Raw genomic sequence first — 43,946 nt, 5'->3', positions numbered from 1 at the left:
CCACAGCCCTTCTTTTTTTTACAAGCTAGAGCCTATGTTGCTTCGCGGCCTAAGCGCTTTGTACGGAAGCCGACTCTTGAGCGGTGCCGTCGGTTGCCACGGGATATACGCTTACACGGCGCCGTTTTCGGTCGCCTTCAAACTTGACGATGCCGTCGGTAAGCGCAAAAAGCGTATAATCGCTGCCCATTCCAACGTTCTTACCAGGGTGGAGCTTGGTACCTCTCTGGCGTACGAGCACGAAGCCGGCGCGTACAAACTCGCCTCCAAACTCTTTCACGCCGAGCCGCTTAGAATGACTATCGCGGCCGTTGCGGGAGCTTCCCACACCTTTTTTATGAGCCATGGTCGTAAATCTCCTTTGTCACGCCGAATTCATTCTACGTGAATAGCATCTACTCGCAAAATGGTCTGTTGTTGGCGGTGTCCGTAGCGGCGCCGCTCGTTCTTTTTCGGCTTATAGGTCAACCCCTTGATCTTCTTGCCCTTGGTCTGCTCAAGGATGGTAGCGGTGACCTTGGCCCCTTCTACCAAAGGATTGCCAATTTTCAAATTGTCGTCGGTCTGCACAAGCAAAACTTCCGACAGCTCGATGGAGGTTTGAGGTTCACCAGGAAGTTTTTCTACCACGAGCCGATCGCCTGCCGACACGCGATACTGTTTTCCGCCGGTTTTTATGATGGCATACATGGGTATCCGAATCTCCGAATTGAGCTTGTTGTCAAGCATGAGAAGAGGCGGAAGCCGAGCGCCTCCGCCCTAAATCCCGCTTAGTGTACTCTAAAGAGGGCTAGACTGTCAAGTCAGGTAATGGTTACTGAGCTGGCCCAAGCCCGTCCATAAGCCCCCAAATAACCTGAGAATCGCGCAGCCACTTGGCATGTCCGTCGGCAAAGCCCACAATATCGCCCTGCGCATGGCGCGCCTGATTGTCGTATTGTGGCTGAGCCGTGTAAGTGCCGTTATCGTTTAGGTAGGCACCGCAAGGGTTTGTGTTGCAGTTGGGATAGGCCACACGTGAAAGCACGTAGTTGGCCGACTGCGGGTTGTTGGTGCGATCGGGAAGGAAGTTGCCGGTAAGCGCGATCACGCAGTCCCCAATCAGCAGCGTTTGCGCCACCTGCTGTAGAGCGGCCTGGGAGCACCCGCTCGAGTTGGGGCTGCCGCACAGAGACCCCATAGAGATAGGCTCGCTCATCCCGTAGTTCACCTGAGCGTTGACCAAGCCCGCGTTGATCCCGACAGTGGTCAGATCGGTCGCCTTTGTCCATCCCCAAAGTTGGTTTTGTGTGATGGTGCTGTGGTCGGAGGCATCGGGGCAGGTGTAGATGTTGGCATTTTTATCGTAGGGGTAGATCGCGTTAAACCAGATCGACTCGAAATGTTGACAGGCCACATTGCCAAGCGGGCCATTACAGGCCACCGAATCGGCATAGCTCCAGAACGGAAAGTCCTCGTCGTAGTCCTGGGTATACATCAGCATCGCGGTGGTGAGCTGTTTGATGTTGGAGGTGCAGCTGGCTTGTCGTGCCTTCTCGCGGGCCTGCGCAAACACGGGGAACAGAATAGCTGCAAGTATCGCAATAATCGCGATAACAACTAGCAGCTCAATTAATGTGAAAGCGGTTTTTTGTTTCATAGAACTGTTTTTCCTCCTAGTTACTAGAAGCGTTTTTGAGTTTTTACTCTCTCTTAGCAAAGACGCTTCCGAGTTACATATAACAAATTTTGTTCGATGTTCTACGAGAATTTAGTGTCTCTTCTCGCATACCACAACTATTTAACAGGTTTGATCAGGCAAAATGTTCCCAATCTACAAAAATTTCTGTCTCTTAAAAGCGCCAAAAGGTGTCCTGATGCGTGGCCAAAGGGATCATATGATCTGGATCAATGACCATATACTGGGGCTTAACTGTCGTCTTTAGGATAAAAAATGTGCTTTTCTGATCGATTTCTATCTTCTTTCTGTAAACGTCATGATTCAACATTGTCAACTGAACTGGCAAATGAAGGTGATAGATCGGGTCTTTTTGGACAATATAGCCTGTCACCTCATAGCCATCTGCTCTGCTTAAGAGCCGTACATCCTGCAATTGCAGCACCGGTAGGCCGGCTCGGTAAAGCCATTCTTGAAAGAACACTGCATAGTTCCTTCCTGTTATACGATTTACTGCGCGCTGAAAATCGCTCCACTCCGCCGGCTTACCGGCTGTGCGCTCCGCTAAAAACGCGCGAAGGCAAGCCAGCATGGTAGGCAAGCCCAACTCTTCCTCAAGTACCCTCAAAACCATGCTCCCTTTCGTGTAGCCGATATCGCACTGCACGGGGTCAGTGGTATCAAAGACGGAGGCCACAGGGTACATCTGAAATCGCTCTTCTCCTGTGGTTTGAAGAGAGGTGTCGTTGGGCAATGTAACCGCTTGAGGGCCGCCGATCCGCTGAAAGAGGAGGGCGGAGTAGTCGGCAAACGCCTCGTCCCACATAGAGTGTAGATAGGTGCACGGCTGAAGGCCGCCCCACCAGGTATGCGCTAGCTCGTGGGGCAGCAGATCGAGGAGGGTGCCGTGCTCAAATGTAGCGAATGAATAGGCCTCTAAGGCTCCGTCAAACGGTCCGTCGGTTTCGACCACCGTGTACTGATGGTAGGGAAACGGTGCAAAGTGATCGCTGTAGAAAAAGAGCACCTGCTGCAAGAGGTTCAGCGCTCGTTGTGCTAGGGACGCATCGTCGTCGAGCAGATAGACTGCCAATCGAAGGCCCTGCACCGTTCGCGTATAGACATGGTAGCGCCCCATATCCACCGTTAGATAACAAACAGGAATGGGGTTATAAAAGGTGAGCGTTGTGGATCCGTCGGGATGATGGATGGTGGACTGCAGATCGCCTGTGGAGATGGGCGTCCAAGCGGGAGGGGCAGTGACCTGAACGGTAGAGGTGGCCGGTAGGCGAGCAATTTGCGGGTACCAATAGGAATCGATCACAGCCTCGTTTGGCAACACATAGTCGCCATCTTGATGGTCGGGAGCACCCGCATAGGCGATGTCCATGGTGAAAGGAGGCATATGAGGAGGAATAAAGGCGACAACGCTTCCTGCCCGATGAAAGGGAACGGGCATACCCTCTATGGAGAAACGGGTAATGGTGTAGTCGGGGGAGAGGCGAAATAGGCAGTAGGGGCGTGGCTTAGGGAAGATAGCTTGCACGCTTGCTCGGTCGCTAAAAAGCACGGAGTGTGTTTTGGGCTGAAGGCGTACAGTGAGTTGATGATTGCAGATTTGGTATCCTCCTGAATCGTCCTCCTTCACTTCAGGCCCGATCTTCCAACCCTGGGGCGTTTCTATCAGCGCATGGACATGATCTCCATCGCTCTGGCAGGTGTGCCAGCAGGAGAAGACAATGAAGGACGGCATGGACTGCCGATTCGGCAGGGTAAGAAGCTGTACATTCCACGTTCTTGTAGGGCCGCGATTGAGCCAAGGAAGTATTTTGGCTGGTGAACCGTCGGTATAAGCTTGTAGGAACGCGATCTGATGGGTCTGGATAGCCCGCTGGACGAACGTTATCCACTGCGAGGTAGGCGCTGCACACGTCCGAGAGGCGAGCTGGAGACAGAGAGCAACAATCAGGAGGGGAGCAAACGGCTGTGCGCCACGGATTTTCTCTCCATACCGAGCGATGAGATGTCGAATCGGTTGCATAAAGTTCTATCTAAAAGGGTATGCTGTGCATAGTGTACCTTTTAGACTGCAGAGACGGCTTAAAGTTTCGATGAGCCGGTGCTGAGGTGTGCCGTCGTTTTGAAGAGAGGAGAAGCCAATGAGACTGGAGAGTTGGCCTCGTTGTCCGGAGGCCGCCTCGCTATGCGAAGGCCTTCTGGAGCGCTTTTTGCATGAGAATTCGATGGTGCAGGAGATGGCCCATCGTTTCCATGCTTACGCGGGGGTTCGGTTGGCGAACCTGATAGATCATTGGGTGGTGCCGCGTTCGATCCTCAGCGTTGAGGAGTTAGAGCGGGTAGGCATGATAGAGACGGATGTGGAGGGTGAGCCGGTATGGCAACATCCCCAAGCGCGTTTGCCCCGATTTCGGGTTGGCGCGCGATGGCGCTTGACCATTGCTGTGGAGTCTCTGGAGCTCTTTCTGCGTCAAAACCGTTGGGAGCCGGAGCGCGTAGAGGGTGATTTTGACTCGGCCTATCAGGAGGCGGTAGGTACGTTGCCGCAGGGCGAGCTTGCGGTGGTGGTGCGAAAGGGCTACACCGGGTTTCGCCCTGGGCGGCTTACGGAAGAGATGCGTGTGATATTAGAGGATGCCCGTGAGCGTTGGCGGGTGCGGCGCCGTGATAAAGAGGCGATTATGGAGGCTCAGCAGCTGGCCGAAGAGCTGGTGAGTGTGTTGGGGGCGGGGCGTGCAGCCGACGAGTTTTTTGCCATAGAGCGTGAATACTACATGACACGCAACCGGGCAGCGCGTTGGCAGTATACTCGCCAGCAAGAGCTTGGGCTGGGCTGGGCGAACCACGACCACCATACCTATCGCTCGTCTCGAGAGAGTTTTGCCGATCTAATGCAGCTGTGGAGCACATTTGGCTTTCAGTTTCGGGAGCGATTCTACGCAGGGGCTGAGGCCGGCTGGGGCGCCCAGGTTCTGGAACATCCCGAGAGCCGTGTGGTGATTTTTTCGGATGTTGACCTCTCACCGGAAGAGCTCTTTGTGGATTTCGCCGAGCAGCCGCTGAGGCCAAACGAGAGCCTTGGTACCATTGGGCTATGGTGCGCGCTGCACGGCGACAGCATCGGCACCGCGGGAATGCATCATCTTGAAGCGGAATACGACTGGGCGCAGGTGCGGGCTTTATTAATAGAAAACGGCTTTGGAGTGATGAAACCTTTTACCGACCTACCCATGTTGAAGCAGGCCTTCACTGAGCCGGAGATGTGGCCTGTGGACGAGGAGCGCTGCGCGCGTTTGCTGCAGAGTGGGCAGATAACCGCGGAGCAGGCCGAGCGTTTCCGCAGACAGGGCGCTGCCGGAAGCCATTTGGAGATACTGCAGCGCTGGGAGGGCTATAAAGGTTTTAATCAGGCCGGAGTGAGCGCCATAATTCGTGAGACGGATGCCCGCAAGCTCGTTTAGTGAGGACAACCACCATGTATGACGGAAGAACCAACTATATTGCAGGGCGGTGGCGTGCTGCAAGCAATGGCGCCACCTTTCCTTCCCTCAATCCCGCCAACACCGAGCAGATGATTGGTATCTTTGCCCGTTCGGGGGCAGAGGACGTGCGCCAGGCCGTAGAGGCTGCCGAACAGGCCTATCCCCAATGGTCGCGGGTACCCAAACCGGAGCGAGCGGCACTGTTACTGCGAATGGGGCGGCTGTTAGAGCAGAACAAAGAGGAGCTAGCACGCCTCATGGTATTGGAGATGGGCAAGGTATTAGAAGAGGCCCAGGGCGATGTGCAGGAGGCCATTGACATGGCCTACTACATGGCTGGCTTTGGGCGGATGCCCGACGGCTATGTGGTGCCAAGCGAGCGAACCGACATCTACTGTGCCGCGCGGCGGGTACCGGTAGGCGTGGTGGGCGTGATCACCCCGTGGAACTTTCCCATTGCCATTCCCTCTTGGAAGATTTTTCCCGCCCTACTTGCGGGAAATACGGTCGTGTTTAAACCGTCGGAGGAGACTCCTGGGCTTGCCTGTCGTTTTGTGGAGCTATTGGTCGAGGCTGGCTTGCCCAACGGAGTTCTCAATCTAGTAACGGGCTACGGTTCGGAGGCCGGCACAGCTCTGGTAGAGGCAAGCGGAGTACGGGTTATCTCATTCACCGGCTCGACTGCGGTGGGAAAACAGATCGCAGCGCGTTGTGGCGAGCAGATGAAACGAGTTAGCTGTGAGCTAGGCGGCAAGAACGCTATTCTGGTTTTGGACGATGCCGACCTGGAGTTAGCTTGTAAAGGAGCGTTATGGGGTGCCTTCGCCACCTCGGGTCAGCGCTGTACCGCAGCAAGTCGCATTCTGGTTCAGCGGAATATCAAGACGCGCTTTCTGCAAGCCTTTGTCGAAAGAGCTGCTGGCTTGCACGTGGGGTTTGGGCTTGACCCTCAAGTGGAGGTGGGCCCCGTGATCAATCGGCAACAGCTGCGGCGCGTTCACGAGTATGTGGCGATCGGGCAGCAGGAGGGAGCGAGGGTGGTTACGGGCGGATCCGTATTGACGGAGGGAGACTATGCGAAGGGTTGCTATTATGCCCCCACTGTTTTCGATGGGGCGACCCCGCAGATGCGCATTGCCCAAGAGGAGATTTTCGGGCCGGTGACCGCCATTATCGAAGTAAGCGACCTCGAAGAGGCTCTTGCCGCCGCCAACGCCACGGCCTACGGATTATCGCTTTCTATCTACACAACCGATGTACGCAAGGCCTTTCGGGCTATGGAGCAGTTGGAGGCCGGCCTCGTCTACGTGAATCTGCCCACAAGCGGTGCGGAGATTCAACTGCCTTTTGGGGGAATGAAGCACACGGGAAACGGCTCACGCGAGGCAGGGTGGGTGGCTATGGACTACTGCACGGAGTGGAAGTCGGTGTACGTCAACTACAGTCAAGCCAGCGAGTTAGTGCGGGCACAAATTGACACGGCCGGCAAAGCGAGCCATCCGGTCGAAAGGCAATAGACAGTCAAAGAAGGGCGACCCATTGGGTCGCCCTACCAGCCCCTCTGGAGGGGTTAAACGTTGAGCAGCTCTTTGCCCGGCTTCCAGTCGGAGGGGCAGAGGCCACCGGTTTGGAGGGCCTGAAGCACGCGGAGCGTCTCATCGGTGCTGCGCCCGATGTTGAGGTTATTGATGACGGCATATTGGAGAATACCGTCGGGGTCAATGATGAAAAGCCCTCTCAGCGCCACACCCTCCTCTTCAACGAGTACGCCGTAGTCTCGTGAAACCTCTTTAGTGATGTCGGAGGCAAGAGGAAAGTTGATTTTGCCGATGCCGTGTTGTTCTCGCGGGGTATTCATCCAGGCGAGATGAGAGTAGACCGAGTCGGTGGAGACTCCGAGGATGTCGGCATCAAGCTCGGCGAACTCGTCGTAACGGTCTGAGAGCGCGGTGATCTCGGTGGGGCACACAAAGGTGAAATCGAGAGGGTAAAAGAAGAGGATCAGCCATTTGCCTCGATAGTCTTTGAGGCTTACTTTGCTTCCCACGGTTTTGGGGGTATCGGTTGCTCTTGCGATGGGCATGGTAAAATCGGGAGCGGGTTTACCTACTTTTGCATAGGCCATGGTACAGTCTCCTCTGAATTTTTTATGTTTGCAATGGCAGACTAGGCTATAATTAGCATACCTGAACACAGAATGGTTTTGTCAAATTTTGCTTGCGGGAAATCCCTAAAAACTGCATAGGGATTTCCCTCATAAAAAAAGGGGCGTTTGACCGATGTCAAATCAGAGCAGGATAGCGGATAATAGAGCCATGAAGCAACAAGAAACCAGCGATGGAGACGGTAGGAGCCTTTAGGCACGCATGGCACCAGTAACCATTTTGTTAGCAGATACCGACCCCGTTGTGCGCAAGTGTCTGCGCTATGCCGTCGAAGCGAGCGGTCAGGAAATTAAAGTGATGTGGGAGGCCCAGGACGGGTTTGAAGCGCTTCACAAGATACAGCAGTTCAAGCCGGATTTGGCAGTTGTGGATTATATGCTGCCCCGCATGAACGGGCTGGAACTGGCGCGATGTTTACGAAATCATGGGTTACAGACCCGCATTCTGGTGATGGGAACTTTCGAGGCGCAGCAACAGGCTGTCCTCGATGCCGGGGCCGACGGTTTCGTTACCAAGAGTAGCGGCTGTGAGGCCATTAAGGCCGCTGTTCATCGGCTGGTCGTTCTTCCCACGCGTCCATCGGAGGTGATCGGATGAACAGTAGCCATGGTGTCCTCTCACCGGTTTTTGAGAGGGCGGAGCTGGCGGAAAGCCAGAACAAGCCAATAGAACACCCAACAGGTGAGGAAGGGGAGGCTAAAGGAGTGACAATGACAACAGCACCCACTAGTCCGAGTGCCCGACGTGAGTTCGAGCGTCTCTATCAGCGCAGCCATCGCCGCGCCTACAACTTGGCCTATCGGTTAACGGGCAATTCCGCGGATGCCGAGGATGTAACACAGGACGCTTACGTGCGCGCATGGAACAACTTTGACAACTACGATTCAAGCCGTTCCTTCGAGAGCTGGCTCTTTCGCATCATTACCAATCGCGCCATTGACTTGCGTCGTCGTCAGAAGCGCGTGCCCATCTACTCTCTCGATGCGCCCGTTGCGTCGGATGACGATGGGCAGACGATGGTTCACGAGTTTCCGGCGCCTAACTCAAACCCAGAAGAGCTTGTGGTGGGGCCGATCATGGAAGAGCGCCTACAGCAGGCGCTTGCCGCCCTTCCCGAAGATTATCGCACGGCTATCCTGCTGTGCGACGTGGAGGAGAAGTCGTATCAAGAGATCGCAGAGATCATGGGCTGTGCGATCGGTACGGTCCGTTCCCGCATCCATCGTGCCCGCGTGATGATGCGGCGATACCTGGAAGAGGGCAGCGTTCCGCGTACGCGCCGTTCGCGGTTAAGCCGTGTGAAGGCAACGGCCGCTGCAGAGTAGCAACATTAGAGTGTTACAGGGCGGGCCTAAACCCGCCCTGCAGCCGTAAGGTCCCCAACATACGAAGGCTAGCCGTAGTGGGGACGAACCACATAAGGAAGAGGGTCCGGCACACCCGCCACCTCAAAACCCCGCAGCCGCAGCGCACAACTATCGCAGGTTCCACAAGCAACCTCTTCATTACGATAGCAGCTCCACGTTAGATGAAAGGGGGCGCCTAGTTCAAGCCCGCGCTGCACGATCTGCGCTTTGGTGAGGCCGATGATCGGAGTTTCAACACGAATATCCCCACAAGCAGTACCAAGCCGGATGAGTTCGTTAAAGGCGGCGTAGTACTCCGGACGGCAATCGGGGTAGCCACTGCTATCTTCATAAACGGCGCCGATGTAGATGCGCTTCGCCCCACAAACCTCCGCCCACGAAACGGCGATGCTGAGAAAATGGGCGTTGCGAAAGGGCACGTAAGAGGTTGGAATGCCTGGATTGTCTAAATCGGCCTCGGAGACGGGAATAGAGGGGTCGGTGAGGCTGCTGCCTCCGATTTGACTTAGATGGGCAATGGAACACACAAGGCGCCGTTCCGCAGGAACCCCATAAAAGTCGGCAATATCATGAAAGGCCTTAAGCTCCCGCTTCTCGGTGCGCTGACCGTAGTTCACATGGAGAAAATGGAGCTCTTCCGCCTCATGCTCCTTTCGAGCGATGGCGGCAGTGACGCACGAATCCATTCCACCTGAAACGAGGACAACCGCTTTCACCTTAGATCTCCTTGTGCTCTGAGCAAAACACGTTGGCACCGACTCCACAGAGTCGGTGAGGATTGAAACGATATACGCTTCTATCAGGCAGTTAGTTGCGCCGCTCTTTCGACCTAGGTGCGGGGATAGGGGCGTTATGTTGTTTCCTGCCGTTTTGAGGGATAAGGTATAGTAGATGCGACAACTTCCTGGAAAGGAGGTTGTTAGCGGCCCTATTGGGGGGAGTGGCACCAGCCCTTAAGGGCCGATGAAGATTGAAACAGGAAAAGGAGCGAAAATGCGATCTTACAAGGTGGCGCTGCTGCCCGGCGACGGCATTGGGCCGGAGGTGGTTGGGGTTGCAGCCGAGATTTTAGCTTACCTTGCCGAGCGTGCTGGCTTTGCGCTAGAGATGAAGGAGGCCCCCATTGGCGGTGCGGCCTATGATAAGTACGGTCACCCTCTACCGGAGCACACGTTAGCGCTCTGCAAAGAGAGCGATGCCGTGCTGTTAGGTGCCGTAGGCGGCCCCAAGTGGGATACAGTTCAGCCGCCCTCTCTGCGCCCAGAGGTGGGTGCCCTGCTTCCCCTGCGCAAAGAGTTAGGGCTCTATGCGAACTTGAGGCCGGCGCGGCTCTCGTCAGCTCTTGCCTCGGCCTCCTCTTTGAAAGCCGAGCTTGTTCAGGATGGGCTAGATATTTTGGTGGTACGCGAGCTTACCGGCGGCATCTACTTTGGGCAACCTAAAGGGCGCGATGCCGACGGTTCAAGGGCGGTAGATACCTGCGTTTATACCCGATTCGAGATAGAACGCATTTTGCGCGTGGGCTTTGAGACGGCGCGTGGGCGCAAGCGCAAGCTCTGCTCGGTGGATAAAGCGAACGTGCTGGAGACCTCTCGTCTATGGCGTGAGGTGGCCGATCAGATGGCGCCGCAGTATCCCGATGTGGAGTTAACCCACATGTTGGTAGATAACTGCGCCATGCAGCTGGTAAGAGACCCGCGCCAGTTCGACGTGATCGTCACCGAAAATATGTTCGGCGATATCCTTAGCGATGAAGCCGCGATGCTGACCGGCAGTTTGGGAATGCTGCCTTCGGCGAGTTTGGGCGATCGGCATACCCAAGGAGGAACTTTTGGCCTTTACGAGCCGGTGCATGGCTCCGCCCCTACCATCGCCGGGAAAAATATCGCCAACCCTCTTGCTACCCTGCTGTCGGCAGCCATGCTGCTACGTTACTCTCTGGGGGAAAACGAGGCCGCCGAAGCGCTGGAAAGAGCCGTCGAAAAGGCGTTGCAAGACGGCCTGCGTACTGCCGACATCGCTGCGGCTCATCAGCCGACCATCGGCACGAAAGAGATGGGGCAAGCGGTGCGGGAGCGCATCGAAATTTGAAGGGATGGAGCCATGAAGAAAGTGGAGTGCGTCATTCGTCCTATGAAGATCGAGGAGGTTAAGGAGGCGCTGGCCTCCATCGGCATCGTGGGCATGACGGTGAGCGACGTACGTGGCTACGGACGCCAAAGGGGAAGAACCGAAAAGTATCGCGGCAACACCTATGTGGTAAGCCTTTTACCGAAAGTAAAGATCGAGGTGGTAGTGCCGGATGATAGAGTGGAAGAGGTGATCGAAACGGCGCTGCGCGCCGCCCAAACCGGTGAGATAGGCGATGGCAAAATCTTCGTGACCCACGTGGAGGAAGCCATCCGCATCCGTACGGGCGAGCGAGGGGAAGCCGCGTTATAGGGTACACTAAATGCAGTTTACAGAACGCAAGTGGCATCCGGATGATCGGTGCTGGTGAGGATGGAAGCTTTGAATCAGCAAAAACGACGTATCGAAATCTACGATACCACCCTGCGAGACGGCTCGCAAGGAGAGGGCATCAGCTTCAGCGTTGAGGACAAAGTTCGTATTGCGCGCCGCCTTGATGAGTTTGGAGTGGATTTCATCGAGGGGGGATGGCCCGGCTCTAACCCGAAAGATGTGGCCTTTTTCGAGCAGATGCGGGAGGTAAAGTTGCGCCATGCTCTGCTAACCGCTTTTGGCTCTACCCGCCGCGCCGGGGTTCGGCCAGAGGAGGACCCCCAAATTCGTTCGCTGATCGATTCGGGCGCCTCGGCCATCACCATTGTCGGAAAGTCGTGGGACGCTCACGTCATCCATGCGCTGCGGGTGAGCCTTGAAGAGAATTTGGCGATGATCGCAGAGAGTGTGGCTTACCTCAAGCAGCATGTGCCGATGGTGCTCTACGACGCTGAGCATTTCTTCGATGGCTACCGGGCAAACCCCGCCTATGCGTTACGGTGTCTGCAGGTGGCATTCGAGGCGGGCGCCGATCGGATTGTGCTTTGCGACACAAACGGTGGCTCGCTGCCGCAGAGCATCGCAGCCATTGTGCGTGAGGTACGCCAGGCTCTGCCAGAGGCACAACTGGGTATCCATACGCATAACGATTCGGCCTGTGCCGTGGCAGGCGCTCTGGCGGCTGTAGAAGAGGGAGCGATGCAGGTGCAGGGCACCATCAACGGATATGGAGAGCGCTGTGGCAACTGCGACCTTGTTCCGGTGGTCGCCGCCCTGCGATTCAAAATGGGCTACGAATGCCTTTTGCCCGATTCGCTAAGGCACCTTACAGCGCTTTCTCAGTATGTAGATGAGATAGCCAACATTGCCCCAGATACGCGCAGACCCTATGTAGGGCGAAGCGCTTTTGCGCATAAGGGAGGACTCCATGCCGATGCGGTGCTGAAGGGGGCAAGCTACGAGCACATTCATCCGGAGGCGGTGGGAAATACGCGTCGCCTACTCGTCTCAGAGCTCGCCGGCAGTAGCAGCATCGCCGGCAAGGCGGCCGAGTTTGGCATTCGGCTCGATAAAAAATCGCCCGAAGCTCGCCACCTTATGCAGGTGGTGGCAGAACATGAGCACGCTGGTTACAGCTATGAGGGGGCGGAAGCCTCTTTCGAACTGTTACTGCTGCGAACCCTTGGCCTTTACAAGCCCCCGTTCACGTTAAAAGGGTTTCGATGTATCACCGAAAAGCGCGGTACCGACAAGCAGCCCATTACCGAAGCGACCGTAAAGGTCGAGGTCAACGGCCAAGAACGCCTAACCGTAGCGGAGGGCGATGGGCCGGTGCATGCCCTCGATGGGGCTTTGCGGCAGGCATTGCTCGAGTTTTATCCGGCGCTGGAGCGGATAAAACTAACCGATTTTAAAGTGCGCGTCATCAACGGGCGTGCTGGCACTGCGGCCAAGGTTCGCGTGATGATCGACTCGACCGACGGCGAGCAGACTTGGTCTACCGTGGGCGTATCGGAGAACGTGATCGAAGCGAGCTGGTTGGCGTTGGTAGATAGCGTGGTATATGGGCTGATTCGCAGCGAACGGCTTTATGAGGCGCTTTCAAGACCGCCCGTTCTCACCGAGAAAACCTCCTCCGTACCGACGTCCTCCCCCTCCGTTTCGGAGAGTGCGGCCTCATGAGCCTGCGCATGGCGACGCTCTAGGGAGCACGCAATGGTGGAGCGTTACACTGTTGCCATTCGCGAGCTTCCCGATACCGAGCGACCACGTGAGCGCCTGAAACTCTACGGTCCGCAGTCCCTCTCCGACAAAGAGCTTCTGGCCATTCAACTGCGCATCGGAACGCGCGAGCTTTCAGCCCTCGGTTTGGCCGAGCATCTCCTCAAGGAGTTTCGAGGGCTAGGAGGCATCGCGAGAGCCCATTTGGAGGATCTGAAACGCGTGAAAGGCGTGGGAGAGGTAAAGGCCATCGAGATCGCTGCCGCTGTGGAGCTTGGCCGGCGCATTATGGTGTTGGAAGAGACCCCACGCCCCAAAATAACCTGTCCGCGCGATGTTGCCAACCTCTTAATGCCCGAACTACGTTACGAGACCAAAGAGCACTTCAAAAGCATTCTCCTCGATACAAAAAACCAGGTCATCAAAATCTGCGCGGTCTCCGTAGGCATTCTCGATAGCAGCCTGGTACATCCTCGTGAAGTCTTTAAAGAAGCCATTCTCCACAGCGCCGCCTCCCTTATTGTGGTTCACAATCACCCAAGCGGTGACCCCACGCCCAGCAAGGAAGATATAAATGTGACCAAGCGCTTGTTGGAGGCCGGTAAAATTATAGGGATTGAGCTACTCGATCACATTGTTATTGGTGGGCAACAGTACGTCTCTCTTAAAGAGCGTGGCGGCGTTTTTTAGAATTCCCTCACCCTATCCCTCTCCCAGTGGGAGAGGGATGTGTAATGTTGCGTAGGGGCAGGCCCCCGTGCCTGCCCGTTGAATTCCACAATTCACCGAAATCGGGCAACCATGGGGGGCATTGGGCGACCACAGGGGGTCGCCCCTACGGTTATCTCCCTCTTCTCTAGGGAGAGGGATAAAGATGGCAAAAAACGAACCGACAAATGGAAACCGATAATAGACATGGGCCTTTCCGGTTTGGTCGGGATCGCCCGTTTTTAACGAGATGCGCAAGGGGCGGTGCTACGAGTGATTCGACGAATAGCTCGAAGGAGCGGTGGTGTTGTCGTCAAGATCAAGGCGAGAGCCCCCAGAAGATCGTGCAATTTTCTGGGCAAGAGCGCCCTCCTTATTGGCTGGGGCATCTGCTTTCTCTGCCATGCCAGCGCCGCCCCTAACCACTCTTTCCCGAAATTAACCGCCAAAGCCGCTGCCGTGATGGATGCCGATTCGGGCCGATTGCTGTGGGCCTTGCATCCCGATAAACCTTTCCCGCCAGCCAGCACCACAAAGATCGTCACCGGCATGTTGTGCGCCCAATCGGTTCCCCCTACGAGGCTCATTCCCATCTCTCCGTATGCGGCACACCTGCCTGGCGATCGCTTAGGCTTACGGGCTGGCGAGAAGATTCCTGCGCGCGATCTGCTTTATGCCATGTTGCTGATCAGCGCAAACGATGCGGCAGAGGCCGTTGCTGAGGCGGAGGGAAACCTCAGTAATGGTCTTGAGGGGAAGCAAGGGCGGTACGCGAGCGAGCCCGCGGCCCCCTTCGTCAGGTTAATGAACGCCATGGCGCAAAAAGTGGGCGCGCGCCATTCGCATTTTGTGAACCCAACCGGCTTACCGGCGCCAGGACAGGTAAGCACCGCGCGCGATTTGGCCCTTTTGGCACGAGCGGCTCTCACCATTCCGACGTTTGCGCAGGCGGTGCGCACGAAAACCTACGTTCTCCATCGGCCCAACGAGGCTCGGCCGCGCGTATTGGTGAATACCAACCGTCTTTTGTGGACGTTGCCTGGAGCCTATGGCGTAAAGACCGGCTATACCCATGAGGCCGGTTTTTGCTATGTGGGGGCTGCCGCACAAAAGGGGCATCGGGTCATCGTGGTGCTGCTGCACAGCGACCATTGGCAAACCGAGGCGCTTACCCTGTTTCACTACGGTTTTGAGCGGCTTAGCGGCACCGCTGCGGAAGGAAAAGGGGGCGCTCGCCCCGTTGGAGCATTGCCAGACAAGGCAGTGCCAAAGGGCTTTGGTGGCGGGAGCGTGTCCTTTCTAGGGCAAGAAGCGCCCCGAAACGGGTACGTAGCACGATCTTCCTCAAGGCCGACGCCCTTCCCCTCAAGGCCTCTCCTAGGGTTACCAGGAAATCCTGCGATTGCCTGGAGCAGGGCGCCCTTCCCCGCTGGAGCAGGGAGGCCTACCGCCCCCGCGGCATCGCAGACGAGCGGAGGGGCGCGACCTTCTCCGGAGAGGCAGGAGGCTGAGGAAAGTGCAGGGAGTGCAGAACCAGGCGGCTGGGCATCTCCTGGCAGGCATGTCCCTGTTGCAAACCAGGTCGCTTCGCAGGTGGTTCAAACCCATCTGCCATTTCCTCATCTCGTCCCTATATTAGGTTTGCTCCTGTTGGCTAGTGGAATAGGGATCTATTGGCGCGGGCGACCGCAATGGATAGGAGGAATACGTATGTGGCTTGTTGGTCTCTCTAAAAGACGCAAAGAGGCCAAGCAGAAACCGACAACGCCGTTGTTGTCCGCTGAAGTCGTTTCAAAGGCGGAGACCCCACCATTTCAGTGGGAAGGTTTGCCGCTGGCTCGTCGAACCGCTTGGGAGTGGCTTGAGCTACTGCTCGAGCAGCCCATTCGTGTGCTGGAGCCCGCCATTCGGTGGCATCTGCGCGGTCTTCTACAGGCAGATCCTAGCGTAGAACGGGGACGTTTTCGCAAGATTTTGGAAAGCCATGAGAGTCTGCGGGTACGGTTGGCTATGGCGGAGGCGTTAGAAGCTTTGGCGCCTCGCGCAGTAGAAAAGTTCGCCCGTCAGCTGTTGGAGGGGGAAGGGGTTTCTGCGGACATTCGGGCGGAGGCAGCAGAGCGACTCGGAGCGGTAGGAGGAGAGCGGTACGAGCATTTTTGGCTCGAGCGTCTCTTGAAAGAGCCATCCCTTTGGGCAACGGTCGCGCTCTTACGTCTGGTCTGGTTAGATAACTCCACCGTTCAGGCGCTTCTGCAGGCGCTAGAGGTGCCTTTGCCAGAGGGGGCGAGCGATGAGCTCTTAGCGCGTCGGCGGCTGCGCGATGGCTATATCGCCTGTGTGCTATTTGGGCATACGTTGCTGGAGGAGGAGGGATTTCTAGAGCGTTTTCAGTGGCTTCCTGAAGAGGTTCAGTGCGAACTGCTGGTGGCTCTCGCCCAGAAAGGAAAAGATACGGAACAAGCCCGTTTGCTGCTGAAGCGCTTTTTGGTATCGCCCTCCTACGCTCTGTTACGTGCTTTGTGCGACATGCCGCCGGATACGGTGGAGAGCGCCTTGAACGCTTTAGATGAGCTGCCGCAAGGTGCAGAAGCTACGCGCGCTGGGGTGGTTCGTTGGTTGCTTGGAAAAGACGAGGAGAGCGCCTTGGAGCAGATAAGGCGCCTAGCAGAGGCCGGAGACGACGCCGCGGCGCACGCGCTGCAGCTGCAGCGCGTCGTTCATTGGAACCCTTTCCGCTGCGCGCCAGACGCCCTGTTGGCCGCAGCGCAGATCGTTTCGTGTCGCCTAGGCTATCTCTATTACGATCCGGACTACGTGACGCAGGTTTTGCGCAATGCGCTCAGTGAAGAAAACGCTCTGCCCCCAGGGGTTCCAGATGAGCTCAAGGCGCTGGCTACAGTCTATCGAAATCGAGAGGTGCACGATGCCGTATTTGCCGCAATGCAGAGCGAGGAAAATCTGTTGTTGCTTCTCATGGCGCTTTCGCACTATGTGGACGAAGAGAGGCGCTATGCGCAAGAGATCGCATTTTGGTGTGCCAAGTTGCCTTCAGAGGCACGCTATGCCCTGCTATGGGCACTCGCACAGGCCTCCGATCCGGAGGTGCTTGAGGCGGTAGAGAACGCCCTCACCGATTCCAATCCTTTCGTGCGTTCAACAGCACGCCAGATGATGTTAGGGGTGCACGGCCGTGTGGCAGTACAAAACCATCAATCGTAGGGGCAGGAGGGGCAGGCCCCCCGTGCCTGCCCATGTGCCCCCGTGCCTGCCCATGTGCCCCTGTGCCTGCCCGTTTCGCCCCTACAGCCATAGGGAGGGGAAGGATGGTATGGGGGAGCGCCTACGGAAACGCCTGTTTCGGGTACAACAAATGCAGCCTTAAGGGTTGTGACCAAGAGTATGGGCAGGAGTTGAGTTTGTGTGAAATAACGCTCTCCATTGTGATCGTCAGTTGGAACACACGCGATCTCCTTTTACGCGCGCTCGAATCGATCTATGCGGCGCCACCGCCGTTTCCATTTGAGGTTATCGTGGTGGATAATGCGAGTGTGGATGGCACCGTCGCGGCTGTGCAGCAAGCTTATCCGCAGGTGATTCTCCTACCGAATGCGGTGAATAACGGCTATGCAAAGGGAAACAATCAGGGAATAGAACGGGCGCGTGGAGCGTACATTCTTTTGTTAAACCCCGATGTGTTGCTGCCAAAAGGCGGGCTAGAAAAGGCCGTTCGGTTTATGGAGCAGCATCCCGAAGCTGGGGCGATTGGGGTGCGGCAGGTCCATCCCGATGGAACGCTCGAGCGATCGGTACGCGGGTTCCCTACACCTTTAGGAGTCTTGTGGGAGTTGATAGGGTTGAGCCGACTCTTCCCAAAAAATCGTTTTTTGGCGCCTATCGAATGACCTGGTTTACCTACGACAAGGTGGCAGAGGTCGATCAGCCCATGGGAACCTTTTTAATGTTACGACGTCAAGCGGTGGAGCAGGTGGGAATGTTGGACGAGGGCTTTCCCATCTTCTTCAACGAGGTAGATTGGTGCTTGCGCTGCAAACGCAAGGGCTGGAAAATCTATTTTACGCCGGAGGTCGAGATCGTGCATTATGGGGGCGCGAGCACGAGCCAGGTTGCGCCCGCCATGGCATGGGAATCGCGACGAGGGCTTTTGCGGTTCTACGCACGCCACTATGGGGGCTGGGTCTACGCTCCGCTGCGCCTCCTCGTCGCCCTGCTATCGTGGCCGTATGCTTGGTGGCAGGCACGACAACGTCGGCAGCGTGTCCAACAGGAAAGCCCAAAAGGAAGGACTTAGAGGGGTGACTTCGGGCGAAGCTGTATGCGATCTAAGCGTGATCATCCTTAACTGGAACACCTGTGAGCTGTTGCAGGCCTGTTTGCAATCGCTCTTTGAGTCGTCGGAGACCGTATCCTTTGAGGTTATCGTGGTGGATAACGCCAGTGAGGACGAGAGCCGAGAGATGGTAACGCAGCACTTCCCTCAGGTTCGCCTGCTGGTAAATCCACGCAACGTGGGCTTTGGGGCGGGCAACAATGCCGCTCTGCCGTATGCACGGGGGAGATATCTCCTCTTTCTCAACTCGGATACCTTAGTAACCAAAGGCAGCTTAAGTGCCCTTGTACGCTTTGCCGACGAGCACCCCGATATTGGCATCGTAGGGCCGAAGCTCTTAAATGCGGACGGCTCGTTGCAATACTCCTGCCGTCGCTATCCGAATTTGGCAGCCGGCCTCTTCCGAAACACCCTGTTGGGGCGCCTCTTTCCGAACAACCGTTTTGCCGCCGACTATCTCATGAAAGATTGGGATCATGCCAGCGTGCGCGATGTGGACTGGGTATCGGGCGCAGCGCTCTTTATTCGGCGCGAGTTGGTGGAGCAGATAGGTGGGTTCGACGAGGATTTTTACATGTATTGCGAGGATGTAGACCTCTGTTGGCGGGCGACCCACGCGCCTCTCCCCGACCGATTGCGCAACGCTTTGGGGAAGGGGGCTCAAGCCCATTGGCGTGTTGTCTACTTTCCTGAGGCCGTGATCTATCATTACATAGGAAAGAGCAGCGATAAGGTGCCCACGCGCATGACCTATGAGTTTCATCGAAGCCAGTATATCTTCTACAAAAAACACTATCGCGCTTCTACTCCCATTTGGCTACGACCGCTTATTCCTGTAGGCATCATGCTAAGAGCCCTTGGCACCATGTTGAAATTTCGTAGGGACTACTGGATTCGCAAACTGCGCGGAGCCGAAAAGCCGCGTAGGCGTAAGGGAAGTTCAAGCTAATGGAAGCCGATATCAAAGAGACGCGTGCCACAGAGCGAAAGCGATTCGACCGTTTAGATTGGATGGTGGTTGTGTTACTAGGCCTTATGGTCGTTCTGGCACCCCTGTTGGCCGCAAGCTTTGTGGTGTTGCCTGCCATGGGGCTATTCCCGCCCATCGGTCTGCTGGATTGGCTTCAGGCCATTGGGGTACCGCTTATGATGCTGCTCGTGGGTTTGGCGGCTCTCATCGCGGTTGTGCGCGAGTGGATAAGGCCCATGCCCATTGGCGGTGCTCCGGCGTTAACCGTGCTAGGGCTCTGCGTGTTGGGTTGGGCCACGCTCTCTTTAGGGCAAGCGCACGCGCTCTATTTGGGGGTAGACACGCTGGCGCTGCTTGTGGCGGTGTTGACCACCGGCACACTGGCTTCGCGCTTAAGCCGCAATAAAGACGCTTTTGCCACGTTGCTTATCGCCCTCATGTTGGGGGGCCTTTTCGTGTCTGCGCTGGGGATCAACGAATACCTTGCCGCATGGAAGCAGGGCGCTTTTTCCCATCGCGTGTTTGGCACCTTTCTCAATCCCGATTTCCTAGCGGGCTATTTGCTCCTTACTTTACCGGTTACCCTCGCGATTTGGGTGGCGTCTCGAGAGCGGTTGCTCAAGCTATCCGCCGGGTTTGCGCTCTTTTTGCAGGGAGGGTGCATCACGTTGAGCGCATCGCGGGCCGGCCTAGCCGCTCTGTGTATAGGGATACTCTCCTGGCTTTTTTTGTGCGTTTGGTCTGGCGCGTTTCGGGGTCGCTGGAGGTCTCCCGCCCTCGGTTTGGGGGTACTGTTGCTGAGTTTCGTGGTCGCCTCCACCCCCCTACGTTTTCGGGCTACGCCGGTCTCCGCAGCGCAGGCGTCTGCATCGAGGCCAGTACAAAGCTCAGCAGAAAATGACACCGGTGCGTCGGGGTTGGCGAGGGTTGGGGCAGAAAGTCATTCGCTATTATTTCGGCGTTACACTTGGCATGGCACGCTGCGCATGGCCGAAGCCAACCCGCTCTTTGGGGTGGGGATAGGTAATTTCACCTATGCCTATCCACGTTACGCCTTGGTGGCCTTTACGGCCCATGCGCACAACAGCCTGCTGCAGTGGGCCTCGGAAACCGGGTTTGTAGGGCTTTGTTTGCTATTGATGCTTCTGGCGGCGGCAAGCGCCTTTGCCGCCAATGCCTTGCGCCTGCGACGAGCGGCGCTGTCGGCCCCTGCGGGCGATATTTTAGAGTCGTTTCATAGGCTGTTTGAGGAGCCGGCCGTGCTGTTGTGCGGGCTCTTAGCGGCGCTCTTAGCGTCGGGCATCAAGACCCTGGTCGATTCGGATTGGTATGTCGTTGCCACCGCCTTGACGGTGGGCCTCTGTTTTGGGCTTGCCGTGGGCTTGGCCAGGGACATTGCCCCGTTGTCCACCCAGCTTCCAACGGCGCTAAGGCGCTCCTCTTTGATGTTAGCCGGCCTTGTGGCATTAGGGCTAGTGCTACGCTCTGGGCAGCTCGGTTTCGCTGCAGGCTGGCGTGCTCAGGCGGCGGAGGCGCTCTTTCACCAGCAGCCCGAGGTGGCTATAGAGCGGTTGAAAGCCGCGACGGAAGCTGACCCTCTCGACCCCGAGCTCTATTTAGAGTTAGGGGAGATATACGATATGGAAGGGCTATTCCCCCAAGAGCAAGCGGCCATTCAGCGGGCCATAAGGGTGGCGCCGATAGCGAAGGCCTACTACCGTCTTGGCCAGTTTTATGAAAAACAGGGGCAGGGGGCGCAGGCGGTAGCGGTCTATCAGCACGCATACGCGCTCGACCCCAACAATCTGCAGGTGCTGCACCACCTCGGCGACGCCTTTTTAGCGGTTGGGAAAACGCAAGATGCCGAGAACATCTATCGCATCATGACGGAGTTGGAGCACGCGCCCTACGGCACCGTACGAGCGATGGGTGACGAGCTTGTGGAGACGGAGTTTGTGTATGGCCAGGTAGGGCTTGCGGAGATAGAGATGCGCCAGGGGCAAAGTGCGGAGGCGCTGAAGCATTTGGAGGATGCCGATGCGTTGATGCGGCTCTACTGGTCACGTCGCAACACGCAGGCCTATGCCATCATGCCGGCATCGAAGCGAGAGGCGCTTTATCAGCTCTACCTTCGTGTGCTTGCGGATTGGCGACAGGCCTTAAGGCAGACGCATGCGGGGGCCTCCGCATTGGCGGCAGTGGCACAAGAGGAGTCGAGGGTACAGCAAGATCACAGGAACGATCAAGTCGCTCCCACGAGCCCACCGTCTTCTTAAAGGATAAAACAGACCCTACTTGGATTTTTATAATATTTGCCCTTGCATTATTGTTGTAATTCATAGTTTCTGCGCAGCCTTGAATCGTCGCATCGAAGTCCTACCGTTGTAAGCTGGGAACGAGCAGAAAAATTTTTTTGCTGTATCTTCGGCTTTTCCGGATCAGCTTGGTATTTTAACTGTTGAAGAGCCTTTTTGGGAAGGGAGAGTTAGATATGGTTTACTACGCTCACAGTGCAAACAAACATGGCGTTCGGCAAACTATGAAGGAGCATCTGAAGTGGCACCGGCTATACGGAGTCGGTAAGGATTGAAACTCGAAAGGCGAAGGGACTCTGCAACATAACTCCCTCTCCCAGAAGGAGAGGGTTCTGGCAGGGCTGCGAATGGGTTATAATATCCTCCATAGAGAATGAACTCGGAAAACCCCACAGACAACCCTATATCCACCTAATGAAAGGAAGAGGATAGAGGCTATGCAGCTTGTACCTATCCAGCTTGAACAAATAGGCCAACCCCACTACACGGCCCAACTTTATGAACACCTCGAAAAAGGAAATATCCTCCTTCTCGAAAAAACGCCCTTCGCACCAAACGAGGAAGATGCCGCCTTCCTTCGAGGACAACATCAGGCCGATACTAAAATTCATAAGAATATCGCCTACAAAACACCCCTCGATAAACTGACCGGAGCCCAAAACGAAACCCCGGAAGATGCTCAACGCCTCAAACGCATTATGAAAGCCTATGCCCAAGGAGCCCTTCAGTTTCTCGCGAACCTCCTGCCCGCCTACGCTAAAGCCTGGAAGGTGGACTACGCGAGCTTTCGACCCTTCGAAGAACAGGGCCGCGATCTGCCCCTAAGCCGCCGTAATGACCTTATGCATGTGGATGCTTTCCCCACACGCCCTACCCACGGGGGACGTATCCTCAGACTCTTTACCAACATTAGCCCCGACCGAGACCGCGTTTGGGTGACTGCTGGCCCCTTCGAACAGCTCGCACAACGCTATGCCAAAGAGGCCGGACTCCAGAAGGTAACTGCCCTGCCGGCAACGCTTCAACGCACCGGAGCCTATATCACACGGATGCTGGGCGTGCGCTCCGATGTCCCCTCCCCCTACGATCAGTTTATGATGGGATTTCACCACTTTCTTAAGGCCAACGAAAGCTTTCAGAAAAATGAACGACTCTTTACCTTTCACTTCCCACCAGGCGCTAGCTGGATATGCTTCACCGACCAGATCGCCCATGCCGTGACCTCCGGACAGTATGCCCTCGAACAGACCTGCATCGTGCCTCGCAGCGCCATGCAGTTCCCCGAACTGGCACCGGTGGCCGTGCTAGAGCGACTTGCTGGTAAACCGCTCGCGCCGTCCGCATAAAACCGTCCGCTGGTTTGCAGAGACGCCCGCCTAGTGACTCAGGTTAGGGCGGAAAGAACCTCCGCTGCGTGGCCTTCGGGCTTGACTTTCTGAAAAATCTTTGTTAGGCGCCCGTCTGGGCCAATAACAAAGGTCTTACGTTCCACGCCCATATAGGTGCGGCCATAGCGCTTTTTCTCCACCCACACCCCGTAAAGCTCGGCTACCTTATGTTCGGTGTCCGCAAGCAGGCGCATGGGCAGCTGGTACTTTTCGGCGAATTTGGCCTGCGCCTTGGGCGCGTCGGGGCTAATGCCTAAAAGCTCAATGCCACGCTCGCGAAATCGCTGAGCCATATCGCGAAACCCGCAGGCCTCTGCCGTACAGCCCGGCGTGTCGGCACGCGGATAGAAAAACAGGACTACCGTTCTTCCGCGTAAATCCGAAAGCGTTACGGGATGACCCTCCTGGTCGGGTAGGGTGAAATCGGGGGCGAGATCGCCTTCCTTCAGCATAAAACCTCCTCTTTCTCTAAAAACACATCCGCGATACGACGAGAGCAACATGCCGCGCCCCCAACAGGGTGGCGCAAGGGATGGCTCAAACGTCATCCTACACATAGGCAGCAGCGAAGCGCACTACGAAGAATCGCCCGACTCCGACAGATACAGGTTCTCCCCTCGGTGAAGTCGTAAGGCCACCTGGTAGGTCTGTAGATTGGCGCGGGAAGTGGGCGAGTGCGCGGCGAGATAACGGGCTATCGCCATCAGCAAAATGCGTCCTTCGGGGGTATTGCCGTGGTTGCGGTACTGGCGAAATCCGGCCTCAACCATCTGATAGGTGTGGAACTCGGCATCCTCTCGTAAAAGAGCTTGCCCTAGGGTCGCTAATAGCTTCGACTCCGAGCCACCCTGTACTAGCCAGGTAAGCACCTGCTGCGCCACCGCCTCCACCTGGTTCTGGCTGTTGAGCTTATCGAGCAGAGTGGTGAGAGGCTCTTGAATGGCATCGAGAGGACGCGGTAGCGGCGCCGGTGGGGTGTTAAGAAATCGAGCTAGGTAGACGCTGAGAGCGCCGTCGAAAACGGCGCGTAGAAGCTCCAGGGAGGGCGCACGACGCATGGCCTGATGTACGGCGTTAGCGTAGGTAAAGGTGTGCAAAACCGTTATCCAGTCGCTGAATTCATTGGAGGTACGGAAATAAGCTATCCGATAGGCTGCGGCCAACGCAACGGCGCCAGCAAGCTGTTCAAAGCGAGCTCCCTGAAGAAGAGCGGCCTGTAGGTTTTCCACAATGGCAAACGGATCCTCCCCAAGCAGAGTCTCAAGAAAGGCGGGAGTGCACTGCCATTTGGCAGATGAAGCCTTTTGAAGGATCCCCGGTAGTTCCGCGAATGCGGAGGTGAGTAGGTTGGCGAGGTCTATGGGGTGCCGCCAACTCGCTGACTCCTCGCTGCGATGCGCATTCGCCAAAACGGGCACGACGCTCAGTAGAATTTGAGGGGTAAGGTGTGGAGAGACCTGCTCTAAAAGCTCAAAAGCCTTGTTGGTGAAGTCTAGTGCGTGACCTCCACTGAGATAGAGGTGGTCTGTAGCGGCGGCGAAAACCATGTCGGCAATCTGTGAAAGCGAGTGGCCCGCTACGATGGCGGTGTGAAGAACCCGCATGGCACCGACGGTGTCGCGCACCTCGATGAACTCCCGAAACCAGGCCTTAAGCCGTTCCAATGCAACCTGGGCCTGCGGCAAAGGGTCGGGGAGAAAGAGAGGAGGCTGGTTCGCTACCGTAGAGGCCACGTGGCTAAGACCATGGTAGAGCGCCAAGGGACGATCGGCCGCCTCCAACGCCGGCAGAATATTGGCCATGGCGGTAAAAATAGTGAGCCCTGCGTTCCAGCCCTCGCGAGCATGGCGTGTACCCAGTTCCGCACCTACCTCGATCGCCTCCCGATGCCCTTGGGCCCCAAAACCCTCTAACCCAAGCACCGCTTTGGCAATAACCAAACGTAGGTTGTGCTTTAAACCGTGCTCCAGACGCTTGCGATGCTTGCTGAGGTCGGCTTCGTGGGCGGGCCGGATGTCCACCCAGACTTTGCCGTCGGCTAGGCGCGTGGGATAAACGGTTACGTCGTCCGCCCAAAGGTCGAAAGTGCCTCCGGTGGCAAGGTCGAACCGGGCATGGTGCCAGTGACAGGTAAGAATGCCGCAACGAAGGCTGCCTTGATGAAGAGGAAAGCCCATGTGCGGACAACGGTTATCCACCGCGTAAACCTGGTTATCCTGCCAAAAGAGAGCTACCGTGCGCCCCTGAACTTCGGCGGTAAGGCAGCCTTGTGCCTTCAGCTGCTCGAGATCGGCTACAGGCACGAACGTTTCAGACAACGCTTGTGTCATGGTCTTGTTCTCCTGTGTAAGTACACCCGCTTGTACAGGTCTCTTGAATGACGATGCGACAAAGCCCCGGTAATCGGGGCTTCAACCGCTGCCAAATCCATCGGGCGAGGTTCTCGCTGGTGGGGTTCTCTAGACCCTCGATTTCGTTAAGGTAACGATGATCGAGCATGTCATATAGAGGACGAAAGGCCTCGCCGATGTCGGCAAAATCCATAACCCATCCCAACTGGGGGTCTGGAGAGCCGCTGACATAGATGGTGATACGAAAAGAGTGTCCGTGCAGACGCGCGCATTTATGGCCCTCTGGCACATGAGGAAGGCGATGCGCCGCTTCGATATAAAACTCTTTAAACAGCTCCAATTCGTATCACCTCCTTCCGCAGGATGGCTGCCGATGGCGGCTTATCCTTGGGAGCTTAGAGGTCTATCTCACCGTCCTGAAGGCCTAGCGGCAGCGCTTTCGGTCGCTCGACCGTGGTTTCTGGGAAGTAGTGCCTATTTTGTTCTGACGATTCTAAAATGCCTAGCATAACGTCGAGCACATGAAAGGCGAGGTCGCCAGAGGCACGATGGGGGCGGCCCGAGCGAATAGCAGCGGCCATATCGGCCACTCCGAGCCCTCGTGCGTTATCGGTATATCCGTAGACGAGGGGAACCTCACGCCATTCCGGTTCGTCGTGACGCTTTACCAACACGCGCCCGCCAAAGCCGTTGGGGTCGGGTACCAGCAGAGAGCCTTCGGCGCCGTACACCTCGATATTTGGCATGTGATGCGCCCACACATCGAAGCTGGTAACCAGCGTGCTGATGGCCCCCGTGTGGAAGTCAAGGGTGGAGGCGATGTGGGTCGGCGTGCCGACCACGATTTTGGTGCCGTACTTCTTCTGGCTGGTAATGGTGCGTTCGGGGAACGTAATGCGCGCAGCCCCAGCGACGCGCCGTATGCCACCGATCATGTTGATAAGCGCGGTGAGATAGTAAGGCCCCATATCTAGCAGTGGGCCGCCGCCCTCTTTATCGTAGTAGAACTCTGGGTCGGGGTGCCACGACTCGTGCCCGTGGCACAGCATAAAGGCGGAGGCCGCAACGGGCTCTCCGATGACCCCCTCGTCAATGAGTTTACGGCAGGTCTGATGTCCACCCCCTAAAAAGGTGTCCGGGGCACAGCCAATACGTAGTCCCTTCTGTCGGGCAAGAGATATCATGTGGCGGCCCTGCTCTCGCGAGACGGCTAAAGGCTTTTCGCAGTACACGTGTTTGCCCGCCTCCAACGCCGCTAAAGCCACCTCAGCGTGCGCTTTGGGAATAGTGAGATTAACAACGATCTCCACCTCCGGGTCGGCCAAGAGTTGGTCTACCGAGAGCACCTTGGGTACGCCGTATTTTTCCGCCTGTGCTTTCGCACGCTCCATGAGCATGTCGGCGCAGGCAACGATTTCAAGGTTCTGAAAACGTTTTCCCGCCCCAAAATAGATGCCGCTAACGTTGCCGCAACCGATGATGCCGATGCGGGTGGGCGTTGTGTCTGTCGTCACGTTCACTACGAAGTCCATCCTTCCTCAACAAGTTATCTCTATTTAGGATACCCTCTATACAAGGTGCGGTAGAACGCGATCGCTTATGCCGTCGTTTTGAGCCGGTTTGAAGAAGCCCCCTGAAAAGAGATGGCAGGAGGAAAAACAAGCCATGACGAACCTCTAACATAAAGGAGGCCTCTATGCCGTTGGCAGCTTTTCCGAAATGTTTTCTCCACGCCCTCTGCGTCGCTCGCACGATGACCCCAGAGGAGTGGATCGATCTGGCAGCGACCCATTTGGAGGTTGATGGATTAGAGCTCTATTGGGGTTTTCTGCCCCACGATTCGCCCCAAGCGCTGCAGCCGTTGCGCCGTAAAGCCGAGAGACGAGGACTTCGGATCGCCATGCTGTGCTACTCGCCCGACTTTACGCAGCCGGATCGCGAAGCCTGGAGGGCCGAGGTTGAGAGGGCGAAATGGGCCGTGGAGGTGGCCGCACGGCTTGGGGCGGAGACCTGCCGCGTGCTCAGTGGACAGGCACGCCCCGGCCTAGATGTGCCGATGGGGTTGAGCCTTGCGGCCCAGGCCATCACCGAACTGTTGCCCACGGCCGAGCGTTTTCAGGTGAAGCTGGCCTTAGAGAACCACTATAAAGATGGTTTCTGGCAGTACCCCGAACTGGCCTGGCAACAAGAACGCTTTTTGGAACTGCTCTCGCTTATTCCTCCCTCCCCATGGTTTGGCGTAAACTACGATCCCTCCAACGCCCTTCTGGCCGGAGACGACCCTATCGTCCTCCTAGAGCAGGTAAAACATCGGGTCATCAGCATGCACGCTAGCGATCGCTATCTGGAGGGCGGTTCTCTGGCCGAGCTGCGCCGTATGGCCTATTCGCCTCAACAGGGCTACGCTCCTTTCTTGCGACACGGCGTCGTGGGACAAGGCATGAACGACTACGACAAGATCTTTTCGCTGCTGTCGTCCGTGGGCTTTCAGGGGTGGATCAGCATTGAGGATGGGGAGGATGCCGAGCGGGGCATCGAGCATTTACAACGGTCGGCGCAATTCTTACGCGCGAAGATGGCCGAGTATCATCTTGCTTAAAAGGGATCTTTCGAAACCGAAAAAGGCTGCTTTTAGTCTACAATGTTAGGTAAGCAACACGCTTTGCAGGGAGGAATAAGAGAATGATAGGCGTTCTTATTGTCCTGATTATTTTTGCGGTGCCGTTGTCGGCTATTTGGACGGAGCACCTGCGACAGGTTAGGCAGATGGAGTTGGAGACGCGTGGGCGAATGAACGATGAAGTTCTCGCCGAGATCGCTGCCTTGCGCCAGGAGCTGCAGTCGCTTCGGGATACAACCACACAGTACGATCTGAGTTTCGATACCGCGTTGCAGACTCTGGAGCGCCGTATGCAGACTCTGGAGCGCCGTGTGCAGACTCTTGAGCAGCGCATTGTCAGGCCCCTTCAAGAAACGGAAAGCCCTCAGTATCAGCGGAACGTCTAACGATGCACCTGCTCAGCCCCTGGAGCCTGCTTTGGTTGCCTCTCATCTGGGGTGCCATTATTTTGCTCTACATTTTGAAACTGCGTCGCAAGGATGTGGAGGTCTCCTCACTCTACCTTTGGCAGCAGGTCATTCGGGATGTGCAGGCCAACGCGCCTTTCCAAAAACTTCGTTATAATCCGCTGTTGTTGATGCAGCTTCTCATCGCTCTACTGCTTATTTTGGCGCTCTCCCAACCGGTGCTGCGGTTGCTTACGCGAGGGGGACGTACGCTGGTTTTGGTGGTGGATACCGGCGTGACGATGCGAGCCACCGATGGCTCTCCCACCCGTCTTGACCAAGCGAAAGAGGTGGCCTATCGCCTGATATCCCAGCTGCGCCCGGGAGACAGGATGATCGTTATCGCGGCCGGTAGCTCGCCGCAAGCCCTTACCGGTTTTACCGATAATCGCACCGAGCTGCGGCGTGCCATCGGTACCCTGCAGGCCTCGGAGGCGCCCCCCGATATGCATACAGCCCTGCAACTGGCTTCGGAGCTGGCCCAGACGACGGGGAACGGGGGGCTTATCGAGCTGGTTACCGATGGCTGTTTTTCGCACATGGATACCGCCTCTCTTAGTCTGGGCAACAACATCGGTTTGCGCGCCTACATCGTCGGCAAAAGCGATGACAACGTGGGCATTGTGGCTTTTGACTACCGTAGGTTGGTGGGCTATCAGCATGGGCTCGAGGTGCTGGCCTCTACCCAGAATTTTTCCTCGCATCCCCGCAAGTTTATTGAGGAGCTGTATGCGGGCAAGCAGTTGGTGGATGCCCGCGAGATCTCTTTAGGCCCTGGCGCTACGCATACCGACACCTACGCGATGCAGGAGCCGCCAGGGGCGCTGCCGCTGAAGTTTCATTTGGATGTAAAGGACGACCTTAGCACCGACAATACGGCCTACCTGGTGTTGGCGCCCAAACGCATTTTTAAAGTTTTGCTGACAGGGGCGGAGAACATCTTTTTAGAGAACGCTTTGGAGGTAGACCCCGATCTTCAGGTAGATGTGTCGCCGAACTATCCGGGCGATGCCGTGGCGCAAAAATACGATGTGGTCATTTTCTATAACGCGGCGCCAAAAACGCTTCCGCCAGGGCACTACCTTTTTATCCACTGCTCTGGCGACCGCAGCCCAGCACAGCTGACGGGGGCAACAGCCAGCGTGGAGACGGTGGACTGGCAGCATACCGACCCCGTGATGCGCTATGTGGATTTAACCAACCAGCGTTTTGATGACGTGCTTTTGTCTACCCCCAAACCGTGGGCGCGCGAGGTGGTAACGGGCGATTCAGGGCCGTTGATCGTGGAGGGGGAGGATGGCCCAACGCGATCGCTCTTCTTTGCCTTTGACCCCGATCAGTCTCGGCTTCCGTTATCGGTTGCTTTTCCCATTTTGATCTCTGAGAGCGTCCGTTGGCTGGCGACGGGGGAGGCGACGGAAGGTTTGCCCTCGCGCGCTGGGCAGCCGGTGACGTTGGCGGCAGCGCCTGGGGCTACATCTGTGTTGGTGCGTCTGCCAGATGGCTCTGCAAGGCGGGTGGGTTTAGGGCCGGACGGGCGGGCTCTGTTTAACGACACCGACCAGTGCGGGTTTTATTCGGTAACAAGTGGTTATCCGGTAGGCATAGGGGGGCGCACCGCGAACGATAGGGGGCTTTTTGCCATTAGCTTGAACAACCCCGAAGCCTCCAACATTGCGCCGGTTAAGAAGTTGCCGTTTGAGGCGCCCAATCCACAAGCAGAGCGTGGGAAACCGGTTGTCGTCCTACACCCCTTTTTGCCATGGCTTGTTCTACTGGCTCTCATCGCGTTGGGGTTCGAGTGGTACCTGTTCCATCGCCGTCCGTTTTTTGTGCGGGGGTAGTTGCAGGCTAACCACCCATTCGGTCACCTATGCGGCAGGTTACACCTTGGGACGGTTTTCGGCCTTGCGGGTAAGGAAACGTATGGGGGTACCCTCCAACGGATAGACCGCGCGCAGTTGGTTCTCCAGATAGTTGCGATAGGAGAAGTGAAACATCTCCGGTTCGTTGCAGAACAACACAATGGTGGGGGGCCGTACGCCCACCATGGTGGCGTAGTAGACTTTGAAGGCGCGCCCTTTGTCGAGCAGCGGATGCTTCGATATGGCCTCATGAATCAGCCGGTTTAGTTCACCGGTCGCAATGCGATGGGCATGGTTTTGCGCGGCCTCGATGGCGGTTTCAATGGCACTGGTCACTCCAAATCTCTCTTTCGCCGATACAAACGCGAGGGGAGCGTAGTCCAGGAAAGAGCACTCGCGACGGAACTGTTCGGTAAACTTCAAAATACGGCTGCGTGAGGCCGCCGAGAGTTTCCCTTTTGAGTTTAGAATTTGGGGGTCAACAAGGTCCCATTTGTTGACGACGATCACGCACGCGCGGCCAGCCTCTTGGGCGAGCTGTGCCACGCGTTTGTCGCCATCCGTAATACCGGCCTCGGCATCTACCACCACCAAGGCCACGTCGCTGCGCTCCATGGCGGTTCGGGCGCGAAGCACCATGTAGTACTCCACGGTGCCCTGCACCTTGCCGCTGCGACGAATGCCGGCGGTATCTATGAGAGTAAGCGGTTGCTCGCTCCAGGTGAAATGCGTGTCGAGCGCGTCGCGTGTGGTGCCAGGCATAGGGCTTACAATGGCCCTCTCTTCGCCGAGGATGGCATTAAGTAGAGACGACTTGCCCACGTTAGGTCGGCCGACGATGGCCAGACGAATGGACTCCTCCTCTTCCTTGAGATCGCTGGGCACAAGTGCCTTCTCTTGCTGTAAAAGCGCGATGACTCGATCGAGCAGATCGGCCACCCCGTGACCGTGAATGGCGGAGACGGGGTAGATCTCGGCAAAGCCTAGGGCGTAGAATTCGGCGGCATGTTGTTCCAGTCGCGTATTATCGGTTTTGTTGACGACGAGAAGAACGGGGCGGAGGGAGGCCCGTAGAGTGTCGGCGATCTCTTGGTCGGTAGGCGTAAGGCCGCTGGCGGCATCCACGACAAAGAGGATGAGAGCCGCCTCCTCCATAGCGATCTGAGCTTGCGCGCGGACCTGAACGGTAAGAGGGTCTTGGTCGCTGAAAAGGATTCCCCCGGTATCTATCACAGTAAAGTGATGCCCACGCCACTGGGCCGGTTGGTAAAGCCGATCGCGGGTAATACCCGGCGTATCTTCCACGATGGCAACACGACGCCCCACGAGCCGATTAAAGAGGGCCGATTTGCCTACATTGGGACGACCCACAATAGCAACAAGAGGACGGTTTGGCTTTATCTGGTTCATAGCTCATTTGACGCGATAAAGGTTAAAACATCAATGCGATAGGGCAGCCAAGGTGGAAAGTCATACGATAAATAAAACCGTTCCAACCGACGAAGAGGCAACTCTACCTGCGAATCTACCTGTTTATAGGGACTTCTGTCAAGGAGGGAGTTTATGGAAACAGTTCGCATTGCCAAACGTCTTTAAAAGAAAGAGGGTTTTGCCGTTTTAAGCAAGAACTTTTCTATATCTTGAGAATAGAGCCGGATATCCGGCCGTATACTTTCCTGTTGAGGCACTGTTTTCATCTGCTGGAAGGAGACAAGGCATTATGGCTCGATGGAGCGAACGAGGAAGCCAGAACGGGCGAAAACTGGGCTCGTTCCAACCTTCTGAAATGATCGCCGCTGTGGCCGCTCTCGCGCTTTTGGCAGGGCTTGTGGGAGCCGGCGCCTATATGTTTTCTCATGCGCGTTCGGGTAAGAGGGTAGACCTCCTGGTGGGGGCCGATGTCACAGGCAGTGTTCACATGCAGTCGCGCAAACAGATGTTCGGCGTACTGGATGAAACGGTGGCGGAGGTGCTACCGCAAGGATCGCATGTGGAGATATGGTCGTTTGATGTGAATGCGCATAAGTTTGCCGACCTCGTGCCAGTGCGTCCAGAAGACCTATGGCCGACAGAGGATGAGGTGATGGCGCTGCACCCCACGAGCTGGGGCACCTTTCCTGCAGTGGCATTTAAAGAGATGGTGCGCGAGGTTAGTGCCGATCAGTCGCAAGGCGAGCCGGCCGCTATTTTAATGCTGACCGATGGAGAGGATGAAAACCCGCGCACGACCGTTGAGGAGGCCAAAAAGCTTGCGCAGATCAGCTCTTTAAAAGCGGTGTGGTTTTGTGGGGTGACATCGCGAAACGGCTTCCGCTCGGAACTTGAAAGAAGGTTGATGCCGATTTTTGGCAACAGGTTAATTGTAACCGGGCGCCAGGATGCAGCGGAGGGGCTGCAACGCTTGCGCCTACTGCTGGAGTCCCCCAATAAGGCGAAATAGCGAGGGAAACAATGGACGATCCGGATGTGGTTGCGGGATTAGAAAAAGAGGGACGCGCCGTTGTGAATGGGCGCGTTGAGGAACCTTCCTCAGCTTCCATGGAGGTGAAAGGGGCCTCGGAGGCAACAAAGCAGGCTCTCTTTTGGCCGAGTGGGTTTGCGAGTGACATGGTTTGGCACGTGCCGCCTATCGGTTTGTCTCCGGAGGAGAGAGCGCGCCAAGAGGCCTTGCTGAACCAGCTAGAGGGACATTGTCGCGATTTTCCCAGAAGATTTTGGCTGCTGCGTTGGAACTACTGGACGCGTGCGGTGGCGGCCACGGAGGAGCAGCGTGCGGTAGAACATGAGGTTCAGGAGCTGCTGGAGCAGCTGAAAGCTGAAAACGCTAAAGAACAGGCGCGGCTGGCGAAGCAGATCGAGTTGTTGCGTGAGCGCGAAGCGGAGCTGAGAATAGAGCTTTTGCAGGAGCGACGCCGTTTTGCCGAGAGCGTGGGGCGCGCCGGCCTACGTTTGCCGGACGGGCTGCTAAAGCAGGAAATGGCCTCGCAGGGGGGAGAACAGCGTCCTAGTGCTGCGGTTGAGCCGCGCAAGGTGATCGAGGCGCTTGAAGAGATACCCGACCTAGACGAGATTGCCGGAGAGCACGGTGTGCGGCCGGAAGAGCAAAAGGGCTTTTTTGCGCTGCTCCTCAATATGTTTATGCAGATATTGGCCCCGTTGGTGGCAGGCCTTCTGCTGGCCCTCTGTTTGGGAACGTTGGTGGGGTTGCTTGACTTGGATACGCTGCTTAGGGCCGACGGGCTGCCACGGCTGGGAGTGGCTGCGGCGCTGGGCTTTGTTATCGTGTACCTTATGGGAGAGATATACCATGCGGTCGTGGGCATGCTGAGCCGAAGCTTGGAGGCCTACGATTCTGCGGTGCGGGTGCCGCGCCTACATAAGCAGACCACCATAGCTGTTCTCTGCTTGGTGGGGGCGCTGGTGTTGGGGCTGGCCGAAGTCACGGCGGAAGGCATGGGGCTGCGTATGTTGCACCACCAGCAGATACTGCGCGAAGAGCGTGTGCAGGATAGGCGCTCTGATCAAGACCACGAGATGCCCTTGCCCATCTACATGTTGATAGGGCTGCTGATTAGCGGCCCTTATCTTCTGTATAAGAGCACAAAGGGCTGGTCGGAGGTCGAAGAACAGATGCGACGGGCATGGTTGAGGCACCAACAAAGGGCCGTGATGGAGGCGCGTTCCAAAGATCCGGTCGTTCAGGAGCTTCTGCAACATGCCTATGCTTTGGAAGGCATGGAGAAGACGCTGCAGGAGCTACGGACGGAGTTGGCCGATATGGAACAGCAGCGGTTGAATTTGAGCACCCCCACATTGCCAAGTGTGATAAGTGAGCGACGGCAGGCTGCGCGCGCTGCCGCCGTGGGCGAGGCGACTAGATTGCAGCAGATGCTCGAAAACCTTGTAGGGGCGATGGAACCGCTACCGGAGCAGCCGGAGATCGCGAAGCCAGCCCCAGCCTCGCGAAACGGTTTTTTGGCGGGACGGTGGTAGATGTGGCGATTTCGGGTGCTTTTTGCTCTGATAGGCGGTGCGGCCTGTTTGTTGACCGCTCTACTGCTTGAAATGGTTCTGCAGACCCGGCCGGTAGCCAACCTCCTTGCTAGCAGCATGTGGCCTCTGCTGATCTATCGCAGCGATATTTCGCGCCGTGTTGAGCAGGCCGGAGGACAGAGCGGTGAGGTACAGATCTCGCTGTCGTGGAACAACCGTAACGATCTCGATCTCTGGTGTGTAGACCCTTCCGGTGTGAGAATCTGGTTTATGCATCGGCGTTCACCAACAGGTGGGCAGCTCGATGTAGATGCCAACGCGAGCGTTGAACATCTGACCTCTACCCCAGTTGAAAACATCTTTTGGCCCTACGGAGAGGCTCCGTTAGGAACCTACCGAGTCTTCGTCCACTACTATGCGAATCATGGTGACCCCGACCCAACCGCTTTTCGCTGTCGGGTGATGGTGCGGGGGCACATAAAGCAGTATCAAGGGAGCCTTTGGCCTCACCAAACAGTGGAGGTAACCGATTTTACCGTGAGGCCTGCCACCACAACCCCATTGACGGCACTTTCCAATTTTCTGCTGGAGGAGTTCGTTATCGTTGGGCTGTGGGTTGGGTTGATTGTAGGTCTAATGGCGTTGGCGTTTCTTGGCGGTTTGTGGTGGGTCTATCGGCGACAGGGCGTGCCGTTTCTTTTTACCCGCCTGCAGTTGCTATTAAGGGCTGGACGTATGGCAGGGTGGGGCTTTCTGGCCGGCGGCTGTGGGCAGCTGGTTTTTCATCTGCTGTTGTGGGGCGGTGTGCGCGCGGGGATGGGAATGCCGCCGCTTTGGGAAAACTTCGGTCGTTATGCTGGATGGTTGGTGGTAGGGCTGTTGGTTGGGGTGAAGTGCTCCCGATGGATTCCGCACTGGCCACTGCGAGCCACCCGTAATGCAGGTGGGCTGGCGGGGTTGCTGGCGGCATGGTGTCTGAATGATGCTCTGAGAGTGGGGAGCGATGCGATGGGGCGCTTGCTGGCAGCGACGCTTGTTGGAGCGCTGATCGGTCTGATGGTTCTCCTCGTTTTTGCGGAGGAGGCGCTGCCGGAGGAACCTGTGCAGGAGGTTGCGTTGCCTGTTTTGGAGCCGATGCGCCTGCGCCCTCAATGGGCCCACGGTGTTGGGGTGGTGCGTACGGTTCCTCCTAAGATGAAAGCGCCTCGCTAAGCGGCTTTTGGGTCGTGAACCACGGCGTAGCTTCCGATAGCTTTGTGCAGCTGTTCGGTGTGATGCAGAAGCCGATCAAGCACGTCGCGCACGGCGATCAGCCCGTTTGGTCGAGGGGCAACTGTGCTAAAAATCCAGCGCAACAGCTCGTAATCCTCTTCTGTTTGGACGCGTAAGCGGATTCCTGGCATTCGCAAACTGAGTGGGGCCGGTAGAATAGCACAGTCGAACAACTCTCGATGACGCCATAAAAAAGAGGTTACCTCCTCTCGATCCTCTCGGCTTTTGCAAAAGCTGTCGAGATGGATAAGAGTGCGAAGGGGCATCACCTCGCAGGCGGTCCCTTCTGGCAATCGCCCCACGGTGACGATATCCATATCGGTGTCAAGTTGATAACGGGTGGCGGCCCAGAGCATTTTGGGCTCGAGAAGCGGGTCACAGGCAAAAGCCCGCACGATAACGTCGGCATGAAAGGTCGTGGCGGCCTGCAGCAGGCGCGATAGCACATCCTCTTCGGAACCCTCGTAGGCAAAACAGGGAATGTTTTGCTTGCGACACAGCTGGAGTAGGGGCCGATTCTCAGGATGAGAGGGAATGGCAACGACGATCTCAGAAACGATCTCTGCAGCGCGAATACGGTGTAGGGTCTGCTCGATAATGGTTGAGTTACCTAAGGACAATAGCGGTTTGCCGGGTAGTCGGCAGCTTCCCATGCGCGCCTGCACGATGGCGAGCACGCGTGGATGGGGGTTTGTTTCTTCCATGAAACTTCCTCTCTAAGAGATGAGATGCCGAATGTCTTGTACAGACTTATTGAACCGTGGCCTGTACAAATTATCGGCTTGAGAGAGGAAAAAGGTCAGTTATAACGCCTGCGAAGATGGGAGGGAAGAATGCGGCACTGCTCTCGATACTTTACCACGGTTCGCCGTGCCACATCAAAGCCCATAGCGCAGAGCTTTACCGTTAGCTCGTTATCGGTGAAGGGTGCTTTGGGGTCTTCCTCTGCAATGATCTGCTGCAGGGCGGTTTTAACGACAAGGGAGTAGTCGAAGAAGATGTCGAACGGATGTATTTCGAGATTAGGAAGGCGCACGTACTTATTGAAAGTAGCTCGACTAACTACAGACGGATGCACGCCCAGTTTTTCGGCCAGTGTGTTGCGGGTGAGAGGTCGAAGAAACTGCACTTGCCCGGTCTCAATGAAGGCCGTTTGGTAGAGGATGAGCTCGCGCGTGATGGCGCGCAAGATTTTGTGGCAGTTACGCAGGCATTCTATAAAGAGGCTGGCCCTGCGAACATACTCACGCACGTGGTTTATCTCTTCCGCTTCGACTCGAACGCCTTGATACTTCTCAAAGGCCTCTTGCCACATGGGACTAATGCGTAGGTGCTCTGGGGCGTAGCCGGCGATCTCGATTTGGAAACCGGTTTCTGTACGGTGGATGATGACGTCGGGCCGGATAACAGCCTCTCCAAAGGGACGGCTCCAGAGCGTGCCGAAGCGGGCAGCGGGGTAAGGAGTAAGGCGATTGGTGATGAAATCCACAGCGGCTTGCACGGTTTTGCGTGGGAGAAGGAGGCGTCGGCAAATTCGGTGATGACGGTGGGACACGAAGTCGTCAAAGCACTCTTTGAGGATACGATAGGCCGTTTGCGCGGTCTCCCATGCCGTCGTGCTCGGAGGGGTGTCGGGTAAAAGATGTTGAATTTGAAGGATTAAGCACTCTTGCAGACTTCGTGCGGCAATGCCAGGTGGATCTAGCGTTTGTAGTTTGGCTAAAACCTTTTCAACTGTCTCTAGAGGAACTTTTAGGTCATGGGCAATGCTCTGGATGGGCTCGGTTAGCAGGCCATTGTCGTCTAAGTTGCCGATGAGGTAGTCGGCCACCCTCTGTTCCTTAGGAGAGAGCGGAAGCAGGTGAAGTTGATTGGTAAGATGGTCGCGTAACTCGATAGGCGTCTGATGGCTGGCGAGAGAGTTCTCGGAGTCTTGCAGAGATAAGAAGGGGTCCGCGCGTTCTTTTAGATCGGTACGAGCTGCCTCCCCATCTGCGGTATAGGGTCTATCCCCCCCGTCGCCGGCCGATTCGAGATATTCTGTAAGTTCGAGGGCAGGGTTTTCCAGAAGCTCGTTCTCAATGCTCTGTAGCCTTTCTTGCACATTGAGCTGCAGGAGCCTTTGTGTGAGAAAGACTTTTGGATCGAGCCTTTGGGTTTGAACCTGCTTCTGTTCGTTCTGCAAAAACGCCATAACGAGCCTCTCTTCTCCTTTTGGGCAGCTCGGACAGGCAATCGAAAATGCGATGAATTATCGGATAAAAGTAAGCATGGCATCAGCTCGCGAATGTTTCAGTTGTGCTGGTGAAACACCTATGATTATAGCGCTATGTGAGCCAAAAGTAAAGCGATTTCTTTTGGCCCATAGAAAAACCCCGCTCTCCTCACCCAAGTACGGTTCGCTTGGAGAGCGGGCACTGCTATCGGGCTGTTAGCGGAATGATGGGCAAGGCGTTGGGCACAAAGGCGCGATTCTCTCGTTTGGCCTTTCCGCTTTCAAGGTAAGACCTATCGCAAGCCCCGCAGAAGGTGCAGGGCGCCGTATGGCAGTCGGCTGTTAGCTGCGCAGACCGTGCGCGTTTGTCCTCTGCACGCAGATAAGACTTGGAGACCCCACAGTCAATATGGTCCCATGGTAGGGTTTCCTCGTAGTCTTTATGCCGGTTCGCGTAAAAACGCAGGTCAATGCCAGCATCCGCAAAGGCCTGCTTCCATCGCTCATAGTCCAGATACTCGTCCCAAGCGTCAAACACCTGGCCGCGCCGCCAGGCTAGCTCGATGGCATCGGCGATACGTCGGTCACCTAAGGAAAGCACGGCCTCAAGCTGAGCGCTCGCCGCCTCGTTGGGGCGATAGGAGATGGCTCGGTCTTTTAGGGAGCGCTTAAGTAGTCGCTGTTTCCTATCAATCTCCTCAAGCGAATCTTGCCCGTGCCACTGGAAGGGGGTAAAGGGTTTGGGCACAAAAGCCGACACACCGATGGTAATGGTCGGGTTCTTCACGCCGTTCTTACGGGCGATCTCGGCACATTTATGGGCAAGCTCTCCAATGGCTAAAACGTCCTCATCGGTTTCGGTAGGCAGCGAGATCATGAAATAAAGCTTAATGCGCTGCCAGCCGTTTTGGAAGGCCGTCTCGCAAGCAGCAAAAAGATCTTTTTCGGTAACGCCTTTGTTGACAACGTCGCGCATCCGTTGGGAGCCAGCTTCGGGGGCAAAAGTCAACCCGGTTTTACGAACCTTGTTGATCTCCTGTACCAGCTTTACGCAATCGCGGTCGGCGCGCAGAGAAGGCAGCGACACGCCCACGCGACTGCCGGCATATTTGTCTATAAGCGCCTGAACAACCTCCTCCACGCGACTGTAGTCAGCGGTGGAGAGAGAGACAAGGGAGATGTCCTCGTGACCAGTGTTCTTTACCAACTCCTCGGCAAGTTGCATCAGCTTTTCCGGGCTCTTTTCGCGCACCGGCCGAGTGATCATGCCGGCTTGGCAGAATCGGCAACCTCGAGTGCAGCCGCGCATGACCTCCAAAGAGATGCGGTCGTGCACAACTTCGATATAGGGGATGATGGGTTTAGTGGGGTACTCAAGAGCGTCTACATCCTTCACCCATACGCGCTCAACTTTTGCGGGCACCTCCGGGTGAAGGCGTCGGGTCGCTAACAGGTGCGGCATGGTATCACCAAGGCGTTCCGCCTCTTCTGGCGAGATGCCTCTGCTTTCAAGTCGCGCCAGCCTAGCCTCGTCGCTTTCGTATTCGGGTTCATAGAAGCGAGGCACGTAGCAGCCTGGAATCTGGGCAAGCTGCAGCAGCAGCTCCTCACGTGAAAGGTGGCGATAGCGTTTAAAACATGTTATAAGTGGGTGAAGCACCTCTTCGGCCTCTCCGATAACGAAGAGGTCTATAAAGGGCGCCATCGGCTCTGGGTTAAACGCGCAGTGGCCCCCGGCAATGATGATGGGGTAGGGTTTTCCGTTGGGTTGGAGCCTATCTCTGTCGCGAGAGCGCACCGGAATGCCACCGAGATCCAGCATGTTGAGCACGTTGGTGTAAGAGAGTTCGTAGGAGAGGGCAAACCCGATGAAATCGTAGTCCGAGAGGGGCGTGTGGGTCTCCAACGTGTAAAGGGGAAGCGCGGCCGCACGCATTTCGCGCTCCATGTCGGGCCAAGGGGCGTAGACGCGCTCGCAAACGCAATCTTCCCGTTTATTGAGAAGGTGGTAAATAATGCTGCAAGCGAGATTGCTCATGCCAATTTCGTAGGCATCGGGAAAAGCAATGGCAAATTTCACATCCACGGTCCGATGATCTTTCACAACGCTGTTCAGTTCCCCGCCCGTGTAGCGACCGGGTTTGCTAACACGCGGTAAAATATCCTCTAACACAGCATCTATCTGCTCGCGAGTCCACATCGTCAAAATCCCTCCTGTGCTCCAACCTTTCTACAGGATGGTTTTAGTATACTGAGTGGCAACGAAATTGTCAAAAAAGAGGCGTCAACATAGTGGGTTACTCAGATAGGTATCTTCCACATTACCGGCAGCTTTTTGCGCATTCGGGCTCAAGGAGATGGGAATGGCATCCGTGAAGAGAGAAGAGGCTATCTTTGCCGATTTACCTCTTAATCAAATTCTCTTCGGTGACTGTCTAGATATTTTGCCGAAACTTCCCTCTCATTCCATAGACCTTATCTTCGCCGATCCACCTTATAATCTTCAACTACAGAAGGAGCTTTGGCGTCCCAATCAGACGCCTGTTGTAGGTGTTGACGACGAGTGGGACAGGTTTGCCAACTTTGAGGATTACGATGACTTCACGACGCGATGGTTAAGTGAGTGTCGGAGGGTGCTTAAAACAACAGGCACGCTTTGGGTGATCGGGTCTTATCACAACATCTATCGCGTTGGAAAGATTATGATGGATTTAGGGTTTTGGATTTTGAACGATGTCATTTGGCATAAAACGAACCCGATGCCCAACTTTCGAGGGGCTCGATTTCAGAATGCGACCGAGATACTGCTCTGGGCTAAGAGGTCACGGGAAGCGCGCGGTTATACTTTTCAGTACCAGGCCATGAAGAATCTCAATGAAGGCAAGCAGATGCAAAATGTATGGCATCTGCCTTTGTGTACTGGTGCCGAGCGTATGAAGATTGATGGGAAGAAGGCGCACTCCACCCAAAAACCAGAGGCGTTGCTCTATCGAGTGATTTTGGCGTCGAGCAAGCCGGGAGATGTGGTGTTGGACCCGTTTTTGGGCACCGGTACAAGCGCAGTAGTTGCAAAGCGGTTGGGACGCCACTTTATCGGCATCGAGCGGGACCCCAGGTACATAGGGTTGGCACAAGAACGTTTGAAGAATACGCCCTTTTGTGGCGTGGACGAACGAGAGCTTCTGATAACGCCTTCGAAACGCGCGGCGCCGCGCGTGGCCTTTGGCCAGCTTGTGGAGGCGGGATATCTTAAGGTGGGCACGGTGCTCTATTCACGCGATAGGCGGATCGTAGCCTATGTAAAGGCCGATTCGCTGCTGCGATGGGACAGCAAAGAAGGCTCTATTCACCAGATCGCCGCTCTTGCGGAGGGAAAGCCGGCCTGTAACGGATGGGAATATTGGTACTATGAAGACGAGGATGGGCAGCTGATAAGCATTGATGTGTTGCGGGCGCGCTATAGAGCGGAGAACGGTCTGGAGTAGAACGAGACCCTCCTTGGTGCTTCAAGAGAACCAAGGAGGGCTTCGGTCGGCTATGGGTTAGAAGCGATAGGTGGGCTGCACGTAAAACCAGTTAGCTTCATGCCCCTGTGTTGGATCGAGCGTTTTAATGTAGTGCCCTGGCCAGAAGTGGCTGTAGCCGATGGAGAGGCCGAGATAGGCGCTTACTCGATAGTCGGCGACGATGTCTACTTCCGAACCAATATCACGCCCAGCGGCGCCGGTAGGGCTCCAGAGCGGTTTGCCGTTGCTGCCTTTTACCGGTGCACCGTTCACACCATACCAGTAGTCTCGCCCATCGGCAAGAGAGAGAAAGTGGCCGTCTACGGAAAAGGTAAGGCGTTTTGTGGCGGCAAACCCCATGCCCACGTGCCAGTGTCGCATATTTCGCCAACCCATGTAATCCAAAATACCCGATTTACCGTGGGTGGACGGATAGAGCTGATCGAAAGTTTCGTAATGCGCGGGGTCGGTGGGGTTGCCACCGCTGGCGAAGTCGTGTTCTACGACGAAGTGGAGGGCCGTAGGGCCCGGAAAGGTGTAAGTGGCCACAGCCGCGTAGGCCCATGCACCAATCGCTTTGCCGCCAAAGTGCCCGAACTGGAAGGCCGGTTCGATGGTGATGTGAGTATGGGGAATCAGGTCAATCACTGGTCTGGCGCCAAGAGTAAATACGCTGAGGTTCGACCCTGAAACGCGATCGTTTTTAAGCAGAGTGTAGAAGTCAGAACTGAGCTTGGGCGTAAACTTCTCCACCCGGTAGACTCCGTAGAGCGTTGGCACTGTGGTAACCCCGTTGGCGAAACCGAGTTTGCCAAAGAAGAGGTTGGTGGTCTGGTGTGAGCTTTTAAAAGTAAACCGAGCAGCATCGAACGTGCGCCCATAGTTGTTCCATTCGGGCGAGGCGATGAGGCGACTATCGCCGAAGGCCAGCACCTGACGTCCTAATCTCCACTGATAGCGGCCTTTGCCTCCTTGCGCGTAGCCTTGAAAGATATCGTAGTCGTTGACAACAGCGATATGGCCGCTTGCTGTGATATTGCCCCAACTATATTGTGGCTGAAGGAAGAGGGTAAGGCCAGATGGGTCGCTCCACCCAAAACCGAGGCGAAGGCGGCTGATCCACTCTTGGTTGTAGGCAGTGTTACCGGTGCTGACGATAGAGCTATTGCTTTCATCGTTACGAACGCGCCATTCAGGGCTAAAGAAGAATCCATGCCCATTTGACGACAAAAGAGTTTGCGGGAAAGCATTTACAGTAAAAAACTGAATGATGAATATGTTGCATAAAAGTACTAACCTCTTCAAACATGGGAAACGCATAGATTCTCTCCTACAGTGAGTTTAATTTGGGAATAGATTTCAGAAGACCTGCTGCTTCTGCGAGCGCAAAGGGCGATAGAAGCGCTGAAGTCGCATGGGAGCGCCCTTGGCAGCTTCATTGTAACACAGTTGTGACAAGGTGTCAACCACTTATAGACAATTTTTTGCGCATAGACAAATTGCTTCCTTATTGTGTGAGACTTATGTGGAGAAAGCACACCATGTGTAGACCGGAACTATCTCCATATAAGGTAGGCAATATCTCTTTTTCCATAAAGCGATACTTACTTACAGCAGAAGAGGGAAGTTGGGGGGTAAAATGATGTCTAGTTTCTGCCCTCTCTTCGTATTTCAAAGAGAAGGTTCGGCTGCTTAACTCTCGTCCACCCCCAGGACCTTGCGGCGCAACGGCGGGCCGACACACCTTGAGGAGATTTTCGGTCCCATGTCGCTTTTCAGCTCCTATTTAATCGAAGATTGTTTTGATGAGATGTTCGAGCCGAATGGAAGTCCGCGCGCTCACTATCGGCCGCTCTTTTTACGCCTAGCTCAGATGCCGTTAGAGGAGTATCGCCGTAGATGCCGTCTGGCCGAACGCAGCTTTATGGAACAAGGGATTACTTTTGCTGTCTACGGGGATGAATCGGGAGGCGAGCGCCCTTTTCCTATGGATCTCGTGCCGCGTATTATTCCAGCGCATGAGTGGGAGATCCTCGAGAAGGGGCTAACTCAACGCGTTGTGGCGCTTAACCTCTTTCTGCAGGATATCTATCATGAACAGAAAATTCTACACGATCATGTCGTGCCCTGGGAGCTTGTGCTAAGCGCTACCTTCTTCCGAAGGGAGTTTTTGGGAGCCAACCCCCCTGGCGGTATCTACATTCATATCTGCGGAACGGACATTCTACGAGATACCGATGGGCGCTATTTGGTGCTTGAAGACAATCTACGTTGCCCGTCGGGCGTCTCCTATGTTTTACAGAACCGCGTCACGCTCACCAGGGTGTTTCCACAGCTTTTCCAGGACTACAGCGTACGCTCGATAGATCACTATACAACCCAGCTGCTTGAAAACCTGAGGGAGCTTTCCCCAGAGGATCGTAGAGAGAACCCGTGTGTCGTGCTTCTAACTCCAGGCTCTTACAACAGCGCCTACTTTGAGCACGCTTTTCTTGCCCAGCAGCTTGGCATCGTGTTAGTGGAAGGACGAGACCTTTTTGTGGAAGATAACTGTGTGTTTATGAAAACCACGCGTGGCCCGGTGCGGGTGGATGTGATCTACAGGCGGGTGGATGACGACTTCCTCGATCCGCTTGTTTTCCGGCCCGATTCGCTGCTGGGTGTTCCTGGGTTAGTCAACGCCCACAGGGCTGGTAACGTGGCGTTGGCAAACTCGATAGGCACCGGTGTCGCAGATGATAAAGTGATCTATGCTTACGTGCCGCGCATTATTCGCTACTATCTGCAGGAAGACCCGATTCTTCCGAATGTAGAGACCTATGTAGCCTATGAAGAGATACAGAGGAAGCATATCTTAGCGCATCTCGATGCGCTTGTCGTCAAAGCTGCCAACGAGTCGGGCGGCTATGGCATGCTCCTCGGTCCTCAGGCAAGTGCGCAGGAGCGAGAGGAGTTTGCGCGTAAGATCGAGGCAAACCCTCGCAACTACGTTGCCCAGCCTCTCGTCCGTTTTTCATGTATGCCCACCTTTGTAGA

Annotated in this window: 37 protein-coding genes (1 of these 37 running past the window's edge); 22 read left to right on the top strand and 15 right to left on the bottom strand. The window is 56.0% G+C overall.

What is annotated here, in order from left to right; genetic code table 11:
- Positions 1-49 precede the first annotated feature (49 nt).
- The 4 genes from rpmA to CCALI_RS05065 form a co-directional block, all read right to left on the bottom strand.
- Positions 50-346: a 50S ribosomal protein L27 gene (gene rpmA, locus CCALI_RS05080; RefSeq protein WP_016482404.1), complete on the bottom strand. Its 297-nt coding sequence runs from the start codon at positions 344-346 to the stop codon at positions 50-52.
- A gap of 29 nt (positions 347-375) precedes the next feature.
- Positions 376-690 carry a 50S ribosomal protein L21 gene (gene rplU / locus CCALI_RS05075; RefSeq protein WP_016482403.1) on the bottom strand — a complete coding sequence of 105 codons (315 nt, stop codon included), beginning with the start codon at positions 688-690 and terminating at the stop codon, positions 376-378.
- Between the two features lie 124 nt (positions 691-814).
- On the bottom strand, positions 815-1,639 hold the full coding sequence (locus CCALI_RS05070) for a DUF1559 family PulG-like putative transporter (RefSeq protein WP_016482402.1): 825 nt from the start codon (positions 1,637-1,639) through the stop codon (positions 815-817).
- 193 nt (positions 1,640-1,832) lie between these two features.
- Positions 1,833-3,698 (bottom strand): M1 family metallopeptidase, encoded by a 1,866-nt coding sequence (locus tag CCALI_RS05065; RefSeq protein ID WP_016482401.1) that lies wholly within the window; start codon positions 3,696-3,698, stop codon positions 1,833-1,835.
- A 118-nt stretch (positions 3,699-3,816) separates the two neighbouring features.
- On the opposite strand from CCALI_RS05065, the gene CCALI_RS05060 reads away from it, so the two are divergent.
- Entirely contained in the window at positions 3,817-5,136 is a 1,320-nt protein-coding gene (locus CCALI_RS05060; RefSeq protein WP_016482400.1) for a hypothetical protein, read from the top strand.
- Between the two features lie 14 nt (positions 5,137-5,150).
- Positions 5,151-6,674, top strand: coding sequence for an aldehyde dehydrogenase family protein (locus CCALI_RS05055; protein WP_016482399.1), 1,524 nt, complete (start codon positions 5,151-5,153; stop codon positions 6,672-6,674).
- 53 nt (positions 6,675-6,727) lie between these two features.
- Here CCALI_RS05055 and CCALI_RS05050 read toward each other — a convergent pair whose 3' ends face one another.
- On the bottom strand, positions 6,728-7,282 hold the full coding sequence (locus tag CCALI_RS05050) for a peroxiredoxin (protein ID WP_016482398.1): 555 nt from the start codon (positions 7,280-7,282) through the stop codon (positions 6,728-6,730).
- Between the two features lie 241 nt (positions 7,283-7,523).
- Between CCALI_RS05050 and CCALI_RS05045 the strand changes: the two genes are divergently transcribed.
- Entirely contained in the window at positions 7,524-7,919 is a 396-nt protein-coding gene (locus CCALI_RS05045; protein ID WP_016482397.1) for a response regulator, read from the top strand.
- Positions 7,916-8,647 carry a sigma-70 family RNA polymerase sigma factor gene (locus CCALI_RS05040; RefSeq protein ID WP_016482396.1) on the top strand — a complete coding sequence of 244 codons (732 nt, stop codon included), beginning with the start codon at positions 7,916-7,918 and terminating at the stop codon, positions 8,645-8,647. Before CCALI_RS05045 ends, CCALI_RS05040 begins: the two co-directional genes overlap by 4 nt.
- A gap of 68 nt (positions 8,648-8,715) precedes the next feature.
- Here the strand turns inward: CCALI_RS05040 and queC are convergent, their stop codons facing one another.
- Positions 8,716-9,405, bottom strand: a complete 690-nt coding sequence (queC, locus tag CCALI_RS05035) for a 7-cyano-7-deazaguanine synthase QueC (RefSeq protein ID WP_016482395.1) — start codon at positions 9,403-9,405, stop codon at positions 8,716-8,718.
- A gap of 277 nt (positions 9,406-9,682) precedes the next feature.
- Between queC and leuB the strand changes: the two genes are divergently transcribed.
- The 10 genes from leuB (at position 9,683) to CCALI_RS04990 (ending at position 22,600) form a co-directional block, all read left to right on the top strand.
- The gene (gene leuB / locus CCALI_RS05030; protein ID WP_016482394.1) at positions 9,683-10,780 is read left to right on the top strand and encodes a 3-isopropylmalate dehydrogenase; all 1,098 of its coding nucleotides are present in this window, start codon (positions 9,683-9,685) and stop codon (positions 10,778-10,780) included.
- 12 nt (positions 10,781-10,792) lie between these two features.
- Complete coding sequence (locus CCALI_RS05025; RefSeq protein WP_016482393.1) at positions 10,793-11,131, top strand: P-II family nitrogen regulator; 339 nt, start codon at positions 10,793-10,795, stop codon at positions 11,129-11,131.
- 69 nt (positions 11,132-11,200) lie between these two features.
- A complete protein-coding gene (gene cimA / locus CCALI_RS05020; RefSeq protein WP_016482392.1) occupies positions 11,201-12,874 on the top strand; it encodes a citramalate synthase in 1,674 nt (557 codons plus the stop codon).
- Positions 12,875-12,907: 33 nt separating this feature from the next.
- Positions 12,908-13,603 (top strand): RadC family protein, encoded by a 696-nt coding sequence (gene radC, locus CCALI_RS05015; protein WP_016482391.1) that lies wholly within the window; start codon positions 12,908-12,910, stop codon positions 13,601-13,603.
- A 291-nt stretch (positions 13,604-13,894) separates the two neighbouring features.
- The gene (locus tag CCALI_RS14890) at positions 13,895-16,840 is read left to right on the top strand and encodes a hypothetical protein (RefSeq protein ID WP_155850480.1); all 2,946 of its coding nucleotides are present in this window, start codon (positions 13,895-13,897) and stop codon (positions 16,838-16,840) included.
- Between the two features lie 104 nt (positions 16,841-16,944).
- Positions 16,945-17,523 carry a glycosyltransferase family 2 protein gene (locus tag CCALI_RS14885; RefSeq protein WP_052572333.1) on the top strand — a complete coding sequence of 193 codons (579 nt, stop codon included), beginning with the start codon at positions 16,945-16,947 and terminating at the stop codon, positions 17,521-17,523.
- Positions 17,520-17,930 (top strand): glycosyltransferase family 2 protein, encoded by a 411-nt coding sequence (locus CCALI_RS16290; RefSeq protein WP_052572332.1) that lies wholly within the window; start codon positions 17,520-17,522, stop codon positions 17,928-17,930. The genes CCALI_RS14885 and CCALI_RS16290 overlap by 4 nt, the downstream gene beginning before the upstream one ends.
- A 4-nt stretch (positions 17,931-17,934) precedes the next feature.
- On the top strand, positions 17,935-18,918 hold the full coding sequence (locus CCALI_RS05000) for a glycosyltransferase family 2 protein (protein ID WP_016482389.1): 984 nt from the start codon (positions 17,935-17,937) through the stop codon (positions 18,916-18,918).
- Complete coding sequence (locus CCALI_RS04995; protein WP_016482388.1) at positions 18,918-21,215, top strand: O-antigen ligase family protein; 2,298 nt, start codon at positions 18,918-18,920, stop codon at positions 21,213-21,215. Before CCALI_RS05000 ends, CCALI_RS04995 begins: the two co-directional genes overlap by 1 nt.
- A gap of 476 nt (positions 21,216-21,691) precedes the next feature.
- Positions 21,692-22,600, top strand: coding sequence for a Kdo hydroxylase family protein (locus tag CCALI_RS04990; RefSeq protein WP_016482387.1), 909 nt, complete (start codon positions 21,692-21,694; stop codon positions 22,598-22,600).
- Between the two features lie 38 nt (positions 22,601-22,638).
- On the opposite strand, the gene bcp is transcribed toward CCALI_RS04990, so the two are convergent.
- From bcp to CCALI_RS04970, 4 genes are all read right to left on the bottom strand, one after another.
- The gene (gene bcp, locus CCALI_RS04985) at positions 22,639-23,094 is read right to left on the bottom strand and encodes a thioredoxin-dependent thiol peroxidase (protein WP_016482386.1); all 456 of its coding nucleotides are present in this window, start codon (positions 23,092-23,094) and stop codon (positions 22,639-22,641) included.
- Positions 23,095-23,217: 123 nt separating this feature from the next.
- Positions 23,218-24,972: a Rieske (2Fe-2S) protein gene (locus CCALI_RS04980; protein ID WP_016482385.1), complete on the bottom strand. Its 1,755-nt coding sequence runs from the start codon at positions 24,970-24,972 to the stop codon at positions 23,218-23,220.
- Positions 24,953-25,333 carry a 6-carboxytetrahydropterin synthase QueD gene (queD, locus tag CCALI_RS04975; RefSeq protein WP_016482384.1) on the bottom strand — a complete coding sequence of 127 codons (381 nt, stop codon included), beginning with the start codon at positions 25,331-25,333 and terminating at the stop codon, positions 24,953-24,955. The genes CCALI_RS04980 and queD overlap by 20 nt, the downstream gene beginning before the upstream one ends.
- A gap of 55 nt (positions 25,334-25,388) precedes the next feature.
- On the bottom strand, positions 25,389-26,525 hold the full coding sequence (locus CCALI_RS04970; protein ID WP_016482383.1) for a Gfo/Idh/MocA family protein: 1,137 nt from the start codon (positions 26,523-26,525) through the stop codon (positions 25,389-25,391).
- A gap of 164 nt (positions 26,526-26,689) precedes the next feature.
- Between CCALI_RS04970 and CCALI_RS04965 the strand changes: the two genes are divergently transcribed.
- The 3 genes from CCALI_RS04965 (at position 26,690) to CCALI_RS04955 (ending at position 29,903) form a co-directional block, all read left to right on the top strand.
- Positions 26,690-27,592 carry a sugar phosphate isomerase/epimerase family protein gene (locus CCALI_RS04965; RefSeq protein ID WP_016482382.1) on the top strand — a complete coding sequence of 301 codons (903 nt, stop codon included), beginning with the start codon at positions 26,690-26,692 and terminating at the stop codon, positions 27,590-27,592.
- A gap of 83 nt (positions 27,593-27,675) precedes the next feature.
- Complete coding sequence (locus CCALI_RS04960) at positions 27,676-27,999, top strand: hypothetical protein (RefSeq protein ID WP_016482381.1); 324 nt, start codon at positions 27,676-27,678, stop codon at positions 27,997-27,999.
- 2 nt (positions 28,000-28,001) lie between these two features.
- Positions 28,002-29,903, top strand: a complete 1,902-nt coding sequence (locus tag CCALI_RS04955; RefSeq protein WP_016482380.1) for a vWA domain-containing protein — start codon at positions 28,002-28,004, stop codon at positions 29,901-29,903.
- 39 nt (positions 29,904-29,942) lie between these two features.
- On the opposite strand, the gene der is transcribed toward CCALI_RS04955, so the two are convergent.
- On the bottom strand, positions 29,943-31,334 hold the full coding sequence (gene der, locus CCALI_RS04950; protein ID WP_016482379.1) for a ribosome biogenesis GTPase Der: 1,392 nt from the start codon (positions 31,332-31,334) through the stop codon (positions 29,943-29,945).
- 310 nt (positions 31,335-31,644) lie between these two features.
- On the opposite strand from der, the gene CCALI_RS04945 reads away from it, so the two are divergent.
- From CCALI_RS04945 to CCALI_RS04935, 3 genes are read left to right on the top strand one after another with little or no spacing between them, the layout of a single operon-like run.
- The gene (locus CCALI_RS04945) at positions 31,645-32,364 is read left to right on the top strand and encodes a VWA domain-containing protein (protein ID WP_016482378.1); all 720 of its coding nucleotides are present in this window, start codon (positions 31,645-31,647) and stop codon (positions 32,362-32,364) included.
- Between the two features lie 11 nt (positions 32,365-32,375).
- Complete coding sequence (locus tag CCALI_RS04940) at positions 32,376-33,917, top strand: hypothetical protein (RefSeq protein WP_016482377.1); 1,542 nt, start codon at positions 32,376-32,378, stop codon at positions 33,915-33,917.
- A complete protein-coding gene (locus CCALI_RS04935; RefSeq protein WP_016482376.1) occupies positions 33,918-35,129 on the top strand; it encodes a YfaP family protein in 1,212 nt (403 codons plus the stop codon). It abuts the gene before it with no gap.
- Here CCALI_RS04935 and CCALI_RS04930 read toward each other — a convergent pair.
- From CCALI_RS04930 to CCALI_RS04920, 3 genes are all read right to left on the bottom strand, one after another.
- Entirely contained in the window at positions 35,126-35,893 is a 768-nt protein-coding gene (locus CCALI_RS04930; RefSeq protein WP_016482375.1) for a cytidylyltransferase domain-containing protein, read from the bottom strand. The two genes, CCALI_RS04935 and CCALI_RS04930, sit on opposite strands and share 4 nt — an antisense overlap.
- Before the next feature lie 95 nt (positions 35,894-35,988).
- Positions 35,989-37,383, bottom strand: a complete 1,395-nt coding sequence (locus tag CCALI_RS04925) for an RNA polymerase factor sigma-54 (protein WP_016482374.1) — start codon at positions 37,381-37,383, stop codon at positions 35,989-35,991.
- 226 nt (positions 37,384-37,609) lie between these two features.
- The gene (locus CCALI_RS04920) at positions 37,610-39,604 is read right to left on the bottom strand and encodes a TIGR03960 family B12-binding radical SAM protein (RefSeq protein ID WP_016482373.1); all 1,995 of its coding nucleotides are present in this window, start codon (positions 39,602-39,604) and stop codon (positions 37,610-37,612) included.
- 163 nt (positions 39,605-39,767) lie between these two features.
- Between CCALI_RS04920 and CCALI_RS04915 the strand changes: the two genes are divergently transcribed.
- A complete protein-coding gene (locus tag CCALI_RS04915) occupies positions 39,768-40,889 on the top strand; it encodes a site-specific DNA-methyltransferase (protein ID WP_016482372.1) in 1,122 nt (373 codons plus the stop codon).
- Between the two features lie 57 nt (positions 40,890-40,946).
- Here the strand turns inward: CCALI_RS04915 and CCALI_RS04910 are convergent, their stop codons facing one another.
- Positions 40,947-42,140 carry an alginate export family protein gene (locus CCALI_RS04910; RefSeq protein ID WP_172636628.1) on the bottom strand — a complete coding sequence of 398 codons (1,194 nt, stop codon included), beginning with the start codon at positions 42,138-42,140 and terminating at the stop codon, positions 40,947-40,949.
- Positions 42,141-42,675: 535 nt separating this feature from the next.
- Here CCALI_RS04910 and CCALI_RS04905 point away from each other — a divergent pair.
- Positions 42,676-43,946: the 5' portion of a circularly permuted type 2 ATP-grasp protein gene (locus tag CCALI_RS04905; RefSeq protein WP_016482370.1), read on the top strand. It continues 277 nt past the right edge of the window; the window shows 1,271 of its 1,548 coding nt (coding positions 1-1,271); its start codon is at positions 42,676-42,678; its stop codon lies off the right edge, out of view.

The organism is Chthonomonas calidirosea T49 (assembly GCF_000427095.1).
In the GTDB taxonomy this organism is placed as follows: Bacteria; Armatimonadota; Chthonomonadetes; order Chthonomonadales; family Chthonomonadaceae; genus Chthonomonas; species Chthonomonas calidirosea.
Note: the sequence above shows the minus strand (reverse complement) of the source record. Positions and strands in the feature narration are given on the sequence as shown.

What these genes read in the sequence shown, in the direction of transcription:
- rpmA (WP_016482404.1), bottom strand. Translation starts at nt 346, where the DNA reads ATGGCTCATAAAAAAGGTGTGGGAAGCTCCCGCAACGGCCGCGATAGT.
- rplU (WP_016482403.1), bottom strand. Translation starts at nt 690, where the DNA reads ATGTATGCCATCATAAAAACCGGCGGAAAACAGTATCGCGTGTCGGCA.
- CCALI_RS05070 (WP_016482402.1), bottom strand. Translation starts at nt 1,639, where the DNA reads ATGAAACAAAAAACCGCTTTCACATTAATTGAGCTGCTAGTTGTTATC.
- CCALI_RS05065 (WP_016482401.1), bottom strand. Translation starts at nt 3,698, where the DNA reads ATGCAACCGATTCGACATCTCATCGCTCGGTATGGAGAGAAAATCCGT.
- CCALI_RS05060 (WP_016482400.1), top strand. Translation starts at nt 3,817, where the DNA reads ATGAGACTGGAGAGTTGGCCTCGTTGTCCGGAGGCCGCCTCGCTATGC.
- CCALI_RS05055 (WP_016482399.1), top strand. Translation starts at nt 5,151, where the DNA reads ATGTATGACGGAAGAACCAACTATATTGCAGGGCGGTGGCGTGCTGCA.
- CCALI_RS05050 (WP_016482398.1), bottom strand. Translation starts at nt 7,282, where the DNA reads ATGGCCTATGCAAAAGTAGGTAAACCCGCTCCCGATTTTACCATGCCC.
- CCALI_RS05045 (WP_016482397.1), top strand. Translation starts at nt 7,524, where the DNA reads ATGGCACCAGTAACCATTTTGTTAGCAGATACCGACCCCGTTGTGCGC.
- CCALI_RS05040 (WP_016482396.1), top strand. Translation starts at nt 7,916, where the DNA reads ATGAACAGTAGCCATGGTGTCCTCTCACCGGTTTTTGAGAGGGCGGAG.
- leuB (WP_016482394.1), top strand. Translation starts at nt 9,683, where the DNA reads ATGCGATCTTACAAGGTGGCGCTGCTGCCCGGCGACGGCATTGGGCCG.
- CCALI_RS05025 (WP_016482393.1), top strand. Translation starts at nt 10,793, where the DNA reads ATGAAGAAAGTGGAGTGCGTCATTCGTCCTATGAAGATCGAGGAGGTT.
- radC (WP_016482391.1), top strand. Translation starts at nt 12,908, where the DNA reads ATGGTGGAGCGTTACACTGTTGCCATTCGCGAGCTTCCCGATACCGAG.
- CCALI_RS14885 (WP_052572333.1), top strand. Translation starts at nt 16,945, where the DNA reads ATGGTATGGGGGAGCGCCTACGGAAACGCCTGTTTCGGGTACAACAAA.
- CCALI_RS16290 (WP_052572332.1), top strand. Translation starts at nt 17,520, where the DNA reads ATGACCTGGTTTACCTACGACAAGGTGGCAGAGGTCGATCAGCCCATG.
- CCALI_RS04995 (WP_016482388.1), top strand. Translation starts at nt 18,918, where the DNA reads ATGGAAGCCGATATCAAAGAGACGCGTGCCACAGAGCGAAAGCGATTC.
- CCALI_RS04990 (WP_016482387.1), top strand. Translation starts at nt 21,692, where the DNA reads ATGCAGCTTGTACCTATCCAGCTTGAACAAATAGGCCAACCCCACTAC.
- bcp (WP_016482386.1), bottom strand. Translation starts at nt 23,094, where the DNA reads ATGCTGAAGGAAGGCGATCTCGCCCCCGATTTCACCCTACCCGACCAG.
- CCALI_RS04980 (WP_016482385.1), bottom strand. Translation starts at nt 24,972, where the DNA reads ATGACACAAGCGTTGTCTGAAACGTTCGTGCCTGTAGCCGATCTCGAG.
- CCALI_RS04970 (WP_016482383.1), bottom strand. Translation starts at nt 26,525, where the DNA reads ATGGACTTCGTAGTGAACGTGACGACAGACACAACGCCCACCCGCATC.
- CCALI_RS04965 (WP_016482382.1), top strand. Translation starts at nt 26,690, where the DNA reads ATGCCGTTGGCAGCTTTTCCGAAATGTTTTCTCCACGCCCTCTGCGTC.
- CCALI_RS04960 (WP_016482381.1), top strand. Translation starts at nt 27,676, where the DNA reads ATGATAGGCGTTCTTATTGTCCTGATTATTTTTGCGGTGCCGTTGTCG.
- CCALI_RS04955 (WP_016482380.1), top strand. Translation starts at nt 28,002, where the DNA reads ATGCACCTGCTCAGCCCCTGGAGCCTGCTTTGGTTGCCTCTCATCTGG.
- der (WP_016482379.1), bottom strand. Translation starts at nt 31,334, where the DNA reads ATGAACCAGATAAAGCCAAACCGTCCTCTTGTTGCTATTGTGGGTCGT.
- CCALI_RS04945 (WP_016482378.1), top strand. Translation starts at nt 31,645, where the DNA reads ATGGCTCGATGGAGCGAACGAGGAAGCCAGAACGGGCGAAAACTGGGC.
- CCALI_RS04940 (WP_016482377.1), top strand. Translation starts at nt 32,376, where the DNA reads ATGGACGATCCGGATGTGGTTGCGGGATTAGAAAAAGAGGGACGCGCC.
- CCALI_RS04935 (WP_016482376.1), top strand. Translation starts at nt 33,918, where the DNA reads ATGTGGCGATTTCGGGTGCTTTTTGCTCTGATAGGCGGTGCGGCCTGT.
- CCALI_RS04930 (WP_016482375.1), bottom strand. Translation starts at nt 35,893, where the DNA reads ATGGAAGAAACAAACCCCCATCCACGCGTGCTCGCCATCGTGCAGGCG.
- CCALI_RS04925 (WP_016482374.1), bottom strand. Translation starts at nt 37,383, where the DNA reads ATGGCGTTTTTGCAGAACGAACAGAAGCAGGTTCAAACCCAAAGGCTC.
- CCALI_RS04920 (WP_016482373.1), bottom strand. Translation starts at nt 39,604, where the DNA reads ATGTGGACTCGCGAGCAGATAGATGCTGTGTTAGAGGATATTTTACCG.
- CCALI_RS04915 (WP_016482372.1), top strand. Translation starts at nt 39,768, where the DNA reads ATGGCATCCGTGAAGAGAGAAGAGGCTATCTTTGCCGATTTACCTCTT.